We start from the raw sequence: 43172 nt of genomic DNA on the forward strand, positions 1-43172 counted from the left end.
CGTGGTTCCTCCCGCCGTCGTTATGGATGACGACGGCGGGCAGCCTTTGGTGGTGATGCATCCCGGCGCGACTGATCCCCGTCGTCGTTGGCCCGTGGAGCGCTTTGCTGAACTTGCCGCAGCCTGTGCAGCCGACGGCTTCCGTGTGGACGTGGTGGGGGACAGCAGCGAGCAGCAGCTCGCCGAGGAGATTGTCAGGCTGGCAGCTTCCAGCCACGTCCGCTCACTCGCCGGCAAATTGGACATGGGAGGGCTGGTGTCCCTTCTGGCGGTGGCTGCGGTGGTGGTGGGGAACGACAGCGGTCCCCGCCACCTGGCCCAGGCACTCGGTGTACCCACCGTGGGGATCTTCTGGGCAGGCAACGTGATTAACGCCGGGGCGTTGGGCAGGAGCCTGCACCGCATCCACGCTGCCTGGGTGACTGTGTGCCCCTCCTGCGGCATCGATGTGACACAGGTGGGCTGGACCGCGCCGCGGTGCGAGCATGACGACTCGGTGGTGGCCAGCGTGGGGGTCCAGGAGGTATACGAGGATGTCCGGAGCCTGGTGGCTACTGATACCGGGCGGCAGGACGCATGAGCGGCGGTAACACGCTCAACGCCCTTCAGCCGGCCACCCGGCAGGATGGTAAGCCCGAACTGCTCGTCCTCAGGGCACTGAAGCTCGGTGACCTGCTGGTGGCGGTCCCGGCGTTGAAGGCGCTTCGCCGGGCATATCCGGAGCACCGGCTGCGGTATGCCGCCCAGGGGTGGCTTTCGGAAGCGCTGGGGCTGGTGGGCGGATACGAACTTCTGCCTACCCACGGCCTGGACGAACCTTTGGCGATGGAAGCGGGAGTAGTGGACGTGGCGGTCAACCTCCACGGCAGTGGGCCGGAGAGCCAGGGCCGGATTGAAGCGCTGCAGGCGCGGCACACCATAGGACACCGGAGCAAATATCGGGACGGGCCGCCCTGGCGTGACGAACTGCATGAGCGTGAACGGTGGGTGCGCCTCCTTGAGTGGCATGGGATAGAGGCCGATCCGCTGGACGTGCAGCTGAACAAACCGCACGTCCCGAGTCCCGTTCCCGGCGCTGCCGTCCTCCACGTGGGGGCCGCGTACGGCAGCCGCCTTTGGCCCGCGGAACGTTTCGCTGCCGTTGCAGCCGCCCTGGACCAGGCCGGGCACCAGGTGGTTTTCACTGGCGGCGGCAGCGAACGCGACAGGGCCCTCGATGTCTCCCGACGCGCGGGGCTTGGCGACGGAGCGGTGCTCGCCGGGAGGCTGGGCCTGGGGGAGTTCGCTGCCACCATCGCGGGCGCACGCCTTGTAGTCTCCGCCGATACCGGGGCTGCCCATCTGGCGTCCGCATACGGGACGCCGTCGGTGGTGCTGTTCGGGCCGGCCCCGCCCGAGATCTGGGGTCCGCCGCCAGGACCGCATATTGTCCTCACGCGGGCGGAGTTGAGGCGGGGTGAAACATTCGCTGACCAGCCGGACCCGGCGCTGCTGGCTGTCAGCGTGCAGGACGTCCTGGCTGCGGTGCGGGACCTGAACGTCCTTTAGCGCTTCGGCCTGCACCCGAACAGGCGCTTGAGGGCTCCCCCGGGCGCCGGCGAAGTCCTAGAATTGGGTATGGGCGCTGACATGGTAATTGCCTTGGTGTTGATGACAGCGTTCCTCTGGGTAGGGGGAACATTCGCCATATTGTCCGCTATTGACCGTGCCGAGAGGAAGGCGCGGCGCAAGGAGCGGAGAGCTGGCCGGGAGAGCAAACGGCGGGTCCTTTACCGTCCGGTTGTCGAGGGCTCCCGACTTGAAGGCAAGGCAGGGCGCCATCAGCCACGGAAGCTCCGCCCGCACTGAAGCCGTTCCGCTGACGCTGGCCTTTTCAGCCTGATATCACGATCGACGTAGGCTCGGGCAGGTCCACGGCTGCCGTCTGCGCTGCCCCCGTAAAGCCTGCGATGGCGCGGGCAATTTTCTGCCCGCCCTGTGCCGAGGGTTCAATCGGGTTGGCGTAATCGCCGTCCTCGCTGCAGATCAGTCGCAGGTCAATCAGGCCGGCGCCACGGGAAAAGGCGGCCCTGGTGATTGCATCATTGAAGAGGCAAAGGGCAGCTTTGATGATTTTCTGGCCGGGCTGGGAAGGGGGAGTGTCATAGATGGTGCACACTGCGCTGGGGAGGCCTGTCGCCTTGACGGCGTCCAGCATCGCTTGGTAGTCCCCAGCGAACCTCTCCGCGGCTGCTCCGAGCACCGCCAGCGCCTCACCCACGGAGGATGTGCGCTGCTCGAGCAGGGGCGCATAACCCAAAGCGTCGTTGCCGCCGACGCTCACCACAACATGGGTCGCATCGCGCGGCAAGGAGGCGAGTTGGCGCAGGACACCTGGGGTAACGTCACCATCCACTGCCAGGAGAGTGCACCGCCAATCCGGCAGCTCGTCTCTGAGCTGGGCCACGACGTCGGGGCTGCCGCCAACGTAGGCGCCGTTGTCGAAGATGGAGTCGCCCAGCAGGACGACATGCCCATTGCCGGCTACCGCCGTCGAAAGTTCTTCCATCAGCACATACTGCACCCCTTTGCAGGCGGCTGCCAGTGCCCAGGTGTGACAGGCGCAATGCAAACGCCTGCCGCGGACGGGCAGGCTGTACCGATAGCGTGTTCAGGAACGCATTCCCCAACACCTGAAGGAAGATGACATCGGCAAGTCCACGGCCATCACGTCCGCCACCCTTCTTACGGGCTTCCTCCTGGCAGGCGCGCTGGCCGGCTGCGATACAGCTGAAAGGGCAGGGGGTGCGCTCGCGGAGGCCACGCGCGGCGGGCAAGGCACCGCCGTTGGAGCTTCAGCCTCACCCCTTGGGCCCTCCGAGGTCGCTGATACGCTCTCGCAGCTGGAAACACTGCCGGTTAAGGGCCGCGCCCCTAAAACCGGGTATGCCAGGGAAGAGTTCGGCCCGGCCTGGGCTGACGTCGACCGGAACGGCTGCGACACCCGCAACGACATCCTCGCCCGGGATCTGGAGGCCGAGACGTTCAAGCCAGGCACGCGGGACTGCGTTGTGGCTACGGGAGTCCTCGCTGACAAATACACCGCGATCACCATTGACTTCATCCGTGGCGGGAACACGAGCTCGGCAGTCCAGATCGACCATCTCGTTCCGCTCAGCGATGCATGGCAGAAGGGTGCCCGGCAGCTCAGCGACGACCAGCGCAAGCAGTTCGCCAACGACCCCCTGAACCTGATGGCGTCCGACGGTCCCACGAACGGGGCCAAGGGGGACAAGGATGCTGCCACATGGCTGCCTCCGAACAGGGCCTTCCGCTGTGAGTATGTTGCCCGCCAGACAGCAGTCAAGGTGAAGTATCGGCTCTGGGTTACCCAGGCCGAACACGATGCCATCGCCCGGACCTTGTCCTCCTGCTAATTCTGAAGATGCTGCATCCCTTCAGCACAGTGGTTGCAGCCGCCATGCCTGGTCCCGGCCCCTGACAGCCTGCCACGTTGGCGGAGGGACGAACGATATTGAAGACCAAATGCCGTGATTTTTAGGTTCTGTTTGGGTAATTTATAGATACTCGTGGTTGAGCAGTCAGCCGGCAAGGCACTCACAGAGAGTCTCCTGCACTTCAATGCTGACCGTTACCTGCCCGGGAACCGAGCGCTTCAGCGTTCCCGCCGCTGCAACTCCTTTAGTTCCTGCAGGCGCATCTCCCTCAGCGTGCCCTAGGGCACAATGCGCGCAAGAAGGGTAGAACACCAGTTCGAAGAGCACGCCGAAGTCCAGTGAAGCACGTGGATTAAGACCACCCGATGCCCCAATGACGTGGCATCGGGTGAAGGCGGCCCAGGCAGGGCGGGCCGCCGCCGTGGGCCGGTGCCACCGTTGGGGGACCGGCCCACGGTTTGCAAGTAGGGGGTATGGGCCCTTTCGAACAGGGTGGCGAGGCCCATCCTTAAACTATGTGGTCGGCCACGGCAGGCCGGTGGCCGCCAGAACCCCGGCGTTCCCTCGGCCACGTTCCCAGCCACACGAAGGCAATGAGCCTGAACCCCGAGGCCTTCCTCGCGTGGGAATCGCTCACCAAGGCGATCAGCAGCTCGCTCGGGCTGCGCCGCTACGAACTGGTCACCCTTGCTGCGGCCCAGGCCATCGGCTCGACACATTGCCGGCTGGCCCACGGGAAAAAGATGCTCGAGGTTATCGGCGAAGAGCAACTGCACGCGATCGCCAGGGATTTCCATCATGCCGGCTTCGGAGGCGGAGGTGGCGATCATGGACTATAGACAGCCAGTCACGCTCGGGGACTGCGATCTGCAGCAGCCCCTCCGGATCCGCGGCGTCTTCGATTGGATGCAGCATCTGACGCACACTGCTCCCATTCAGAAGACACAACACTCGGCCCCATGTCGTCCGGCAGGGTCTTCAGGTCCTTCCACCACTTGTCGGCCGTGCCGGTGTCCGAGCTGCTCCGGCTATGGCACGTGCTGGGGGGTGCCCCCGTGGTGACGCCGGTGATGCAAGAGCTCCTCAAGCTGGTCGACGTAGAACTTACACGCCGCTCATCACTGCCCGGCGGCATCATCCCGGCAACAGCAGAAGACCACCGCCCAGAGGCGGGCTAGAACCACCTGCTGCCCCGAGGATGTGGCAGCAGGTGATGGCGGCCCCGAGCAGGGAGGGCCGCAGCCGTGGGCCGGTGCCACCATTGGGGGACCGGCCCACGGTCTTTACGGAAAGACACGCCCGCCGGCTCAACAACTCTGTCGGTGCACGGGAGCACCATGGAGGCATGACGGCTCCAACGGTGGAGTCGGCGATCCACGAACTGATGGATCTCGCCTGGAGTGTTGTCTATGACCTGCTCGAGGAGCGGGGCCTGCTCGGTGACGGGCTGGAGGTGGGGGAGTACACCGGGATCCAGTCCTGGGTGGACGGGCCAACCCGGTACACCGTCGTCCATTCCAGTGAGGTCGCCGTCCTGTTCGTGGACACCCGGCCGGTGGATGCCATCGTCTTCCACCACGACATTCTCGGCGCGGACGACCCGGCCACATTCTTCACCATCCTTGGCTGAGCACGGCTCCTGCTGGTCCTCGGCGCGGTCGAGCATCAGCAAGTGCTGGTTTCGCCGCGGCTAGACGAGAGCCATCATTGAATTGCCGGGATGGCTGCTGCGGCGATTGGAGAAGGCCATGCGCAAGGCACTGATGTGCAAGCTGAACATTCACCACGCTTGGCATGTCGAACACTCCGAAGATGGCAGCCTCTACAGCCGCTGCCGGCGGTGCGGCAAGGACGCTGCTTACCGCGGCGGTGGGCGTCGCGGCGGCGAGTTCAGTAGATGGCTGGGGCTCAGTGGATTGCTGGGGCCGACCCGAGGAGGCCCGTTCGGCTAGAGGACGTCCCGGCCAGCTCGTGCTCGCTGGATAGGCAGCCGAAGGCCCTGTAGAGAGGCTGAATCGGCGGTAGCCAAGAGCATCGCGATAGCGTTACCTGAGTTCCGATGTTTGGGCTGATACCGGATGCTCCTCTGCCCATGCCACGACGATCGTTGACATGTCCATAAATTCGCCACCACAACTCCAAGTGGTCCCGGCATCTGACGGCTTGGGGCCGCCCGGAAAATCCATAGGTCCGGTTCCGTGATGAACAAGCACGCTGCAGTACTAGCCATTGCTCTTGTGCTGTCCGGCTGCACGTTCGGTACCCCTGACGACGTAGCCACTACCCGGGCTGTGAAGCTTGCCGTTGAGCTGGAAGCTTTTGCCGGCAACGCGTCCGCCCATGGGGCGCCTGCTGTTGTCTTCCATGTGCGTGATGGAGACCAGGAGGAGCTAGGGGCCACCGGAGTGAAGGACCTGGAGTCCAGCACGAAGGCGGTTCCTACGGACAAAGCGTGGATCATCGGGGCAGGGACGCCGATGGTGGCCGTGTCTGTGATGAAGTTGGCGGAGGCCGCCACCGTGCGCCTGGACGATCCTGTCTCCGCTCATCTGCCTGAGTTCACAGCCATCTTTCCGGCTTGGGCCCGGGTCACGATCAGGGACTTGTTGGGCAGTACGTCCGGCTTGCCCGACTACTTTCCACCCCTGATTGAGTCCAGGAGCCTGGACGAGCTCCAAACCCGCACGTTGACCTTCGAGGAACGGCTTCGAATCGCCGCGGGGGTGGACCTGCCACCGGGGCCGGTGGCCTACTTTGCATGGTCGGCGACGGATTGGGAAGTGCTGGGCTGGTTGCTGGAGCGCAAGCACAACCGCGGACTCGCCGAGATTCTTACCAGGGACGTGTTCGAGCCGGCAGGGATGAACAATACCCACTTGGCGGCGGCAGGGCAGCCGCCCGAGCCCATGCTGCATGGGTACGTGCTGGAGGACGGTAACAGGCGCGACTTCACCCGGGTTGACGCGGTGGCCGGATCGGCTGATTCCGGGGTCATTTCAACGGTCGAGGACCTCAGCGGATTTTTGGCGGCGCTCACCACGGGGCGGCTTGTCCGCGAGGAAACGTGGAAGAGCATGATTGAGGCCGAGCCGTTCTCTTTGGGTGGCATCCGCCCAAGCGACGACGTCTGCCCGGGCATACGCCACGTCATTGTTTCCGGGGGCGGAGGGCCCTACAGTGTCCAGTCCGTTTCCTCGTTGGACGGGCAACAGCAGGTGACGGTGGCAACGGTGCTTCCGCCCCGGGAATTGAACGTCACAGACGCGCCTCCGCTCGTCCCCGAGATGGAAGACGCAATCCTGCAGACAGCCAGAAGGATGTGCTAGCTAGAACACTACAAACGTTAGGGCCATTCAAGGGACTGGAAGAGGGGTATCACCTCCTGTCGGCCCTACTCAGGAGCTGTAAGGATTCTGCAAGACCTGACTCGCCCGGGAGCCTCCCCGATCCTGTCTTACCTCGGGGGCACCATGGGAGTATGACGGCTCCAACGGTGGAGGCGGCGATCCATGAACTGATGGATCTCGCCTGGAATGTTGTCTACGACCTGCTCGAGCAGCGGGGCCTGCTCGGTGACGGGCTGGAGGTGGGGGAGTACACCGGGATCCATTCCTGGGTGGAAGGCCTCACCCGGTACACCGTGGTCCACTCCCGGGAAGTAGCGGTCCTGTTCGTGGACACACGGCCGGTGGACGCGATCGCCTTCCATCACGACCTGCTGGGCGCCGACGACCCGAAGGCCTTCTTCACGCTTCCTTGACACACGAGAAGGAGCCGTACGCCGGATCAGCAGGGTGCGGCGCCTTCTCGGATTCCGTCACCAGTAGTGGGCTACGTCCACGATCAGTCGGGAGCCGGACCCTGCCCCGTCCAGGATGAAGACCCTGAAGGGCAGGCGGGCGCGGACGCCCAGGCCGATGCTGGTGGAACCCTCGAAGCTTCCGGCGTAGGCCACTTGCCGGAAGGTTTGGTAGCCGGCCACGTTGGACAGCTCAGCCTTCGCGGCGGGGTTGTAGGTGACGTTGCCGTTTGGTCGTAGGAGGGTGCGTTCACGACGACCTGCAGGCGCGCTTTGCCGTAGACAGGGATCTTGAAGCCGGTGCCGTCCTGGATGATCTCCGGGACATACCGGACGGTGTAGCCCTTCACAGGGCCGTTGAGGTCGACCACCATCCGGTCAAAGCAGGGTTGCTGCCCGGTCCGGACGTTGGTGACAGAGGCGGTGCTCATCCCAGGCGCGGTCTTGTCCTGAGATCCCCATGCGAGCCCGCAATAGGATGCTGCCGAGGCTGGCCCCGGAGCCACGATGCCCAGCCCAACGGCCGCCAGAAGCGCCGTGAGCCAGAGAAGGAGTTTCTTCATTGGTGCCATCCAAGGGGGAGTGGTGCGGTTGGACAGCTCAAGATTTGGGATCGCGGACACAGGAAACGAGGGTTGTTGCCGCTTCGGGGCGGAACCGTAAAGAACACCGCATCCGGGTCACGCACCAGTAAAACCGGGGGCTTCTCCAGGCCCTGTTTAATCGTTTCGGTACCGTTTTTGAATCCGGCCGTTATGGGCGATAACAGGCCCTGGGGGCCGTGGCGTTTCCGCTACCAGGGCCCGGCTGCTTCTCCCAGGACTTATCCCTCAGGGGTCAGCTTTCGTGGCGGCTGACGGCAAGGACAGCGAGGTCGCGGATCAGCCGCTGCACCTCGTGTTCCCTGCCAGAAGACCGCGGAGCGGTCGGTACCGGCCGCAGCCAAATCAGGCGATTCTTCGGCGGAGCAGGAATCGGCGCCCCCTTGCGTGCTTCATCTGCCAACGATGTGCTGCTCATGACGATACGTCCCCCTGACGTGGTCATTCCAAGTGTCTGCAAGCCACTCTAGGAAGCCAAAGGGACAAAGCGGAAGCCGCTCGTCCGTCTTTGGGGAACTATTGTGCCGATCTTGAGTTTTCGCTCCGCAGGCTCTCATCCCAGGTTGGGAGGGGCTTCAGCGCTCAGGAAGGGCCGGCGAGGTGTTGAGCGCGGTGCCGCCGCTAGAACACCAGACCGTGGCGCTCGACCAGCGGCATGGTTGCATCGAAGTCCACCTCGGCGCCGTACTCGGCCGCGAGGGCGGGAAGGGTTTCCGGGGAGTACTCGCCGCCAGGCTCGGTAAGTCGACGGAACAGTGATTCGATCCGCCCGGAACGATGATCTCAAGAAAGCGGAGTTCGTCTTCGCCGGCATTCCAGAAGGTGTGCCAGCGCCCAAGCGGTTTGGCTACCAGGTCGCCCGGCCCTGCAGTGACCTCGATGCCCTCCTCGATCACGCCCAGTGTGCCGGCCAGCACGAACGAGTATTCGTCTTCCCGGCTGTGGCGGTGCATTGGCGCGGCCAGCATCTTTGGTCCGAGCACGTGTTCGACCAGTGCAACCCTGCCGGAGGAAGCTTCGCTCTCAAGAAGGTACCTGTCCAGGAACCCTGGCTCACCAGTGGCCTCACCTTCACCTGCGCGGACGATATGAGGGCCGGACGGCGTATCCATACCGTCATCGTATGACCGTGCATTCCGTGCGGGTACTCAAGAATTGGGCCGGATCTGCGATATTGGTGCCAGCACGCAAGCAACAATCGCAAGGACCGATGATGGGCGCATGGGGCTTTCTGCCATTTGAGAATGACGACGCGCTGGACTGGCTGGACGAACTTGAAGGCGGCGGTGCCGACGTCGTGCGCGGGGCGCTGGCCAAGGTGAACGGCGGCTACGTCGAGGCGCCGGAAGGCAGCATTGCTGTAGCGGCCGCCGACATCACCGCAGCGTGCCAGGGCAATCCGTCCGGCGACCTGCCGGAGAACGTCGCCGACTGGGTGACCGCCCACGGGGCCGAGATCACCGCCGAAGACGTGGAACTCGCCCTGGAGGCTGTCGGGCGGGTGGCGGGGGAGAAGTCCGAGCTGGCCGAGCTGTGGGACGACGCCGACGAACCCGAATGGCGCGAATCCCTCGAAGACCTCGCGGAACGGCTGCGCGCGGCGCTGCGGTAGCGAGAATTGGGCGGTGAAAAACCCTCAGTGTCGTGGCCAGGTAGTTCGGTTAGCCGATGCCGTCCGGAATCTTGAGGGTGCACCGCCAGCTACACCATTCGCATCGGCCCGAAACGTGCCTGCAGTTCGGGCACCCAAGCCTGGTCCAGGACGAGACCGTACCGAGTGCAGAGCGCGACGACATCTTCATCGGTGGTAGGACCGGGATCCTGGAGCAGCGCAGCGATCTGTTCGAAAAGCCGCTCGAAGCCGCCTGGGGAGATGGTCTCCACGATAAGTGCGGGCTCCGGGCCAGGGTTCCAGAAGGTGTGCAGGACGTGACGCGGCTTCCAAACGTACGTGCCTGCTGGCGCCTCGATTTCCGTGTCGCCGACCCGCGCCCATATGGTGCCGCTGACTACATAGGAGAGCTCGTCCTCGTGTTGGTGAATGTGGGGTTCAACGAGGACTCCCGGCTCGATCGGGTGCTCCACGACTGCGAAACTACCTCCGGTCTGTTCGCTGTAGATCTTGAATCGAACGCCCAGACCACCGAGGTCGACCAACCGGCCGTGGTCAGTGCCCAGGAAGTACTCATCGTCCCTGCCGGATTGGGGGACCCCGCTTGTGGCTTCCATGAGGACCATATTCCGCCTGCACGTACCCCCAAGATAGGGTGGAAAACCCCCTTTCCGTGAACGTCGGCGGTTGAGCTGAAGGTCATGGCCAGCCCAGGGTTTGTCGCTCGCCAAGCGACTCGAGCCGGGTATGACCATCCATGTCTGGCTAGTGTAAACATATGGACCTCTCCTCTGAGTTTCCGCCGGCGTGCTGCTCCGGACGGTGCAGACATCGGATGCCGCGGCATTGACAGCGGCCTTCCTAAGAAATCGGGAACACCTTGCGCCATGGGAGCCGATCCGAACCGACAAGTTCTTCACCGTCCAGGGACAGCAGGATGTGCTTACCGGCAGCGCCAGGAAATCGATGCCGGAATCGCCCTGCCGATGGTGCTCGTGCGGGATGGTGAAGTCCTCGGTCTGCTCACCCTCAGCTCGATCGTGCGCGGCGCCTTCCAGAACGCCCACCTTGGCTACTGGATCGACCACACGCTTCAAGGGGCGGGCATCATGACGGCGGCAGTCGCAGCCGCCACACGTATCGCCAAAGACAACCTTGAATTGCACCGCATCGAGGCTACCACCCTGGCACACAACACAGCATCACAGAGGGTTTTGGAGAAGAACGGCTTTGAGCGTTACGGGACAGCACCAGCCTATTTGCGGATCGCCGGGAGCTGGCAGGACCACCGCATGTTCCAGCGAATCCTCTGAACCGGGAGCGTCTCCGGAGCGGGCACGAAAAAAGCGCGCCCCGTTCGCTGAGCGCGCCCTTCCCGTACTGCCAGTCAGTCCTTTTTGAAGGCGTCCTTGACCTTCTCGCCGGCCTGCTTCAGATCGCCCTTGGTCTGGTCGGTCTGGCCTTCAGCCTTCAGGCTCTCATCGCCGCTGGCGTTGCCGGCGGCTTCCTTGCCCTTACCGCCAGCCTTATCGGCAGCGTTCTCAATCTTGTCGCCCAGTCCCATGGTTTTTCCTCCTCTGGTTTTGGCAGCCGTTCGCATTCGGCTATATCCATACTAAGCATGCTTAGTATTAGGTTTTCAAGTCCGCCCACTGGCCCACGGTAAAAAGATCAGGTCCAGAAGTCGGCCGCCATGGTGGTGTCCCCGGCCATTTCAATGCCCTCGGCCACCTTCCCGTCGGAGATGCTGAATACGATGACCTGTCGTTGGTCCAGGGTCTTGCCGTTGCGCTCGGCATGCGTGAACTGAACGCCAACGGTGTACCTGTCACCCGGTGCCACGTCCTCCACGGTGACCTTCACCGAGCCGTTGGACCGCGAAAAGAGTTCGCCGAAATAGGCCAGGATGGCATCCCGCCCCTGCTTGACCCCGGACAGTGGGCCGTTTCCTGCGGCATGCCACACCGCGTCCTCGGGAAACAGGTCTCTAAGCGCATCTGTGTCGCCAGCGCTGAATGCTTCATAGCCTCGCCGAACCAGTGCGGCGTTTTCCTGTGCTCCCATTTCGGCGCCTCCGTCATCATCGTCGGATTCTTGCGAGGCCAGAGTAGGCTCGCCTGACGGGTTTGTCGAGGGCAAGTCCGGCACCGGGCCCCTTGGGTCGCAGACCTAGACGATGTCTCCGTCACGGAGGTGCGTTCGCCGGGAACGGCGGGGGAGTCCCCGGGCCCACCAGGCGATCATCAGGCCCGCGGTGGCGGCCCCACCGGCGTAGACCCAGGGCGAGGACCATGACCCTTCGGGGCTGGGGATGGCGAAGGCAATCACGACTGCAGTCAGTGCCAGGAGGACCTCCACGGACGCCTGCAGGGGCCGGGCCCGGTACTCAGGATCAGTCAGCCGGACCAGGGGAATGACCGGGAGCAGGAACAGGCCGAGACTGGGAATCGGGTAGATGATGTTGAACGTAAAGATCGTCATGCCCAGCAGCAACAGCCCCAGAAACTTCAGCACCTGCACTGCCGGAAGCGGGTTCTCCGGAGTCCACCGGCTCAGCAGCAAGCCCCAGGCCGGCAGACCCAGCAGCCAGCCGCCGCACCACCAGCCAACGTTCGTCAGCGCCAACGGCACGAGCAGGGCACCGGGAAGCAGGAACGCCACGGCCTGCCGCAGGGACGGGAGCTTTCCCGTCGGACCGAAGATGCAGGCCCCGATCAGCAGATAAGTAGCCACGTACCAGGGCAGCAGCTGGATCACAGGGTCGGCCAGGTTGAACACCATCAGGGTCAGCGCGGGAACCATTACGCACACCCCGGCGAAGGCCCATGGACGGCGAGTGTCGGCGGTGGCCATCGGTTACCGGTGCTCCAGCCACCGTGCGTAAAGCTCGCCACTGTTCTTCAGGACGGACGCCGAATAGGCCATGCCGCCGGTGATGCTCGTCAGGGCTGCGGCGACGAAGCCGATGATGGGAAGCAGCTCCGGGAGCTTGCCTTCGGGTACGAACAGGATCAAGGCGGCCACGATCAGTACAGATATGATCGCCGAGATTTTGATGGCCGGTGGATTGGTGCGGAGGGCCTGGTCCACACGGGGGATGTCGGTGGCGGGTTTTGGAAGCTTCCGTGAGAACCGCGCCCCCAGCGTCACGAGCCAGCCCACGGACGAGAGGCCGACACCAAGGGCCATCGCGAAGATGCCCCGTTCAATGTCCTGGCCGAGCAACCCGGAGAGCGCTGCATCGACGGCTCCGGGGATAGCGATGACTGCCCCAAACCACCATGCAAAGAAAACCCAAGTCCGACGCTGCGCATAGCCGAAGGCCTGAGCCCGTGGATCACTTGCCGTCGCGGCGGCATCCCCCAATGTCATGCAGCAGACAATACCTGCATCCGGTCTTTCACGAGCGGCAGGCCGGTGGTACTCGCCGCCTAATCATGGCTGACCAAGCCTTGCCGGGCGGTAGGTGCGCGTTCATGGAATGAGGCAGCCACACGCCGGCAAGTCCAGGCCTAATGCCGTCTCACGAACTATACCTATGGGTGACGTACCCGGAACCCCCGGAAACCAGGCGAAATAGGGCCATTTTTGTCTCATAGAGTCTGTCTCACCGCAATGTCTTATAGAACCCTCAAGGGTCTGCGTGACACTATGTGTGCATGAAGCTGGGGTATGCACGGGTGAGCACCACGGACCAAGACGCGCGGATGCAGGTCGCCGCCCTCGAAGAGGCGGGTGTCGAGAGGGAGCGGATCTTCATCGACCACATGTCGGGAGCGAAAACCGCGAAAGAGCGCCCCGGCCTGACCGAACTGCTGAAGTACGCCCGCGACGGGGACGATGTCTACTGCTGGCGCATCGACCGCCTGGGCCGCTCCCTGATTGATGTGCTGAACACCGTCGACGAGATGACCAAACGGGGGCTCCGGCTGCACTCCATCGTCGACGGAGTTGACCCAAGTACAGCGTCCGTTCTGCGAAGGTCTAGCCGATGTCTCATTCCAGAGAATCACGTGAGAATAGAGCCACGTAGAATGCGGCAATATGGTCCCCATGGACTCAGGCAACTTTTCCAGGCCGCGACCGGCGTCAAATCCATTCGCTGTAGCACCGAGGCCTGGAGGCCCGCGCCCGTCAACTAGGATTCCAAGCCGCCAACCCCGGCCGGGCTCCTCGCGAAATACGCGGTCGGCCTCGGAGCAGCCAGGTAACTCGTTCAAGTATCTGTACTCGCGGCTCAGCGAAGGGGCCTTTCAACAGCTGTGCGGCGCTTTGCTGCGGCTCAAATGCGATCCCGTTCAGTGCTTTCCCGTGGGCATGTCGGATGGCGGTATCGATGCGATCTCGAATGGCAGCATCGTGTACCAAGTCAAATGGTCTAGCAAGGTGCAGCAGAATCCTCACACCTGGTTGAAGTCCGCAATCGATGGCGAACGGGAAAAGATTCAAAAACTGGTGCGCGAAAAGAAAATATCCCGCTACATCCTGATGACGTCTGTGGCAGGGACCACGACCGGGAACGACACCGGAAGCATGCAAAAACTACAGGTGTCCCTGGATGCGTTGACCAAGGAATTCGGGATCCCTGTTGAGTGCTGGTGGCAGGCAGACATCGACGCCGAAGTCGATGCAGCTCCGGACTCCATCAAGTGGTCATACCAGGAAATGCTGGCGGGATCTGAGGCGATCCGCTACCTCATCTTCGCGGCCCACGAGGAGGGCGCAGCTCACGAAATGCGTGAGACGATCCTCAAGGTCATCGCTTCTCAGTGGGGAGACGATTCCAAAATCAAGTTCTCGCAACTCGACATGGATCGCGTGGACATTACGGAGCTCTTCATAGATGTCAAAGCAAGACGCATACAGCAACCGGGGTCTTCCAAAGAGCGTTTCTACGCGGACCACGAGGCGGTAGACGACAACACCGGCGCAGTTGGCTACATGCTCAAATCCCTGTTTCCCTTGACCTACCTTCTTGGTGTTCCCGGCCAGGGAAAGTCCACTCTGGGCCAGTACCTCTGCCAGAGCCATCGAGCTGCAATTGCACCGGACCTCGCGGCAGCAGCGAATTATTTGCCGAAGGTAGAGGAACCGAAGCTTCCATTGCGCCTGGATCTCTCAGACTATGCAATGTGGCTGTCAGGACGTGACCCGTTTGGCGAGGAGGAGCTGGACCGTAAGCCCCGTGATCGGCGCAAGGACCAGCGTTCCCTCGAACTGTTCCTCGTTTCACTATGCACCTTTCACAGCGGTGGTCGACAAGTCACAGTGGAGCGCTTGCAGAGTCTTCTGGACAGGTATCCAAGCCTTCTGGTGTTTGACGGCCTCGATGAGGTCGCCGATCCTCGCCTTCGCAAAATCGTTGTGGAGGAGATTAACCGATTCTCCATGCGAATGGGCCGCTCAGAGGCAAAGAGACGTTTTCAGATTCTGGTTACGGCCAGACCCAACGCTTCTAGCCTGCCCGAACCGGACAAAGAAATCTTTCAAACTCTTGAGCTGTGCCCGCTGGATGTCAAGCTGCAGCGCCAGTTCGTCAACCGATGGGCAGAGCTAAATGGCATACGAGGAATGGCGCGGACGAAACTCAGACGAACATTCGAGGAGCGGACGACCTACGATCATGTTGCCCAACTCGCTGACAACCCGATGCAATTGACGATTCTGCTGTTCTTGATCAGCAGAAAAGGTGATGCCGTTCCCATCAGTAGAACGCCGCTTTACTCGGATTACATGAACACTTTCATGGACAGGGAAGTGAGCAGGCAGCAGATCCAGCGGGATCATGTTCCCCACGTCATCGAAGTAACTTCTTTCCTCGGGTGGCATATGCAATCTGGTGTGGAGGGAAAGCGTGGGGCTGACCGAATGACGCTGCAAGCGATCCAAGACACGCTCTACTTATACTTCCGTCGTACGGACGGGCCCACGGAGCGGGCTGCAGAACTTTTCCAGGCAGTGACGGACCGTTTTTGGGCATTAACCAGCAAGTCCGAAGGAACTTTTGAATTCGCGGTGCAGCCTGTCCGCGAATACTTTGCCGCAAGATTTCTCGCCGAGTGGGCTGGGGAGGACAGTAGGGAACCACTGTCGAAATCCGACATCCTACGGCAGCTCATTAGGCGGAACTACTGGCTGAACACAGCCAGGTTTTACGCCGGCTTCGCAAATCCAAATGAGCTTGCAAGCCTTAGGTACGGGTTTGACGAAGCGCTGGCTGAGGCCCGGCATCCTTTGCAGGAACGTGTAGCCGTGTGGACGATACTGAGCGACGGAATATTCACTAACAAAACAGCCGTGCAACGCGACGTTGCGAAACTACTGACCGACGATCTCACCGTACGGCTGGCTACAAATCAGAGGGCAAGCGGCAACGTATTTCCACGACTAGGAACCTCCTCTGGAGGGGACGAACTGAAGTGCGCCTTGCTCAATGACATTGAGCGGGCACCGGATGCCGATATGTCTTCCGCCCGAGTCGACATGCTCCGACAGCATTCCCTTATCAGCGGCAAAGAGTTTGCAGACTGGTGGCGAGCCCGAGCTACGGCTGCTTTGGGTACTCCTCTAGAGTCCGCCTGGCTTGCCCTCGGGGGCAGATTCGGAGTCCCGAAGCTTACTCCTACTGCCGCCCAAGGCCTTCAGCTCGCCGACGCAGACGCTTGCCGATCGGCCTTGCTGGCGGGGGCGTCGCCTGCAAACGGAACCGACGAGAACGCCCGGCTACTCCGCTCCGTCCTTGACGGCTGGTGTTCTGAGGTGGAGACAACCAGCTCGAGCCACGCGGGCAATCTGCTCCGGAGCATGCGGCCCTTTTGGTTCATTAGGCTGGCTGAGGAAGGCCGGGAAGGGTACGCTTTCGCCTCGGGCCATTTTTGGGCCGACCAGCCGGAAAAGTCCCCACGGGCGGAGGCATTTAGGGCTCTCGTCGAAGCGGATGCTGCATACAAGCGTCTTCAGCAGGCGGCGAGGTCACAGGCGATGGGGCAAAAGGGCACAACGGAACCCTGGCAGAACGCGGCGCGAGAACTGGCGCGGCTGCACGGGCCATGTTGGCTGGCATCAGACATAGCCGTTATTGGCGCTGCAACTCAGACTACGAGAGCTGAGGGATCGGTAGACAAGGAGGGGGAGCCATTTGGCCCCGCCACAGACTATGGCACGCTCGTCATGCACCTCCGCAGGGGACAGCAGACAGACTGGTGGCAGAGGACGTTCGACCGGTACCCGGACTCGCTTTCCAGGAGGACATGGGCTTTTGCCCTCCTGGCCACGGCGACAGAAGACATCGTGCTGCAGCACCTGGCCAAGGTTGCAGAGGTTCTGGACGCAGCATCGGCTGACGATTTCGATGCATTCGCCATGTCAACAAGCCGGCTCGGGGCAACACGTATCCCGCGACGCCTCGGAAACGCTGCCCTGCGCGCCGCGGCGAAGTACACGGATCGCCTGGCACTTGTCGTTTCCCATCTCGCGGCCGAGCACGAGGGACGTGACCCATTGGAGCCGCTTACCGATGAACAACTTCGGGGCATGGCTTCGGCAGCGCCTCATCATTGGAGTGTTGCCCGGGCGGTCACCGATCGTCTGCTTCGGACTTATAACGAGACGCTTATGGCGGCGTTGGCCAGCTTGGGGCCGGATTGCGTCGTAAGCCTTGGGTACGTGGAGTCGCCGGCTGACAACCGAATAACACAGCGGGTCCTGCAGAATCCTGCCATCTACCCGGGCTCTTGGGTTCGGGCCGCAGAAAGCTGGTACTCGTCGTCCAACAACGAATCGCCGCTGGCAGAAGAAGCTTCAGAGCATGCCTGGTGCCCGACGTTCCGCGCATATGATCAGGTTTTGCGAACACGGGTCACCGTCTCATCCAGATTGTCAGAGTGTCTCCCTAAGCTCTGGGCATGACCACTTCGAACTCCTCGTAGAGGTGTCAATGCCTTGGTCCAAGACGGTGAGGGTTACCCCCTTCCTATTGAGTTCACCGGATACTTAGATAAGGTGGCTCAGCGACCGCCCAGCACGGTCGAGACGCGTGATAACCAAAGAATCCCCCTCCCGCAAGCCCTTACGGCAGGCGTCCCACTGTGGGCGTGAGGGTGAGCTACCAGTGACGACGTCCGAGTAAATTACAGTGCAGCCTGCAGCTTTCAGTTGAAATTCCTGAGCTTCCAGTGACTGACTTGCTGTGGACACCCTTGCATAACCGATGTGTGCCAAGCTCTCACCTCTCCGCTAGTTACGGCGCGACTCTCAAAACACGCACCTAATTGAGGGATAGTTTTTTGCGATGATTTCGAGAGTGCTGGGAGGGTCTGACAGGCCATACGCGCGGCTCTTGCACATACGATCGTGATTCTGAGGGCCCGAGAAGGCCGCGTCCCCAAGTCATTTGCCCATGTGAAATGCTTACTGAATGCAAACTTGGGTCGTGATATTGGAGATATTGGGTGGCTTAGCCGCAGCTGCTGCGCTGGTCGTTGGAATTATGTGGGCAAAGCAGGATCATACTGATACGACACAACGCGACAGCGCCATCGGCTCGCTTCATACGGAGATTTCAAATCTGGAGACTGAGGCAGAAAAAGTTAGGTCTTGGCTCCGCACCCCGACAACGGATGAATCCAGAGTCAGGGACGAGAAGAAGGCCGAGCTGAACTCGATCCAAGAACGTCTCGCAGAGGCTCGTGGCAAGCTCAAAGCCATGGAAGGCAACGCCCAAGGTGTTCCAGTGGCGGTGAGCCGGAAGGCCTTCGAACGGGCTAAGACGGCTGGGGTCCTCGGCATGGCGGCAATCATCTTTGGATCGGCCGCCGGCGTCCTGGGTGTTTTTACGGGTGAGCAGTAGGCAAAGCCCCGCGGTGGCAGCGCCGACTGCTCAGGTATCATGGCGGATCTCGTGGGGAACCGGTAGCCCGAGCTCTTCTCCCTGGCGTACCATAAGCGACCTCACAGCTGGCAGGATTTCCTCCAAATCAGCGGACAGGATGCTGCTTTCAAAGATCTGATTGACGCAAAGCAGCGCTTCAATCAAGTGAACGACGCAGAAGCCTGCCTGATCGACCGGTGAGCCTGGGTCGACGAGTGGGACCGGCTTGCCCGAGCTGAGGTCCAGGTAAGGCGAGGCCGACTGCCAGCATGGATGGGACTGCGCGGTCTCCGCGAGATACAGGACCATGTCATCGGATGTTCCAAACTTTTCGCAGCGAGCCTTGAAGGCCAAGAGGTTGTCGTGCTGCCGGTCAAGGCCTTCGCCGTCCTGAACCACCGCATCGAACAGGTCTAGGTCTACCGAGGTCCAGTTTGCATTTCGCACCGCTTCCCTACGCTTCCGGGCATCATTGCTGGCCCCGCGTCGCAATATCCCCGCGGCCACGCTTCCCTGAGCGGCGAGCCATTTGAGTGCCACTACATGTTCGAGAACCGACCGGCGGATAGGAGCTGCTTCGACTTGGAACCCCTCTTCTTCAAGCATGAGGACCGCTTGGATACCGCGGTGGCAACGCATGAACCATCCGTAGGCCACGTGGGCAACTTCCCGGTAAGGTTCGCGGACTCCTACCTCGGAATCTGTTCCACTTTCACGGGGGTGGAGCGACAGGAGCCTCGGAAGAAAAGCCCGGTATTCCTCTTCAACAGATAAGAAACTCATGCCCAGACTCTAGTCCGGGGGACACCTGCCATGGGTGATGGGGATAGTTTCCTGTGGAGCGAATCGATTCGCGAGCAAGCTCTATGTTGGCGTCTACTTACATTGGTTAGTTGCCAGCCCAGGGCATCACTCTAGGACCGGGTGAGGGTTAGGCTTATCGCCGCCCCAATCCGATGGGGGAGGTGTAGTGGGCTGCCTTATATAGACTGGCGAGCGTGGCGGACGAAGCAAGAAACTATAGTGCGGGGACGAGGGCAGCCCTTTTTGCCCTGTGTAGAGGGACGTGCTACTTCCGGGGCTGCAGGAAGCCAGTCGTTGAAGAGACTGAGGGAGAGCAGCTGGTGGCCGTGCAGATTGCACACATAAAGGGCGCCAACGAAGGTTCAGCCCGTTACGACCCCACGATGACTGATGCTGAACGCGCAGCTTTCAGCAACCTGATGCTAATGTGCACAACGCATCACAAGCTTATCGATGGACCCAAAGGTGGGGACTACCCTGTAGAGCTCCTGCAAGGCTGGAAAGCAGACCATGAACTAGGGGTCGGCGCGCTTCCTGACGGTGCGATCACCGCGGACAACTTTGAACAGCTACTCGATAGCTTTGTATCGCGACTCGCCCCGTTCCGAGAAATTGCTGTGGATCTTGAGGCCTCGCTGTGGATCCCGGGCAACACGGCGAGAATGCCGTTTCGAGATCTGGCGACCGTATTGGCGGGAAACCCGCACCTCAAAACTTTTGAACGGGGCGTCGTTACGACCGTCAGAAACACCGGAACTGCCGATGTTACAGTCGCTGACATCTCTTTGTTGCATGTGCTTGGCGAGTCGGCTGAAGCGGCCGCAGCAGAGGTCACGCTGATGGGGCGCAATGACTATTTGCACTTTCAGAAGCTGCCTCACAGGCTGTCGAACGGTGACTCTATGGACTGGCTGACAAAATCGGCAACTATCGCGGAGGTAGAAGCCGCTGCAGTAGCTCAGGGCAAACAGTATTCGGCACTCTACGCGAGGGTACGTCTCGCATCGGGCGAGCAATTCAAGTCTCCGCCGATCCCCTGGCCAGAAGTGGCTATTATCCTGGCCCACGACTGACAGCCGGCCAGTGCGAGCAATGGAGTCAGGCCAGCGGCTTCAATCCTCGCCTCAAGGGATCGGGTTATTTCGCACCGGGCTGGGGCGCCACCCAGCTGCCGCTTGGGTCGCCGTTGTCGGCATTTTCGCCGGGTAAGCAGGCACGCTGAGTTCGTTCCAATTCGGAGCGCATGCACATATGGCCCTGATCACCTGCTGGCGTTGCGCCACATCGTAAGGTTACTGACTGGTTAGGATCGTCGGATGGCTACACGCACCGTGATTGAACTGATCGATGACCTCGACGGATCCGAGGCGACTGAGACCGTCCGCTTTGCATTGGACGGCATTGAGTATGAGATTGATTTGGCGGATCAGAAGGCGCGAGAACTTCGGAGTGAGCTGGAACGATTTGTGGAGGCTGCCCGTAGAGAGTCTGCCCGGGACGCTCCCACGGTCCGCCGACTGCCGCCGGCGGTGGACACGAAGGCAGTTCGTGCCTGGGCAGCTGAGAATGGTGTCGAGGTGAACCCGCGCGGCCGCATCAGGGAGGACGTCGTGCAAACGTATCTGGCTTCTCTGAGCTAGGGGGCGTACTCCGCGACCCTTTGTAGGTATGGAGGCAGTGAGCTCTTCACTCGGCTTGTTCGATATTCCTTTAAGCGTTCGTTGCCCGTCGCTACCAGACGACCGCCCCACCCGGTTCTGCATTTGGCGGCTCGAGTGGTTCCGATAGCGGTCGCCTAACGGCCCTAGCGCGCTTCAATAGACGATCCCCTTGTGGGCTGGCTGTGCGCCAAATAGCGCCGCGAAAACACCGCCATTTATCGCAGAAAGTCACCCGCGAGGGTCGAGCTCCGAGGAGCCAGCTCCTCAAAAAGGGTCGTTTTTGACTTGTGCATTGAGATTTCCAATCGGGTCGGCGGTCCTAAGTCTGCAAAGTTCTGAGCGACCCGACATCCGTCTCCTAAGCTGTCTAAATGGCCGAAGAGAAACCGCCTCTAAAACTGCTCGTGGAACCTGACGAGTATCTGTGCACGTGGCTATTACCTGGCCCTAACGGGGGTGAGAGTGAGCACGCCGGCGCTCTCGACCTCCCGGCGAACCGTCCTCCCACCGGGTCGGTGTACGGCAACATCCCAATTCAGTGGAACGAAACGGCAACAGGGCAACGGAGTGCTGGATTCCCGCAAGAGGTCCAGCTGCCCCGTCTGCGAGCACGTCTCGCAAACGGTCACGACGTGGATCTGATCGATGCCTCCATTACTTACTGGCTCCCGGAGCACGGCCGTATCAGCGCGGGTACCGCCATTGTTGGCGCTCCCGACGGGCTTCGTGGATGTGGTACGAAGACCGCGTCGGAGGTGCAAGATGAGGAACAGGCAGCAAACCAGTCAGTGGTTCCGACCTACTCGCGTGTGAGCGCGCAAGTTGGCGCGCTCGATGCAGTCGCAGGCGCCGCTCCGTTCTCAGGTTGGACGTTCCCGAAAGGTGGGGAGGGCCGGCACCTGGAGGGCGACTGGACTGTGTCTGGCAATCCTGACTCGTCCCAGAAGTGGAGCGACGATGACGTCACCGTGCGCTTAGAGTACGACGCCGCCATCGGGATCGGCAACGCTTATGCGTTCAGGTTCGTCGTGAGCCCGGTCGTCCGGATCGAGTCACGAAAGGCATTGACGGTGCGCGACTGGGTGGACCGGTGGATCGTCCCCCTTCGACGTATTGTCTCGATCGCCACGGGAGATGCGCAGCCGCTCACCTATCTGGCCGTTGACGCGAGCGGCGTCGACAGGTCACGTGCACACAAACGACGGCAGGTCTACGGGTCGGGAATCACACAGGAGCCGTATCAGTCCGACCACGCAGCGGTGCGCAAGTCTTCAACAGCAGTGCATATCGCCGTCGATGGACTGTCTCTGCTCGACATGCTCAGGCGCTGGCAAGGGCTTGAGGACGATCATCACCCGCTAATCGAGACCTACGGGGCGATGTTGTCGGCGACCGACGAGCATCCCCGCTCCCGCTTCCTTCTACTCGTACAAGCGCTGGAGGGCCTACACGGGCACGAGACCGCCGCTGCTTACGAAGAGCGAAGGAACCATCACACAGAGGAACGCAAAACACTCATCGAGGCGATCCAAGATGCCGGCATTCTCAATTCTCAACAACTGAAGTTCGTTAAAAAGAACCTCACCAAGAATCCGCCTCGCGGGCTGAATGAGGCCTTGCATCACCTGCTGGGTGAACTGCCTGTGGATCTCACTCCGCGGCTGGCAGCCTGCAAGTTGTTGAGGAACTACCTGACCGAGGCCCAAGGGCCCGAAGCGCAGCGCGTCGCCTACGCGTTAAGCCGAGTTCGCAACGATCTGGCCCACGGTAACAAGGGTTTCGACGCTTATGACCTCCATGAGACGGTGCGGGTACTCGAGCGCATCGTGCGTGCGCACGCTCTGCGCCTGTTGGGGTGTCCCGAACCCGTCTTGGAGCGCGTCTGCAACCTGGACCAGTAATAGTTTTTTAGCGTCGGCAGATCAGTGGGAATGGGTCGTTTTCGCGGGCCTCTTTGACGGTGTCTTCGGCCTTGGGCCCCCAAAGCCGCATACTTGGTTGAGTGATCACTCCTCTCTTGACCCCGCCCTCGCCCACCATCGAGGCATGGCTGGGATTCATCGAAGAGCGTGAGCGACGGCTGCATGACGCAGATTCATTCGAGGTCGCTGTAGAACACCAAGTGGAGTTCCAAACTGTGTACGGCATCTGTGCGCAGTCGATACGCTACGCGGGCGCATACGTGGTACTGCACCGCGCCGGGCGCTCTCGAGAGGCTGTGGCAGTCGCCCGGCAGGCACTTGAGCATGCCTTGACCGCGCAATGGGCGCACTATGACGAGAGTGGGCCTGACCAGCTGATTGAGGGCTATCACCATTCCCGTCAACGCGTGTTCCAGGCTGTCACGAAGTACCTGAACATGCCCCAGGATGAAATCGACGCGGCTATCGAGTCGATGCCGACCAAGGGAAAAAAGCTGCTCCGCGTCACGGACATGATTGAGCAGGTCGATTACAACGCGACGTTCAAGACTGCGTACATGCAGCAATCGCAGATTGTCCATGTCACAGGTGAGACGGTAACGGCCTTCTTAGACTTGGACGACGAGAAGCAGTTCATACTCCTGAGCGAGGCCGACGACCCTTACGAGCGCCAAACTGCACATTTCACAGCCATGGCGACGATGTTCGCATCGTGGGTCCTTGAGTCGCTTCGAGTCGACACACCTGGTCTCGCCGAGCTGGATCAACTCTCCGATGAACTTGCTCTACCACTCAACATCCGTGATTGATCCGGTGACCACGGTGTCTAGAAGCGGTTAGCAGAATCCTCGATGGTTGCATTTCTCATGGTCCAGCCAGCGGGATCTATCTCGCGGCGGCCGCCCCACCATCCTCCGTAGTTCCATGACTGTCCTTTAGCCATCTCTATGACTTCGAGAATTGAATCTGCGATTTTCTGACTTGAGATGTCTCCGAATATCTGTGCTCTGGCCTCCGGCTTATTCTCAACCAGGTGGAGCGCTGGCGTGATCCTGTACTGGTGGTAGGCGGCGCAACTCGGGTAGTAGGCAGCCGAAGAGGATGCGTCCTCGTTCGAGGCCAGGGATAGGCAGCACCAGAGAAAATCAAACTGACACAAGGAATCGAGGAAGGCTTCGCCTGATTCTCCGTCGTCAGCAATCTGCATGTCGGGTCTTAGATCTGGAGTGTGGCGTAGAAGTGCGGCGGACATTGCAATGAGGTTCCCGCCCTTTTCAGTTTCATCGGACCGGACAAGGAGGCCCGCCCTGGACGCCTCAGTTATTGCATGTCGAATCCAGGATCTGTAGGAGTAGACGCTGTCGCCGATTGACCTCAAAACAATCGTGGGTAAAGCCTCGTACTGGCCGTTGCGGACAGCGGCGGCCCCTACCGCCATGACCCGTTGAATAATGGCGAGCCAATTGGCCTGCGCACCTTGTTTACCTTGGATTCTTCCCGGGGTAAGCAGATAGCCTTCGTACAAGTTAGAAAGCGCGTCCATGGCGAGTTTGACGGAGGCAATGTCGCCTACGATCACAGCTTCTACCGCGACTGCAGCGATCCTGTCGAGCGCTGTTGACCTCTGCTCCTCAGTCTCTCCTTGGAGGTAAGCATTCTTCGCCGCAGCCAGGAATTTCCGAAGGGCACGAACGTTACCGTCATTCAGGGTCGCGCTTACGGCGTCCGCAAATGTCGCTGCGTCCATGGCCAGGTCGGGAACAATCATTGGCCGGGTGCCCGCGGTGCCGACCATCTGCAGAGTTCTATGGATAAGTGCGTCCACATCTTGACGTGATTCAGCACGTTGTTGGTTCCTGAAGTTAGCCAGAACATTGGCCCACGTTCTGTGTGTAACTACGGCATTGGATGTTCCCTCGCGGGTGTACACGACTCCGCGGTTGAACCGGGTAACGTCCTTCCCGCTTGGGGCCTTGGTGATGCCGTCCTTTGCCATCACCGCCGGTATTCCGTCTGCTGGAGGCGGGATGAAGATGAGGGCCATTCGGGCAGGTTCCCCTGCCAGCTGAAGTGTGTGTACCTGAGCCCGTATGTCGATTGGCGCATCGACATACGGCCTAACAATCTCGGTGAGAGCAGCGGAATCGAACATCTTTTGTTGGGGCCAAGTACCCTGGGGCGGGCGTTCCGTCATCATTCGCGCCGATGACCAAATAACCGCCGTGAGGTTGGTTCATCATGGCGGCGCAGTCCTTGATGAAATCGAGTTTTTTCAGCGGCTCGTTGAGGTTTAGTTCCTTCTTGAAGTCCAGGGATGAGTGTTCCGCTCCAAGGGCAAGGAGCTCTGCGAGCTTTTCCTCGCTGACCTGGCCGTCGAAGGTAAAAGCTCGGGCTGGGCCTGCGGGTTCTGGCGCTGTTTCGCTCATCAGTTCATCCTAGGAAGGTTTTCGCCAAGTAGTGGAGGCTACATCGGTCAGGACCGGAGATGTGGAAGGGCTGGCACCTGTGGACTGGTCCCAGAAAGTTGGACTCGATAATGTGCGGGTTCCACTTTAGCGGCCAGAGATCGGCCCTTCAAAGAAGTCCTCCTCCCACGGGGACTCCTGTCGTTGCTGGTGCAGAGCCGTCGACCGACAGAGCTACTTGGTGAATTTCTTCCCGAGGATTCTGCCCATTCCAATGTCAATAGACACCCGATTCGCATTACACAGCGGTTCCGGCCGCTTCTGTAGCGACCTGCTCTTAGCTGCTCACTCGGCCGGCTCCAGCAGTTCAGGCCCGTTGTTGCGGACGCTGTTCACCCGGCCACTGACGATCCGCGGGGTCAGGTTCGGCTCCGGTAGGGAATCCAGCAGGTGCTGGATGTCGGCCTTGTCGATCAGGTCCGGATCCAGCCATTCACCGAATCGGTCCCGTGGAATGATTGCCGGCGACCGGTCGTGGACGTGGCTTATCTGGGGGTGGTTCTGGGGTGAGTCACGTCGGCGTGGCGTCGAAATTCGATCGTGCCTTCCTTTTATCCTCGGGGTGTGAGCGACGTTGCTCAAGCTTCTGCGATTGGCCGGTTCCGTGCCGAGCGGGCCGTGGTCTCCCCTGGGGAGACGTCATGGGTCGTTATCGACTCTGACTGGAACCTGCACGTTGAGGCGTGCGCCTATCTGGCTTCGCTACGGGCCGCAGATCGCTCACTCAACACGGAACGTGTCTACGCAGGTCGGGTAGCGCTCTTCTTGAACTACTGTGAGCAGTCCGGAGTGGACTGGCACGATCCAGAGTTCACAGAGCTGCACGCTTTTCTCCGCTGGTTGATCACAGAGCCCGTTCGGCACCCCGGCGGGAAAAGCACCGCGCGCTTGAGGTCAAAGGGCACGGCCAACGCGATCGTGACCACGACTAGCGAGTTTCTCAAGTTCGGTGCGAGGCTCGGGTGGGTCGCGCCCCGGGTTTCAGCACTCCTTTCACAGCCCAAATACCTCCGCTATGTCCCTCCCGAATTTGATGCCGGGGAGCGGGACCAGTTCCGCACAACGCAGGAACGGACGCTCAAGTTTCGGGCCCAGACGACAGAGCCGGCATTGCTCATGGACGAAGAGACAGCAGTGGTGGTCTGCGCGGCCGCGAATGCGCGCGACCGCTTTCTGGTCACCGCGCTGTTGGAGACGGGGATGCGCATCGGCGAGGCGTTAGGGCTGAGGAGATCCGATCTGCATTTCCTGGCCCGCTCGGAAGCGTTGGGCTGTGGGATACCCGGGCCTCATCTGCATGTCATAAGACGGCCAAACGAGAACGGTGCACTCGCGAAGTCACGCACTCCTCGAACAATCCCGGTGACCCAGAAGATGGTGGCCGCCTACTCCGACTACCTGTTCGAGCGCGATCGCTTGGACCGTGGGGCCGCCAATGATGCGGTTTTCGTCAACCTGTTCCGTGAACCACGCGGCCGGTCAATGACCTATGCGAATGCCAAGGAGATGATGGACCGTTTGGCGCGTGACTGTGGCTTCACTGTCCGGCCACACATGATGCGACACACGGCCGCGACGAGGTGGATCGAAGCCGGAGTCGATCCCGACGTCGTGCAGGCACTATTGGGCCACGTTTCCTTCGCATCCACTCAGCGCTACATCCACGCGTCGAGAAAACGGATGCGGGAAGCAGTCGAAAGCACCGCCAAGACCAGGAGAGACCTACCATGGTGAGTGATTCAACCCTCGTTGAACCAGCGATCGATCAGACCACGCCGAACCGGCTGGCACTGGCTTTGGATCACGAAGCTTGGCTGCGATGGTTGGAAGGGAGAATCGATCCTAACTGGCGGCCGGGCGAATGGGACGCGGACAACTGGTTCTTCGACGGCGACCCGGACCGCGAGGACAACATCATCACGCGCTGCACTGTCCAGCGATGCGGAGCAAAGCTGGAAGGTGGAGCCCTCTGCACCACCTGCTTGAAAACCTGGAAGTCATCCGATCTTGCGCTTGACGTCTTTACAGCTGAGTATTCGCCGCCGCGCGGTAAGGTCCTCCCGGGTAAACAGCCTGACGGATGTCTCGTCAGGAAAGGAGCGATCCCTTGTGCACGGCCAGCGATCTGCCAGGGCCTATGCCGCAGCCACTACGGCGCGCTTCGATACCAGCGGGGCCGGGACACTTCCCTTACCCTCGGAACCTGGTTGGCCGCCGGCCAAAATCCCTACCCGGCAGATGAAAGCCTATGCACGGTGCACCAATGCGATCAACGACCGGATCTGCGGGACGGGCTGTGCCGCTATCACCACGGGCTTTACCGGCGCGAAGGACTCGGAGCATCCGTATTGGAGTGGGCAGCCACAGCCCACCCGCACCTGACCGAAGGCCAGTTCTCGATGCTCCCGCTGTGCCCTCTCGTCCGCGCGGAGATGCTTTACGCCCTCCAGCGCCGTGACGCATCAGGCGACCGCCTCGTTCCCAAGATGCTCAGAAGACTCGTCAAGGACACTAAGCATCATGAGCATCTGGTTGGTTTAACTCCTCACCAGCTCAGCCCTCAGGGTGGCAGCAAAGACCTGGACAGTCACCGACGTGACATAGTCCATTGGCTGCAGGCAGGCTACGAGGACATGACCGGTGGCGACCCCACCCGACGCTTGGTTTGGGACTTCACGACTCTTGACCTGCGGGGCAGCACCCGGACCAAGCATCGCCGAATGCACAGCGGTCAGGCCGATTTCACGGTGATCAGCCAGACGTGGCTTAGAGACCTCGCCATGGAAAAATGCCGGACCTTTGAGACAAGCACCAAAATCCGCGAACTGCTCACGGCCGTCGAGGTGGCGTCACGGGCTCTCGAAGCTACCGCGGACGGCGGATACCAAGTCGAGGACCTTGGACCACACCATTTGGACGCCATCACCCAGGCCTTCAGGGAGTGGGCGCACCCGGACGGACAACCACGCAGCAGTACCCGCCGATACGTCGGGCTCGAGGCCGTGTTCGCCTTGGTGGATTTCGGCCACCAATCCCGCATGATCGAGGGCATCACAGACGCGTTCCTGCGGGACCCCGAAGCCCATCGCCTCCAACTGGAACCAAAGTCCCGGGAAGAAGTCGGCAAAGCCATCCCAGAAGAAGTCATCACCCAACTCGATCAGAAACTGGACCAGCTCGAATGCAACGCCGACTACCCCGAAATGGCCGAGGATCATCAGCGCCTCCTGATCCGAACCCTCTACATCGTCTTGCGCGACACGGGCCGTCGGCCAAACGAAGTGTGCGCACTCCGCAAAGACTGTGTTGAGTTCGACCATGACGGACCAGTGCTGATCTGGGACAACACCAAGGCTGGCCGGAACCGGCGGCGTCTACCCATCCCGTCGGTGACTAACGAATCCATCGCCGCCTGGCGTGAGGTCAGAAACACGCTGTCCACCGGAGATGCCCGCGATAACTACCTCTTTCCCTCCGGAACGCCCGACCGCATCGATCCCCACTTCCGGCCCGCAAGCCTGGCACGGTCCCTAAAAATCTGGGTCGACGGAATGCCGGATCTAGTCAGTGACGCGGTCGATGCCAGGGGCAACCGCGTCCCGTTCGACCGTCTGATCTATCCCTACGCATTCCGGCACTCCTACGCCCAACGCCACGCCGACGCCGGAGTCCAGATAGATGTCTTGTGTGAGCTGATGGACCATCGAAGTATCTCAACCACCCAGATCTACTATCGGGTAAACCAAAAGCGGAAACGCGAAGCAATCCGAACCCTGAGCAGGCACGTCACAGACCGCCACGGAATTGCCGCACCCACCGCTTCCACTACGGCCTACGAGATGCGCTCGGTAGCGGCACCGTTTGGCAACTGCGTCGAGCCATCGAACGTCAAAGCCGGCGGAGGAAGCTGCCCCATCCGGTTCCAATGCTCAGGCTGCGGCTTTTACCGCCCCGATCCGTCTTATCTGCCCGTGATCGAGGACCACATTCGCTCACTGAAGGCTGACCGCGAAACAGCTGCTGCCATGGACGTCGACGACTACGTACTGCGCAACCTTGACGCCCAGATAGAAAGCTACCGGCACGTGCTCGACGTCATGAAGGAGCATCTGGACGCCCTCCCAGAAGACGAGCGACACGAAGTCGAGCAGGCCGGCACGCTGCTACGCCGCCTACGCGCCGGAGGCAGCAGCAGAACACCGCTGCCACTCACCGTCAAAAACCGGGCGCACACCTCATGACGCAAACGCAGCAGGCAAAACCACACCCAGGACGCCCGCCCAAGTACTGCTGGAATTCCGGCAGAAAGAGAGCCGCGAGAAACGCGCAGCTGTCGAGCAGCAACTCGTCGCGATGCTCACCGACGGTGATCCCATCACCTACATCAAGGTCGCGCGCAGGGCGAAAGTCTCCACAGGCTCGTCTATTCACCAGGGACCCGAGAACAAATCAAAGAGGCCATCAACAAGCAACAACAACCCAAGCAGACCCCCAACAGCCAACCCGCAGGAATCGATTCCCTTCGAACCGATCTCGCACTGGCCAGGCAAGAAATCAGCACACTCCGCCAAGAACGCGAGGACCTGCGAGCAAACCTCAGACAGGCCCTCGGCCGCCAACTGAACAACCTCAGCACCGCCCCTCTGGTCGACCGGCTCAACCGCCTCGCAGGCGAACTGGCGGAAGCCCGCGCATCGAACACCGAACTGAACCTACAGATCACAGCCCTTCAGGACGACCTCGCCGCGGCCAGGACCAGTCTGCGGCGCATGATCCGAGAGCAGAACACGGACACTCTCAAATAGCGTCATTCAACGATCGGCCCGAAAGGGCATAAGTAGAAGGTGCGTGGGGCCGCGTTTCCGTTCGTGTTCCTGCTCGCGGCACAGGATGTAGCAAGCCGGAAGACGCAACGGTCCGTCAGCGCCAGTGCGCGATTAGGGATCCATCAGCGTGCCGTCTACTTCCTGAGCTTCTTATTCACGTCGAGCAGATACACCAGGTCGTGCCGTCGGACTGTGGCGTGGGCTCGGAACGCCTCCTGAGCACCCGCGGCCGCGACGCGGGTGGCGGCTGCCGCTGCAGCAGCTGGAGTGGGAAGTGCTGCTGCCAGGTCGCTGAAGTTCGCTATAGCCACCAGCAACGTCGGCAGCCCGTACCCTTCCATGAACAGGCGTTTAGCTGTCTCCACCCCCACGCGCGTCGCGGTTGCGCTCTTTCGCAGATCTTCCAGCTTTGGGCGAACCACATCGTGCCACAACTCGTCGATTTCGCTTGGAAGGGTTTCATCTAGAGCCGAGGACTGGAGTTTGCTGGCTAGCTCCTTCACTGACTCCCTGTACGCGACTCTGCCATCGGCAAGTTCTTCGCGGGCTTCCAAAATGTGGCTCATGGGTGCATCAGGGAAGGTGGGTAGCCGCTCCACTAATCCTGCGCCGACGGCTGTCCGACGGGAGCGGTTGTCAGCGACAGCAGGCAACCCATCGGCATAGTCTCCTGCTTCACGCAGGAAGTCAGTGGAGATCTGATCCAGAAGAACCGTTGAGCTGGGATCAGCCAGTGCCTGGGTAAGTCGTTCGCGGAACCACGTGATCTGCTGGACAGTGCTGTCCTCAAAGCACGTTCCATCGCTGATCAGGGTGACAGAACCGGCTTCCAACGCCATGTTCAGCTCCAACCCTTCAGCGCTGTGCAAGACCTCGGCTGCTTGCTGCCTGAACTTGACGATCGCCGGACGCCATAGTGCCTCCCCTTCGAGGCGCTGCGGATCATTGTTGGGCCTGGCGGCCAACTTCCGCAGTGCTCTGCGAAATTCTTGAGGTGTCACTTCTTCGACTCCCAGACGCTCCAGGGTCTCGGAAGGAAGATTCGCAACGGTTAACAAGGGATCGTCAGGATCTGTGTCCAACAACGGAGAAAAAGTATGCATCCACGCCGCTGGGCGCGACGAGATCCACATGATCTGCGTAGAGCAGAGAACTGCGCAATAGTCGCAGCTCGTCGTACAACGATGGCTGGCCGCTACTTTTCATTCGCGGACTGGCGCCGACTGTTACAGTCAGGCCAGAGCGAGTCGGTCCAAGAGTATTTCGTTTCCGGCGAGACGGCCTGCGCGACTTTCCCCATGGAATCATCATCGCTCATGTGTTTAGATGCCAAGTTGATAGCGCACGGAGGCCAATCCCCTTAGGTGCAGGTTCCTAGGGCGTGTCTCCCTTATCAGCCGAAGCTGGAAGATAACAACGGTATCCAGCCTCGTCGAGGGGTAAGCGGACGGGACGTTGACTTGGTCGTCCATTGGAATAATGAACGAGTGGCAAAACCCCAGGAACTTCGGAATCGCGCATGGCGTCGTGGGCCGGCGTGGCTCTTCCTCGCGTGGGCGCTGCACGACCTCGAGGAAGCCGCAACCTTCCCTGCCAGTTGCAATTACTTGGCCGACCGTACCGGGATTCACGCGCTGCGGATGGACTTGCGTCAGTCTTGGGCAGGGGTCGGCTTAATGGGCGTTCTCGTCGGATTCGCTTGCGTCCGTGGCGCGCAGACGGCGGGCAGTTCGCGCTTGTACCGGGCTGTGGTCGCAGGGCTGGGCGTGCACGTTGGGACGCACCTCGGTGCGACTGTGCTTGCACGACGCTACACGGCAGGCGTCGTGACCGCGGTACCCGTGATGCTGCCCGGCGTGATTGCGGCAGGCAGGGACCTTGCCCGCAGCGGGACGCCGCTACGCGCCAGGGATCAAGTCATGGGCGCGGTCGTCCTGGTGCCCGCGGCATTCGTATGCCACTTCATCGTTCGTATGGCGATGAGGCGCAGGGCGAACTGACCGTCACAGTAAACGCAGACATCCCCACTTGGGACACTTTGCGGTCGGAAGTCCGAAGGTGTTCCCAGTAGGGATCCCTATCACTGACAGCTTTTGGCGCGCACGGTGCGGCCCGTAAGGGGATCTCTTGATGGCCTTGGCATGACACTCGCCTCATGCAGGGACTTATTTCGCCGCCCAGAGTAGTTCACGTATAAGTCGATGCAACACCTGGCGGTCAACCTCCGGATGGGTATCCGCCCAAGCAACAAGGGCATTGGAGTAGTTGCCGAGGGGTCCGCCCGGATCGCGTACACGCCGCGCTTCGGCGTGTAGTGCGTGAATGGTGGGCAAAAACGTCTGACCGCGCTCGGTGCCGAAATCCGCTAAGAACCGCTCGTCCGGTGTCGGAGTCTCACCAGGCTTGTGTGCCGGCTCCTTTTGGTACTGTTCCAACGCATCGCGGTAGGCCGCCAGCGCTGCGCTGAGTTCTTCATCAACCATTCCCCAAGAATAAGGCGGAGATGAAGGCCCTATGCCCGCAAGCCAAATGCACGGTGAAGGTACCCTAACCGCTACGCTCAGGGCCAACTTCCTCGTCAGAAGTCTGAAGAAAATTCAACTGTGACTTTCGGCGGTAAATGGCAGTCTTTTTGCGGCGCTATTTGGCGCGTTCCTAGCAGTCGGCACCGCGTCGGTCTTCAGACTGTGCGCCTTTGGAGCTCGCGGTACACCGTCGTCCGTGACACCCGGAACAGCTCGGCCAATTCAACCTGTGTATGCTCGCCGGCGTCGTGCAGGGTCAGAAGATGCTTCCGCTGCGTCTTGGACAATTTGGGCTGCTTACCTTTCAGCCGCCCCTTCGCTTTTGCGACCGCCATGCCCTCGCGGGTGCGCATCCGGATCAGATCCGCCTCAAACTCGGCCACCATTCCCAGGACGTTGAACAGCAGCTGGCCCACGGGGTCAGTTGGGTCGTGGCTATTGCCGCCGAGACTAAGCACTACCCCTTTGGCTGTCAGCTCGTCGGCGATGTCCTTGGCATCGGAAAGGGAGCGCGCCAGCCGGTCAAGCTTGATCACCACGAGCGTATCGCCGGCCCGGCACGCCGCCATCGCTTCACGGAGCCCAGGGCGCACCCGATTCGCCCCCGTAAGTCCGTGATCGACATAGATCTGGGCCTCCTCTACACCCAGCGCAAAGAGGGCATTGCGTTGGGCGGTAAGGTCCTGGTCGTTCGTCGAGACCCGGGCATAACCGATCTTCATTCCAGTCATAAGGAACATGGTTGCAGTAATCCCCCCGTCACCGTGCATTTGATCGTGCGGGTCTTACGTACATGGCCTAGGCCAGCAACCGCGCGGAACACGGCGGCGGACTTCCGCGGTACGGTGATCGACCGGCTTACGAACGCTGGTGGCTCGCTGTGATCGCTGAGCGGCGATGTTGGCCTCCGCGAGACGACAGGGTCGAGGTAGATAAGGTTCCTATTTGATCGCCTTGAACCTTTCGGCCGCCGTCGCCACCAGGGTCGTTGACGCAACTCGGCCTGCGCGCGGGCGAGCAGGAGTTGAGTCTCGCGAAGAAGTTCTAGCGACGTCTCTTGAATTTCTCGCGACGCATCCGTCGCCGCCTCTGCCTTCTCTGCCGCACGGCGGGGCAGGAGAAATTCGATAAGAAGCGTTGCTGCGGGGCCGCGCAAGAGGCCTGACAGCACCAGTAGGAATTGCGCCATGGATCGCATCTCGGGAACGGTCCAGCGGACGACGAAGCCGTAAGCGATTGCGGGGAGGCGAGCTATCCGCTGATCCTGGTTGTCAGCCACCCACGGACCCTTGGGACGAAGGGAGAATTGCACGACCGCGACCCTTCCGATGTCGTTTAGGAGGACAGAGATCGTTTGCTGGTCAGGGGGGTCTGCGATGCCTTTCTGCGTCTAGTGGAGACCTCGTGAGGGCACAGGCCAGACCCTCCCTCCTGCCGGAGGAGGGCAGGTGACGGGGTGGTGGGAGCAAGCGCATACTTGACGGCTCCCCGAGATCCCCGCAGAATTTGCGTCCATGGGCGACTCGCACGAGGAAATGCTTCGTCACTACGAGCCGGGCGGACTTCTGCCGCGGATCGTGGCGGGGTTGCAAGCTCTCGGCAAGGACCTGGACTCGGTCACGCACGAAGATCTCGCGCCGGCCGACGAGTTTCACTCCGCGGGACGTTCGGCTACGCGCGCATTGGTGGAGCTTGCAAAGATTCCGCCAGGATCGCGAGTGCTTGACGTGGGCAGCGGGTTGGGCGGCCCGGCGCGTTACCTCGCCGCAACTTTGGGTTGCGACGTGACAGGCATCGATCTCTCGCCTGAATTCTGCGGGGTGGCCAACGCCCTTTCTCGGATGACGCGGTTGTCCGATCGCACCCGCTTTCAGGCCGGTGATGCCCTGGAGCTTCCGTTCGCCGCGTCCAGCTTCGACGTGGTGTGGACGATACAAATGCAGATGAACATCCGGGACAAGCGCCGCCTGTATTCCGGAATCGCCCGGGTACTCAGGCCGGGCGGGCTGTTCGTCTGCCAGGAAATCTGCGCGGGGAACGGCGAGCCGATCGAGCTTCCGGTCCCATGGGCGAGCCGCCCCAACCAGAGCCATCTGGCCGATGCGGAATCCCTCCGCGGGTTGATCCGCGGTGCAGGTCTCCTGGAGCGCACCTGGCGCGACATTACCGCCGACATCGTGGCGGCGCGCAAGGCACAGCAGGCGAAGGCGCAAGCGTCGGGTGTGAGCGGCTCCAGCGCCCCTCCTCCGCTTGGAATGCATCTCGTGCTGGGAGAACAGGCAGCCGTCAAGACGAGTAACTCCGGGCGCAACACCGACGCCGGGCGCACGGTGTTCATCCAGGGCGTATTCGACAAGCCTGTCTAGTGGTCCGATCCGCTGATCCCGCTGGAAAACTCTGTCGAAAGTACGGGCGCGGCGAATCTCCATTGATCGTCCGGTCAAAGGGCACATTCGGTCACGACGACCGAAATTCGCCCGCTGAGGGATCGGTGGATTCTGGCGGTCATCGCAACAGGATGTCTCCGATGACTTCGATCGGTGGGACGCCTGGAATTACCGTGATTCGTCGGCTCGCGCAGCTGAGTCCGGCACCATCGTGGGCTATCGCGTTCACGCCTCCGATGGCGACATCGGCAAGGTCGACGAGGCCAGCAACGCGGTCGATGAAAGCAGCATCGTGGTCGACACCGGCCCATGGATCTTCGGCCGGAAGGTAATTCTTCCGGCGGGCACGATTCAGCGTGTCGACGACGCGGACGAGAAGGTCTACGTCGATCTCACGAAGGCCCAGATCAAGGATTCGCCAGAACTCGATGATGCCACCGCTGACGATCCCGCCTATCGAGACCGGCTCGGGACCTATTACGGCGAGTTCTACCGTTCGCCCCGCAGGTGCCCGGCGCCGCTGCCCGCTTCGCTACCCATCCACCCATCCATCCATCCACCCATCCACCCATCCACGGGATCAGCACACTCCAACTCAGGGGAGTCCGCACTGGACGTCCTCGCGTCGGCCTGCCATGTAGAAGCCGACTGCGATCGGTGAAGGAACCTTCTACGGGACGGTTGCCAACGATCTCGTGACCAGTGCCCGGGTAGGGATCCCCTTGGGGGCTGCACCATGCGCCAAAAAGCGCAGTGAAAACGCCGCCAGTTACCGCTGAAAGTCACAAAATTCAACACCCGTCGACACGCCGCACGGACAAACCGAACTGCATCCTTGCCCGATGCTCCCCCGCCGCAGCAGGAGTCGTACCTTACGTGGCTCAATCCTTCTGGGCAGATTTTCCCTGGCCCAGAGCCCGTTACCCCTAGATAATGTGGCCCAAGGCGTCCTGAGTCGTTGTCGTGAGCACGGTGCAGGTGAGCAGCCACTTGCCCGGGTCGTCCTCGGGCACGGACGGGTCAGCCCCCCACTCGTACAGGCCCGCGAAGCCCAGCAGCGGCTCTTTCTCGGAGTACAGGTAGTTCGGGATCTTCTTGCCGTCCTCGGTCTTCTGCCACTCGTAATATCCCTCGGCCGTTATCAAGGATCTGCGCTTCACGGCCGCCGTTCGGAATGACGGCTTCTCCAGGATCGACTGGCTGCGGGCGTTGATCATATTGGAGCCGATCTTGGCGTCCTTGGCCCACGGCGGGACCAGGCCCCACTTGGCGACCAGCAAACTCCGTTCGATGCTGCCCTCGTCCAGCCGCTCAGCGATGATGGGCACGGCCTGGGTGGGGGGCCACGTTCCAGCTCGGCGGTGGCGGTGTGCCTTCCACCTCCTTGGCCTCGAAATGGCTCAGCAGGTCACTGGTGGCCTTGGACATAACGTATCTGCCGCACATGGGCCCATTCTGCCCCATCGGCAGAAGATAGCGTCGTCCGTGCAGCAATGGCCGGGAGAAGCTTCTTGACGCAGGAGAGCGGCTGGAGGACTCTTTGCCCATGAACGAGAAGGAGAGGCGCGACGGGGTCCGCTTTATCGGCTGGACCGCGGGCCTGTTCGTTCTGGTGCTGTTCTTTGGTCTCGTTGACCTAAGCGTCCCGCTGTTCTTCCAGTCCCGGCCGGACTTCTACGTGAGCTCCCTGCTGGAGACTGGCTGGGGTGTCCTGTTCACGTTCTTCGTCGGGATACCACTCTGCGTCCTCGGCTGGCGTCCTGGGAACGCTTCGGCGGCCTTGCTGCCGGTCGCGGCGGGGACCGCTGTGCTTGTTGCCGCGATAGCAGCCGCCCAGCCCAAGCAACTACTGATAGCTGCGGCTCTGTTGGCTGTATCCGCGGGAATTTTCGCTTTGTACGGGAGCGCTGAACCCGAGGCACTCCGAATGGCGGGCAGGTTCCACTGGCCCACCCTTGCCCTGTCGGTTGTCGCGCTTCCCGTCGCCGGAGCGTTTGCCTCGGACATGGCCGCAGCGGCACGGGAGGGGCGGAGCCCAGTTGATCTCACTTGGGACTTTGACCACTGGCCCGTACAGGCCGCGGCAGCCTTGGTGGTCCCTTTGGCTGGAGCGCTGCTTTCCTTCCGGCTTCCGGGGTGGCGTCTCATGGTGTTCATCGCTGCGGCCGGCGCTGCCTGGTTTGGAATCGTGAGCACTGTCTACCCGGACCACCAGGGAAGCCTCGGTACGACCATCGGGTGGAGCTCTATCATCTGGGCCGCAGTGCTGGCTGGGTCAACATTTCACAAAGACTTTGCCCGCAACCGGCCCTGACTCGGGTATTACTCCCGCGGTCGTTCCCAGCCCTGCCTGGGCACCAGCGGGCTCAGGTGGAGGGAAGCCCCAGTTTCCTCCCCCTGCTTACGGCAGTTTTGGCCAGAAGCTCCCTGGATGTGACCCCCTCCACGAACCAGTACATGTCTTCTCCTCCAAGGGGCCCCGGACCGCCCGCCATGATGGAACTCGGGGTCTCACCGGTTCTGGGGGTCGGCAGCTGCAGGTCTTCGGGGCTGGGATGCCGGTCCTGGGGACGGTGATAGGACGTTGCCGTCAGCCACATGCCGGCGTCATTTGCTAGTGGCCCGATACGGGACTTGTCCCGCTCCGATTCGTTGGCGTCGGGCCAGTAAGGCTCTCCATAAGCAACAACGAAGTCTATGTCCCACGCGCAATTGGGCGGCAGCGGCGTCTTAAGGATTTTTCCGTTTCTCCCTAACCCGAGCTGGGGCATGGGGTTCCGTAAGAGCGCGGCATCACGGAAGCGAGGACGTTGGAGGTCCCACGCAAATCGCAAACGAGCGACCCGGTACGCATGGTCGGCCAGCTGCACCCCGTCAAACTTATGCACCTGGCCGAGGTCGTGCTCTACGAAAGCCCCTTTGGCGCGGGCTGCGCTGATCGCTTGTTCGTTAGCTTTGATGTGGAAGCGGTGACCGCCGAAGTTGCGGGACGGGCCATGCATCGATAGATGGAAGCCACCGGCGTGATCACCCTCGAAGTCAAGGTAGAAGTCGGTCTTTTTGGCGGTGATCCTCCAGATATTGCCCCGTGGCAGGTTGTCCTCGGCACTCAGAGCTATGAAGATCTCGCGTTTTGTCACGCTCCTGATCCTATGTGCCCGCGACCTCGCCGCAGACGGGCGTCAGGAGCTCTATCGCACCGCTTCCCCAGGTTCCCCTGGCTGCTGTTGTTTTCTGAGCCGCCAAGGGCTCCCTTCTGCCTTACGACTAGTTCGGCTTATCGTTCATCTCAGATGGTCGGACGTCGTGTTTTTGAGTTCCCGGGCGCGCCTGGGCAATGACCTTGGCCTCGTCGGAACCTGCGGCGGCCCTGTTGCCCAGCTGATCAAGGACAGCATTGCCTATCCGCCGCTTCTTCGGGTTCGGGTCCACGCTTGCTCTAAGTGCCCATACGGCCCGGCGCCACTGATCATTGCGTATCGCGTCTCGGGTCGCCTGTCGGAGAGCCAGCCACCAGACGAAGCCTACGATGCAGACCGCCAGGAGCAGAACCCACGGCCCCAGGGCAGCGAGGATGTGCCACCATTGGGGCGGCCCGGCCTGCGCGTAGGACTCAAACGGGTACGGCATCATGAGGCCAGCCTAGGGCCCACCGGTGCCTCTGACCACCGTGAGGCCGCCGGCTGCTGACAACAGGGGCGGCTAGCAGCGGTCGGTGCGGATGACTACGAGCTGCTGCCCCTCCTGCAGGCGCTCGTCGAGCTTGTTGCGCATTCTTCTGGGTTGGACGGTGTTCCGCTAACGATCACCCAGAAGGCTAGTTCTGCCCTTGGACTGTCGCCCGGCGTGACGGCGCGGCGCGGCAGGTCGGCGTGGCAGATCCCGCGATCCCTGCGATCGATTCTGCATGTGCACCAGCAGCGGACCGAGCTTTACCAGTGCGAACTTCGGTGTAGTCCTATAGGGCGCTTCACGAGAAGGCCGTACGGACGTTTCCCCTGTTCAGAGACGACTTCGGCAGCAAAAATCTAGTGTACTTTTGGTCTGAGTTGGGCCACATCGCGTTAAGCGCTATCAGGAAGAGATTTGAGGGAACCATGGGGGAAAGTCAGTTCGCGAAAGACTTACGGCGCGAGGCGCAAGCGCAGACAGCACTTGCAGCGGCGGCATATGAGGAGAGCGTCGCGGGCCGTGCCGCCGCAGAGGAGGCAGTCCGCCACAACGAAGACCTCGCCAGCAGCTTGGAGTACTTCGCTGCTGAGCAACTGAAGGCGCAGCAGGAACAGAATGAAGCCGTTCTGGCACATCACTTTGGAATCTGGCGTCAGGAAACTTTGAACGGCAGAGCCTATGAGCGCTGGCGCGAACTGGCCGACCCGGTTGTCACTGAATTTGACTCACGTTGGGATAGCTGGGAGCAGGCAAAGGCGGAAGACATTGCGGCCCTGCGAACCGTGCGCGAGGAGCAATCACACGATCGTTTCAAGCTCGACTCGCCCCTGCTGAAGTTCTCCGCGTTTCTAACCCAGTACGGTTCGCTGGGCTGGTGGCCGGTAACCCTAATCGCAGCCCTCGCTTGCGGCTTCCTAGCACTTATCGCTTGGGTATCGAAATATGGGGCGACGACAGCAGATCTCTCGGGTCCCATGCTCTGGGCGGCGCTGATCCTATTTCTGGTTATAACCATCGGCCGATTGGTTGTCATTCCCCTCGGACTACTTCAACGAAAGCGGCTCACGAGAGGCCGGGAATGGGTTGGCAGCGAGGTCGCCGCCTTCACGGCACTCCTGCCCCGCCTATGGGCCACTGACAGCCTGTGGCGCGAGGTCTATAACGTTGCCGCGACCGTCACATCGATGCCGACCGAATACGTTCACTTCCGGGATGAGATGCTCGTTACGATTCCGGCAGCGCAACCCGAACCATTGGACGACGAGGCCCTTCCTTCCGAGGCAGTACGAACGCGATCGCTTCTCAATTCCTGGCGTGACCAACAACGACACGCGGTCAAGTACTCCTAGGCAGAAGTAGGGCTGGTCAACGCGCCAAGACGTTTCACAGCACGCCGTCTAAAGGCACGCGGGGTGTCCCGCTCTGCTGCTCCTGTTCCACGAGCAGATAACGCTGTATGAGTTTGCAGGAGATCTCTGCACTCGGACTCGCTGCTGCTTGGACATTCGGCCGGAAAAACAACTACGGTAACGACCCGCGAATCGTACCGGGCCAATCTGCCGTCCCTGATGCGCTGAAGCGTCAGCGGTGCAGCCTAGGATTTTCTGATGACCTTTCGTGCCGCCGTCATGGGCGATTTTCACGGTAATGTTCAGCACTTTCGCGCCGTGACACGGACCTTGAAGGGCGCTGAGATCGATCTGCTGCTCGGCGTCGGTGACGTGGGTTTCGACTTTCCCGGGGCCTTCCGCGGGAAGACCGAGAAGCGCCTGCGACTTCTGCTAGAGGAAAACGGCGTCGAGTTTATCTGGGCGGTGGGCAACCACGACAACCATGACAGCCTCCGGACGAAATCGTTGAACCCTGACGGCACCCGCCGGATCTCGGACCGCAACTCGAACCTGCCCAACGGTGCGGTGATCGTACGAGACGGGGTGCGCATCGGAGCCCTGGGCGGCGCCTACAGCGTGGACCGGAAGCACAGGACCGAGGGCCGTGATTGGTGGCCCCAGGAAGAGCCCAGGGCCGAGGAAGCCGAGAAACTTATCGCCGCGTGTTCGCAAGGGCCGCGACTGGACATCATGCTTACCCACGACGTCCCCCTCGGAGTCACCGGACTGAAGGGGCTGCCCGGACTGTCGAAGCAAACACTGCAGGAGGCCAACCGAACCCGCGTCCTGCTGCAGGAGACGGTCAGCCAGGTCCGGCCGAAAGTGCTGTTCGCCGGACATTGGCACCAGCGGCTTTGCTCTGAGCTGGCCTGGGATGATGGCAGCAGTACCAGGGTCGAAGTTCTGGCGGCCGAGCAGTCCTGGGCAGGTAACCTCGCGGAAGTCGTCATCGGGGCTGACGGTGAGGTCGACGTCAGCCCGCTATTGATAAGGGCCTCCTAACCCGGCTTCATGGGGGCCGGCATAGAGGCCACTTTTACACCCCTGGTTGGCATCTTCCCTGACCGAGGATGGCGAGACCGGCTAGGTCGCCTGGCTGAAGATCATTATTGCTCGCGGTCTCTTTGTGAGCGTTCATGACTTCGTTATCACCGTCAAAATGCCCGTTCCCTACGACGTGGCCGAGTTCGTGAGTGAGGATCTCGCGGATATAGTCGCGACCAAAGCCCATATCGAGTGCCCATGCCGCGGCGGCGCCACTCATGGTTATCTGACCGCTCACGTAGATCTAGCCGGCCTCGGAGAAGCCCCTGGCCTGACTTTCTCCCAGAGCCAACATTGTGCTCTGGCTCCCCCTCGATCTGGGCGTCACAAAGTTCAGCTCTTCATCAGTAGTTGCCCAAGCGATCAGTACGGGTGCCCAGCGATGACCGTATCGGTCGGACTGAAATACCGGGCGGGGGACCGAGCGGGGCGTTGGCGTCTCGGTCGTTGCGCCGTCGTCGATGAAGACTAGCCCGGTGGTCTGAGAGGTCGCGGCGACGGCTTCTTTGATGAGCTGGTCGCGTCCGGCCGGAGCGTTGGCGCCCCGGGTGACGTAATGGATGGGCCGGCACGGGTCGTAGGCGAGTCGTCACCCGGTCCCGCGATCGCGATCGGGTTGACGCTCCGCCCATCCAGGCCGTCCGCGTTGGTGCCCTCGGCGCTGAGCGGCAGGAAAGATCCTCCGTCGCAGTCCCAGCTGGTGGCGAAGCTTCGAATCACGAATGTCGGGCCGGTGGGAACATTTGCGCCGATTCGGCGGGGAATGTTTCTGGGCACCGTAGAGGTTGAACACAACTGCCCGCATCACTTGGAGCCGGACCTCGTCCTCTTCCATGCACTTGGGGGGCTGCAGCAGGAGGACTACTGGACCATGGCTGACCCTTGGAACGAAAGCGGCGTAATCAGGCAGTGCCCGAGAGCCGGCGAATCGAAAGCACCGGCGTCGTTTCACGGAACGTGACCACGCCGTCCCCTCGAATGTCGAGCCACAACTGGGCTCGTTCACCCACAACCAGCTTTCCGATGCCCACAAGCGGAATTTCATCGCCGTCCCTCCGCAACTTCGACACGGGCAGTTGAACGTAGGCCCCTACCGGCAGCTTGTCCTGCGCTAGCCGGACGATCTTTCGCGGCGTGGAGTCAAGATCGACGCTGTACAGGTGCCACTGAAAGTCCGCACGGCGAAGTAACCGTTCATTTCATTGGTCACCTGCTGCAGTTCCATGCCACGAATTCTAAGCGGCTAGGGGCCCGGCAGGTGCGGAGATTGGTGGCCGGGTCGACTTGCCAATTTTCTCTTAGCGCTACGCAAATGCGCTATCCAAGCCCCTACGCACAGGGCCGGAATCGCCATGCTCTAGCTCCCGGAACCCACGAAATCCGGTGATAGCTTGAGTCCTAGCGGTCATAGTCCGTCCTAGGCGGGCCGCTGAAATCGACATTATGGCAGCTCACGCCTGGGCTACTTCGAGTTGCGGGAAGGAACATGGCCACCCATTTGCCCGTGCCTCTAATCCACAGGAGGAGATTTTATGACCGCTAAGTCCAAGGGGAAACGACGCGTTATCTATTTTCGCTTGCCAGTTGAGAAAGCCAATAGTGCGCGCGAAATAGCCACCGCGGAGGGGTTCGAGCACTTGAGTGACTGGATCGCCATAACCGTGACGGAGTACATGGAAAAACGAGCCTCACGCCCTGAGGACCGGTCTGCCGCTACTAAAGACGTGAACACCCAGTCCATGACGCAGCCCGGATCTAACTTGTAGGCGTTTGGCCTCGGGGCTAAGCACCAAGTCAGCTTCAACAGCTTTAGGAACGGCAATTCGGCCTCTTCGCGGCGAGGAATGTCGTCGAAGAAGCGCGCGGACTTATTCGGCTCGTGGCTATCCCAGCTCTTTCGAGGTTCACGGCTTACGAAGCGCGGGAGCCGAAGGCGCGATTCATGGCCGCTGTTGTGTCGTGAAGCCCCTCTGGCAAGAGGTGCGAATAGCGATCCAGGGTAGTGGTAATGGATTTATGGCCTAGGTGCTTTTGAAGCATGTAGATGTTGAGGCCCGCGTGCAATAGCCAGGAAGCGTTTGTGTGGCGGAGGTCATGTATACGGGGTCGCTTTGCCAGGCCCTTTGTCTGTGCTTTCATGATCGCAAGGTCCCCGA

The 43172-nt window shown here is 61.2% G+C and carries 45 protein-coding genes and 1 pseudogene (1 of these 46 running past the window's edge); 25 read left to right on the forward strand and 21 right to left on the reverse strand.

Annotated features, from left to right (window positions below; genetic code table 11):
- Together FDW81_RS10565 and FDW81_RS10570 are read left to right on the forward strand one after the other, a co-directional pair.
- Nucleotides 1–580, forward strand: the 3' portion of a protein-coding gene (locus FDW81_RS10565) for a glycosyltransferase family 9 protein (protein ID WP_138134146.1). The gene continues 572 nt to the left of window position 1, outside the view; the window shows 580 of its 1152 coding nt (coding positions 573–1152); its start codon lies off the left edge, out of view; the stop codon is at nt 578–580.
- Nucleotides 577–1548, forward strand: a complete 972-nt coding sequence (locus FDW81_RS10570; RefSeq protein WP_138134147.1) for a glycosyltransferase family 9 protein — start codon at nt 577–579, stop codon at nt 1546–1548. Before FDW81_RS10565 ends, FDW81_RS10570 begins: the two co-directional genes overlap by 4 nt.
- A 325-nt stretch (nt 1549–1873) precedes the next feature.
- Here the strand turns inward: FDW81_RS10570 and FDW81_RS10580 are convergent, their stop codons facing one another.
- Nucleotides 1874–2548 (reverse strand): SGNH/GDSL hydrolase family protein, encoded by a 675-nt coding sequence (locus tag FDW81_RS10580; protein WP_171027170.1) that lies wholly within the window; start codon nt 2546–2548, stop codon nt 1874–1876.
- Between the two features lie 343 nt (nt 2549–2891).
- Between FDW81_RS10580 and FDW81_RS10585 the strand changes: the two genes are divergently transcribed.
- The 6 genes from FDW81_RS10585 to FDW81_RS10615 all read left to right on the forward strand — a co-directional run bounded on the left by FDW81_RS10585 (nt 2892) and on the right by FDW81_RS10615 (nt 7197).
- The gene (locus FDW81_RS10585) at nt 2892–3416 is read left to right on the forward strand and encodes an HNH endonuclease family protein (RefSeq protein WP_370278940.1); all 525 of its coding nucleotides are present in this window, start codon (nt 2892–2894) and stop codon (nt 3414–3416) included.
- 614 nt (nt 3417–4030) lie between these two features.
- Nucleotides 4031–4276, forward strand: coding sequence for a carboxymuconolactone decarboxylase family protein (locus FDW81_RS10590; RefSeq protein ID WP_240720163.1), 246 nt, complete (start codon nt 4031–4033; stop codon nt 4274–4276).
- A 120-nt stretch (nt 4277–4396) separates the two neighbouring features.
- A complete protein-coding gene (locus tag FDW81_RS10595; RefSeq protein WP_138134151.1) occupies nt 4397–4615 on the forward strand; it encodes a hypothetical protein in 219 nt (72 codons plus the stop codon).
- Between the two features lie 167 nt (nt 4616–4782).
- Nucleotides 4783–5067, forward strand: a complete 285-nt coding sequence (locus tag FDW81_RS10600; protein ID WP_138134152.1) for a hypothetical protein — start codon at nt 4783–4785, stop codon at nt 5065–5067.
- A gap of 571 nt (nt 5068–5638) precedes the next feature.
- Nucleotides 5639–6763, forward strand: coding sequence for a serine hydrolase (locus FDW81_RS10610; protein WP_138134154.1), 1125 nt, complete (start codon nt 5639–5641; stop codon nt 6761–6763).
- Between the two features lie 152 nt (nt 6764–6915).
- Complete coding sequence (locus FDW81_RS10615; protein ID WP_138134155.1) at nt 6916–7197, forward strand: hypothetical protein; 282 nt, start codon at nt 6916–6918, stop codon at nt 7195–7197.
- A 57-nt stretch (nt 7198–7254) separates the two neighbouring features.
- Here the strand turns inward: FDW81_RS10615 and FDW81_RS10620 are convergent.
- Nucleotides 7255–7799 (reverse strand): annotated as a pseudogene (locus FDW81_RS10620) (hypothetical protein).
- A gap of 614 nt (nt 7800–8413) precedes the next feature.
- The gene (locus tag FDW81_RS10630) at nt 8414–8950 is read right to left on the reverse strand and encodes a cupin domain-containing protein (protein ID WP_205754610.1); all 537 of its coding nucleotides are present in this window, start codon (nt 8948–8950) and stop codon (nt 8414–8416) included.
- A gap of 11 nt (nt 8951–8961) precedes the next feature.
- Between FDW81_RS10630 and FDW81_RS10635 the strand changes: the two genes are divergently transcribed.
- A complete protein-coding gene (locus FDW81_RS10635; protein ID WP_138134157.1) occupies nt 8962–9450 on the forward strand; it encodes a DUF4259 domain-containing protein in 489 nt (162 codons plus the stop codon).
- Between the two features lie 89 nt (nt 9451–9539).
- Here the strand turns inward: FDW81_RS10635 and FDW81_RS10640 are convergent, their stop codons facing one another.
- On the reverse strand, nt 9540–10067 hold the full coding sequence (locus tag FDW81_RS10640) for a cupin domain-containing protein (RefSeq protein WP_171027171.1): 528 nt from the start codon (nt 10065–10067) through the stop codon (nt 9540–9542).
- A gap of 270 nt (nt 10068–10337) precedes the next feature.
- Between FDW81_RS10640 and FDW81_RS10645 the strand changes: the two genes are divergently transcribed.
- Complete coding sequence (locus FDW81_RS10645; RefSeq protein WP_370278934.1) at nt 10338–10763, forward strand: GNAT family N-acetyltransferase; 426 nt, start codon at nt 10338–10340, stop codon at nt 10761–10763.
- Between the two features lie 74 nt (nt 10764–10837).
- On the opposite strand, the gene FDW81_RS10650 is transcribed toward FDW81_RS10645, so the two are convergent.
- From FDW81_RS10650 to FDW81_RS10665, 4 genes are all read right to left on the reverse strand, one after another.
- Nucleotides 10838–11014 carry a CsbD family protein gene (locus FDW81_RS10650; protein WP_138134159.1) on the reverse strand — a complete coding sequence of 59 codons (177 nt, stop codon included), beginning with the start codon at nt 11012–11014 and terminating at the stop codon, nt 10838–10840.
- Between the two features lie 107 nt (nt 11015–11121).
- Nucleotides 11122–11514 (reverse strand): nuclear transport factor 2 family protein, encoded by a 393-nt coding sequence (locus tag FDW81_RS10655; RefSeq protein WP_138134160.1) that lies wholly within the window; start codon nt 11512–11514, stop codon nt 11122–11124.
- 105 nt (nt 11515–11619) lie between these two features.
- Nucleotides 11620–12303: a hypothetical protein gene (locus FDW81_RS10660; RefSeq protein ID WP_138134161.1), complete on the reverse strand. Its 684-nt coding sequence runs from the start codon at nt 12301–12303 to the stop codon at nt 11620–11622.
- A 3-nt stretch (nt 12304–12306) separates the two neighbouring features.
- Nucleotides 12307–12822, reverse strand: a complete 516-nt coding sequence (locus tag FDW81_RS10665) for a hypothetical protein (RefSeq protein ID WP_138134162.1) — start codon at nt 12820–12822, stop codon at nt 12307–12309.
- Between the two features lie 287 nt (nt 12823–13109).
- Between FDW81_RS10665 and FDW81_RS10670 the strand changes: the two genes are divergently transcribed.
- On the forward strand, nt 13110–13592 hold the full coding sequence (locus tag FDW81_RS10670) for a recombinase family protein (protein WP_138134163.1): 483 nt from the start codon (nt 13110–13112) through the stop codon (nt 13590–13592).
- Nucleotides 13593–13761: 169 nt separating this feature from the next.
- Complete coding sequence (locus FDW81_RS10675; RefSeq protein WP_138134164.1) at nt 13762–17358, forward strand: NACHT domain-containing NTPase; 3597 nt, start codon at nt 13762–13764, stop codon at nt 17356–17358.
- Nucleotides 17359–17442: 84 nt separating this feature from the next.
- On the opposite strand, the gene FDW81_RS18725 is transcribed toward FDW81_RS10675, so the two are convergent.
- Nucleotides 17443–17670, reverse strand: a complete 228-nt coding sequence (locus tag FDW81_RS18725) for a recombinase family protein (protein ID WP_138134165.1) — start codon at nt 17668–17670, stop codon at nt 17443–17445.
- Between the two features lie 211 nt (nt 17671–17881).
- Between FDW81_RS18725 and FDW81_RS10685 the strand changes: the two genes are divergently transcribed.
- Nucleotides 17882–18298, forward strand: coding sequence for a hypothetical protein (locus FDW81_RS10685; RefSeq protein ID WP_138134166.1), 417 nt, complete (start codon nt 17882–17884; stop codon nt 18296–18298).
- A 30-nt stretch (nt 18299–18328) separates the two neighbouring features.
- Here the strand turns inward: FDW81_RS10685 and FDW81_RS10690 are convergent, their stop codons facing one another.
- Nucleotides 18329–19102, reverse strand: a complete 774-nt coding sequence (locus tag FDW81_RS10690; RefSeq protein WP_138134167.1) for a DUF5677 domain-containing protein — start codon at nt 19100–19102, stop codon at nt 18329–18331.
- 341 nt (nt 19103–19443) lie between these two features.
- On the opposite strand from FDW81_RS10690, the gene FDW81_RS10695 reads away from it, so the two are divergent.
- The 4 genes from FDW81_RS10695 to FDW81_RS10710 all read left to right on the forward strand — a co-directional run bounded on the left by FDW81_RS10695 (nt 19444) and on the right by FDW81_RS10710 (nt 23515).
- A complete protein-coding gene (locus FDW81_RS10695) occupies nt 19444–20196 on the forward strand; it encodes a hypothetical protein (RefSeq protein WP_138134168.1) in 753 nt (250 codons plus the stop codon).
- Between the two features lie 243 nt (nt 20197–20439).
- The gene (locus FDW81_RS10700) at nt 20440–20763 is read left to right on the forward strand and encodes an Lsr2 family protein (protein ID WP_138134169.1); all 324 of its coding nucleotides are present in this window, start codon (nt 20440–20442) and stop codon (nt 20761–20763) included.
- 653 nt (nt 20764–21416) lie between these two features.
- A complete protein-coding gene (locus FDW81_RS10705; RefSeq protein ID WP_138134170.1) occupies nt 21417–22685 on the forward strand; it encodes a HEPN domain-containing protein in 1269 nt (422 codons plus the stop codon).
- Between the two features lie 101 nt (nt 22686–22786).
- Nucleotides 22787–23515, forward strand: a complete 729-nt coding sequence (locus FDW81_RS10710) for a DUF5677 domain-containing protein (protein ID WP_138134171.1) — start codon at nt 22787–22789, stop codon at nt 23513–23515.
- 17 nt (nt 23516–23532) lie between these two features.
- Here the strand turns inward: FDW81_RS10710 and FDW81_RS10715 are convergent, their stop codons facing one another.
- The 3 genes from FDW81_RS10715 to FDW81_RS10725 form a co-directional block, all read right to left on the reverse strand.
- Nucleotides 23533–24750: a hypothetical protein gene (locus tag FDW81_RS10715; RefSeq protein WP_138134172.1), complete on the reverse strand. Its 1218-nt coding sequence runs from the start codon at nt 24748–24750 to the stop codon at nt 23533–23535.
- Nucleotides 24751–24823: 73 nt separating this feature from the next.
- Nucleotides 24824–25132 (reverse strand): helix-turn-helix domain-containing protein, encoded by a 309-nt coding sequence (locus FDW81_RS10720; protein ID WP_138134173.1) that lies wholly within the window; start codon nt 25130–25132, stop codon nt 24824–24826.
- A gap of 324 nt (nt 25133–25456) precedes the next feature.
- The gene (locus FDW81_RS10725) at nt 25457–25753 is read right to left on the reverse strand and encodes an SOS response-associated peptidase family protein (RefSeq protein WP_240720165.1); all 297 of its coding nucleotides are present in this window, start codon (nt 25751–25753) and stop codon (nt 25457–25459) included.
- Here FDW81_RS10725 and FDW81_RS10730 point away from each other — a divergent pair.
- Together FDW81_RS10730 and FDW81_RS10735 are read left to right on the forward strand one after the other, a co-directional pair.
- Nucleotides 25736–26905: a tyrosine-type recombinase/integrase gene (locus FDW81_RS10730; RefSeq protein ID WP_205754611.1), complete on the forward strand. Its 1170-nt coding sequence runs from the start codon at nt 25736–25738 to the stop codon at nt 26903–26905. The two genes, FDW81_RS10725 and FDW81_RS10730, sit on opposite strands and share 18 nt — an antisense overlap.
- Nucleotides 26899–29412, forward strand: a complete 2514-nt coding sequence (locus tag FDW81_RS10735; protein WP_138134174.1) for a site-specific integrase — start codon at nt 26899–26901, stop codon at nt 29410–29412. Before FDW81_RS10730 ends, FDW81_RS10735 begins: the two co-directional genes overlap by 7 nt.
- 719 nt (nt 29413–30131) lie before the next feature.
- Here FDW81_RS10735 and FDW81_RS10740 read toward each other — a convergent pair.
- On the reverse strand, nt 30132–31079 hold the full coding sequence (locus tag FDW81_RS10740) for a hypothetical protein (RefSeq protein ID WP_138134175.1): 948 nt from the start codon (nt 31077–31079) through the stop codon (nt 30132–30134).
- Between the two features lie 405 nt (nt 31080–31484).
- Between FDW81_RS10740 and FDW81_RS10745 the strand changes: the two genes are divergently transcribed.
- Nucleotides 31485–31997 carry an HXXEE domain-containing protein gene (locus FDW81_RS10745; protein ID WP_171027173.1) on the forward strand — a complete coding sequence of 171 codons (513 nt, stop codon included), beginning with the start codon at nt 31485–31487 and terminating at the stop codon, nt 31995–31997.
- Between the two features lie 165 nt (nt 31998–32162).
- On the opposite strand, the gene FDW81_RS10750 is transcribed toward FDW81_RS10745, so the two are convergent.
- Together FDW81_RS10750 and FDW81_RS10755 are read right to left on the reverse strand one after the other, a co-directional pair.
- Nucleotides 32163–32480: a hypothetical protein gene (locus tag FDW81_RS10750; RefSeq protein WP_138134177.1), complete on the reverse strand. Its 318-nt coding sequence runs from the start codon at nt 32478–32480 to the stop codon at nt 32163–32165.
- Between the two features lie 197 nt (nt 32481–32677).
- A complete protein-coding gene (locus FDW81_RS10755; protein WP_138134195.1) occupies nt 32678–33244 on the reverse strand; it encodes a recombinase family protein in 567 nt (188 codons plus the stop codon).
- 792 nt (nt 33245–34036) lie between these two features.
- Here FDW81_RS10755 and FDW81_RS10760 point away from each other — a divergent pair.
- Entirely contained in the window at nt 34037–34888 is an 852-nt protein-coding gene (locus FDW81_RS10760) for a cyclopropane-fatty-acyl-phospholipid synthase family protein (RefSeq protein WP_138134178.1), read from the forward strand.
- 232 nt (nt 34889–35120) lie between these two features.
- Nucleotides 35121–35570, forward strand: a complete 450-nt coding sequence (locus FDW81_RS18470) for a PRC-barrel domain-containing protein (RefSeq protein ID WP_240720166.1) — start codon at nt 35121–35123, stop codon at nt 35568–35570.
- A 265-nt stretch (nt 35571–35835) separates the two neighbouring features.
- Here FDW81_RS18470 and FDW81_RS10770 read toward each other — a convergent pair whose 3' ends face one another.
- Nucleotides 35836–36237, reverse strand: coding sequence for an SOS response-associated peptidase (locus FDW81_RS10770; RefSeq protein WP_240720168.1), 402 nt, complete (start codon nt 36235–36237; stop codon nt 35836–35838).
- Between the two features lie 218 nt (nt 36238–36455).
- On the opposite strand from FDW81_RS10770, the gene FDW81_RS10775 reads away from it, so the two are divergent.
- Nucleotides 36456–37223 carry a hypothetical protein gene (locus FDW81_RS10775; protein ID WP_138134179.1) on the forward strand — a complete coding sequence of 256 codons (768 nt, stop codon included), beginning with the start codon at nt 36456–36458 and terminating at the stop codon, nt 37221–37223.
- Between the two features lie 52 nt (nt 37224–37275).
- On the opposite strand, the gene FDW81_RS10780 is transcribed toward FDW81_RS10775, so the two are convergent.
- Complete coding sequence (locus tag FDW81_RS10780; RefSeq protein WP_138134180.1) at nt 37276–38049, reverse strand: hypothetical protein; 774 nt, start codon at nt 38047–38049, stop codon at nt 37276–37278.
- Nucleotides 38050–38176: 127 nt separating this feature from the next.
- Nucleotides 38177–38542, reverse strand: a complete 366-nt coding sequence (locus FDW81_RS10785; RefSeq protein WP_138134181.1) for a hypothetical protein — start codon at nt 38540–38542, stop codon at nt 38177–38179.
- 464 nt (nt 38543–39006) lie between these two features.
- On the opposite strand from FDW81_RS10785, the gene FDW81_RS10790 reads away from it, so the two are divergent.
- Both FDW81_RS10790 and FDW81_RS10795 read left to right on the forward strand, forming a co-directional pair.
- The gene (locus tag FDW81_RS10790) at nt 39007–39930 is read left to right on the forward strand and encodes a hypothetical protein (RefSeq protein ID WP_138134182.1); all 924 of its coding nucleotides are present in this window, start codon (nt 39007–39009) and stop codon (nt 39928–39930) included.
- A 258-nt stretch (nt 39931–40188) separates the two neighbouring features.
- Nucleotides 40189–40974, forward strand: coding sequence for a metallophosphoesterase (locus FDW81_RS10795; RefSeq protein WP_138134183.1), 786 nt, complete (start codon nt 40189–40191; stop codon nt 40972–40974).
- A gap of 944 nt (nt 40975–41918) precedes the next feature.
- Here FDW81_RS10795 and FDW81_RS18610 read toward each other — a convergent pair.
- Nucleotides 41919–42047: a hypothetical protein gene (locus tag FDW81_RS18610; protein ID WP_255467103.1), complete on the reverse strand. Its 129-nt coding sequence runs from the start codon at nt 42045–42047 to the stop codon at nt 41919–41921.
- A gap of 880 nt (nt 42048–42927) precedes the next feature.
- Nucleotides 42928–43155, reverse strand: coding sequence for a tyrosine-type recombinase/integrase (locus FDW81_RS18730; RefSeq protein WP_370278941.1), 228 nt, complete (start codon nt 43153–43155; stop codon nt 42928–42930).
- Nucleotides 43156–43172 lie beyond the last annotated feature (17 nt).

The sequence above is a fragment of the Pseudarthrobacter sp. NamB4 genome (assembly GCF_005796185.1).
GTDB lineage: Bacteria > Actinomycetota > Actinomycetes > Actinomycetales > Micrococcaceae > Arthrobacter.

Coding starts and splice junctions, on each gene's coding strand:
- FDW81_RS10570 (WP_138134147.1), top strand. CDS start 577: ATGAGCGGCGGTAACACGCTCAACGCCCTTCAGCCGGCCACCCGGCAG.
- FDW81_RS10580 (WP_171027170.1), bottom strand. CDS start 2,548: ATGGAAGAACTTTCGACGGCGGTAGCCGGCAATGGGCATGTCGTCCTG.
- FDW81_RS10590 (WP_240720163.1), top strand. CDS start 4,031: ATGAGCCTGAACCCCGAGGCCTTCCTCGCGTGGGAATCGCTCACCAAG.
- FDW81_RS10595 (WP_138134151.1), top strand. CDS start 4,397: ATGTCGTCCGGCAGGGTCTTCAGGTCCTTCCACCACTTGTCGGCCGTG.
- FDW81_RS10600 (WP_138134152.1), top strand. CDS start 4,783: ATGACGGCTCCAACGGTGGAGTCGGCGATCCACGAACTGATGGATCTC.
- FDW81_RS10610 (WP_138134154.1), top strand. CDS start 5,639: ATGAACAAGCACGCTGCAGTACTAGCCATTGCTCTTGTGCTGTCCGGC.
- FDW81_RS10615 (WP_138134155.1), top strand. CDS start 6,916: ATGACGGCTCCAACGGTGGAGGCGGCGATCCATGAACTGATGGATCTC.
- FDW81_RS10630 (WP_205754610.1), bottom strand. CDS start 8,950: ATGGATACGCCGTCCGGCCCTCATATCGTCCGCGCAGGTGAAGGTGAG.
- FDW81_RS10635 (WP_138134157.1), top strand. CDS start 8,962: ATGACCGTGCATTCCGTGCGGGTACTCAAGAATTGGGCCGGATCTGCG.
- FDW81_RS10640 (WP_171027171.1), bottom strand. CDS start 10,067: ATGGAAGCCACAAGCGGGGTCCCCCAATCCGGCAGGGACGATGAGTAC.
- FDW81_RS10645 (WP_370278934.1), top strand. CDS start 10,338: ATGGGAGCCGATCCGAACCGACAAGTTCTTCACCGTCCAGGGACAGCA.
- FDW81_RS10650 (WP_138134159.1), bottom strand. CDS start 11,014: ATGGGACTGGGCGACAAGATTGAGAACGCTGCCGATAAGGCTGGCGGT.
- FDW81_RS10655 (WP_138134160.1), bottom strand. CDS start 11,514: ATGGGAGCACAGGAAAACGCCGCACTGGTTCGGCGAGGCTATGAAGCA.
- FDW81_RS10660 (WP_138134161.1), bottom strand. CDS start 12,303: ATGGCCACCGCCGACACTCGCCGTCCATGGGCCTTCGCCGGGGTGTGC.
- FDW81_RS10665 (WP_138134162.1), bottom strand. CDS start 12,822: ATGACATTGGGGGATGCCGCCGCGACGGCAAGTGATCCACGGGCTCAG.
- FDW81_RS10670 (WP_138134163.1), top strand. CDS start 13,110: ATGAAGCTGGGGTATGCACGGGTGAGCACCACGGACCAAGACGCGCGG.
- FDW81_RS10690 (WP_138134167.1), bottom strand. CDS start 19,102: ATGAGTTTCTTATCTGTTGAAGAGGAATACCGGGCTTTTCTTCCGAGG.
- FDW81_RS10700 (WP_138134169.1), top strand. CDS start 20,440: ATGGCTACACGCACCGTGATTGAACTGATCGATGACCTCGACGGATCC.
- FDW81_RS10715 (WP_138134172.1), bottom strand. CDS start 24,750: ATGGCCCTCATCTTCATCCCGCCTCCAGCAGACGGAATACCGGCGGTG.
- FDW81_RS10720 (WP_138134173.1), bottom strand. CDS start 25,132: ATGAGCGAAACAGCGCCAGAACCCGCAGGCCCAGCCCGAGCTTTTACC.
- FDW81_RS10735 (WP_138134174.1), top strand. CDS start 26,899: ATGGTGAGTGATTCAACCCTCGTTGAACCAGCGATCGATCAGACCACG.
- FDW81_RS10750 (WP_138134177.1), bottom strand. CDS start 32,480: ATGGTTGATGAAGAACTCAGCGCAGCGCTGGCGGCCTACCGCGATGCG.
- FDW81_RS10755 (WP_138134195.1), bottom strand. CDS start 33,244: ATGAAGATCGGTTATGCCCGGGTCTCGACGAACGACCAGGACCTTACC.
- FDW81_RS10760 (WP_138134178.1), top strand. CDS start 34,037: ATGGGCGACTCGCACGAGGAAATGCTTCGTCACTACGAGCCGGGCGGA.
- FDW81_RS10775 (WP_138134179.1), top strand. CDS start 36,456: ATGAACGAGAAGGAGAGGCGCGACGGGGTCCGCTTTATCGGCTGGACC.
- FDW81_RS10785 (WP_138134181.1), bottom strand. CDS start 38,542: ATGATGCCGTACCCGTTTGAGTCCTACGCGCAGGCCGGGCCGCCCCAA.
- FDW81_RS10790 (WP_138134182.1), top strand. CDS start 39,007: ATGGGGGAAAGTCAGTTCGCGAAAGACTTACGGCGCGAGGCGCAAGCG.
- FDW81_RS10795 (WP_138134183.1), top strand. CDS start 40,189: ATGACCTTTCGTGCCGCCGTCATGGGCGATTTTCACGGTAATGTTCAG.
- FDW81_RS18730 (WP_370278941.1), bottom strand. CDS start 43,155: ATGAAAGCACAGACAAAGGGCCTGGCAAAGCGACCCCGTATACATGAC.